General features: G+C 62.4%; 47 protein-coding genes and 2 pseudogenes. 19 read left to right on the top strand and 30 right to left on the bottom strand.

Annotation, left to right across the window (positions count from 1 at the left end; all coding sequences use genetic code 11):
• Window positions 1–312: 312 nt before the first annotated feature.
• Complete coding sequence (locus NKJ23_RS29740) at window positions 313–2637, top strand: NADP-dependent malic enzyme (protein ID WP_352684174.1); 2325 nt, start codon at window positions 313–315, stop codon at window positions 2635–2637.
• Window positions 2638–2649: 12 nt separating this feature from the next.
• On the opposite strand, the gene NKJ23_RS29735 is transcribed toward NKJ23_RS29740, so the two are convergent.
• Window positions 2650–3270: a DUF1287 domain-containing protein gene (locus NKJ23_RS29735; protein ID WP_352684172.1), complete on the bottom strand. Its 621-nt coding sequence runs from the start codon at window positions 3268–3270 to the stop codon at window positions 2650–2652.
• A gap of 23 nt (window positions 3271–3293) precedes the next feature.
• On the opposite strand from NKJ23_RS29735, the gene NKJ23_RS29730 reads away from it, so the two are divergent.
• Both NKJ23_RS29730 and NKJ23_RS29725 read left to right on the top strand, forming a co-directional pair.
• Window positions 3294–3452 (top strand): hypothetical protein, encoded by a 159-nt coding sequence (locus NKJ23_RS29730; protein ID WP_352684170.1) that lies wholly within the window; start codon window positions 3294–3296, stop codon window positions 3450–3452.
• Between the two features lie 85 nt (window positions 3453–3537).
• Window positions 3538–4725, top strand: a complete 1188-nt coding sequence (locus NKJ23_RS29725; protein ID WP_352684168.1) for a DUF2865 domain-containing protein — start codon at window positions 3538–3540, stop codon at window positions 4723–4725.
• Here the strand turns inward: NKJ23_RS29725 and gltX are convergent.
• The 5 genes and pseudogenes from gltX to NKJ23_RS29700 all read right to left on the bottom strand — a co-directional run bounded on the left by gltX (window position 4643) and on the right by NKJ23_RS29700 (window position 11223).
• Entirely contained in the window at window positions 4643–6016 is a 1374-nt protein-coding gene (gene gltX / locus NKJ23_RS29720) for a glutamate--tRNA ligase (protein WP_352684166.1), read from the bottom strand. The genes NKJ23_RS29725 and gltX overlap by 83 nt on opposite strands.
• 133 nt (window positions 6017–6149) lie before the next feature.
• Window positions 6150–7951: pseudogene (locus tag NKJ23_RS29715) on the bottom strand (ABC transporter ATP-binding protein).
• A gap of 382 nt (window positions 7952–8333) precedes the next feature.
• Window positions 8334–8735, bottom strand: coding sequence for a GNAT family N-acetyltransferase (locus NKJ23_RS29710; protein ID WP_352684163.1), 402 nt, complete (start codon window positions 8733–8735; stop codon window positions 8334–8336).
• A 26-nt stretch (window positions 8736–8761) separates the two neighbouring features.
• Window positions 8762–10444 (bottom strand): NAD+ synthase, encoded by a 1683-nt coding sequence (locus NKJ23_RS29705; RefSeq protein WP_352684160.1) that lies wholly within the window; start codon window positions 10442–10444, stop codon window positions 8762–8764.
• Window positions 10445–10509: 65 nt separating this feature from the next.
• Window positions 10510–11223 (bottom strand): DNA-3-methyladenine glycosylase I, encoded by a 714-nt coding sequence (locus NKJ23_RS29700; protein WP_352684158.1) that lies wholly within the window; start codon window positions 11221–11223, stop codon window positions 10510–10512.
• An 83-nt stretch (window positions 11224–11306) separates the two neighbouring features.
• On the opposite strand from NKJ23_RS29700, the gene NKJ23_RS29695 reads away from it, so the two are divergent.
• Together NKJ23_RS29695 and NKJ23_RS29690 are read left to right on the top strand one after the other, a co-directional pair.
• Window positions 11307–11870: a DUF1003 domain-containing protein gene (locus tag NKJ23_RS29695; RefSeq protein WP_023680015.1), complete on the top strand. Its 564-nt coding sequence runs from the start codon at window positions 11307–11309 to the stop codon at window positions 11868–11870.
• Complete coding sequence (locus tag NKJ23_RS29690) at window positions 11867–12454, top strand: DedA family protein (RefSeq protein ID WP_352684155.1); 588 nt, start codon at window positions 11867–11869, stop codon at window positions 12452–12454. The genes NKJ23_RS29695 and NKJ23_RS29690 overlap by 4 nt, the downstream gene beginning before the upstream one ends.
• 3 nt (window positions 12455–12457) lie before the next feature.
• Here the strand turns inward: NKJ23_RS29690 and NKJ23_RS29685 are convergent, their stop codons facing one another.
• The 6 genes from NKJ23_RS29685 to NKJ23_RS29660 form a co-directional block, all read right to left on the bottom strand.
• Window positions 12458–13045: a hemerythrin domain-containing protein gene (locus tag NKJ23_RS29685; protein WP_352684153.1), complete on the bottom strand. Its 588-nt coding sequence runs from the start codon at window positions 13043–13045 to the stop codon at window positions 12458–12460.
• A 102-nt stretch (window positions 13046–13147) separates the two neighbouring features.
• Window positions 13148–13507: a diacylglycerol kinase gene (locus NKJ23_RS29680; RefSeq protein WP_352684150.1), complete on the bottom strand. Its 360-nt coding sequence runs from the start codon at window positions 13505–13507 to the stop codon at window positions 13148–13150.
• A 77-nt stretch (window positions 13508–13584) separates the two neighbouring features.
• A complete protein-coding gene (locus tag NKJ23_RS29675) occupies window positions 13585–14004 on the bottom strand; it encodes a GFA family protein (RefSeq protein WP_352684148.1) in 420 nt (139 codons plus the stop codon).
• Between the two features lie 148 nt (window positions 14005–14152).
• A complete protein-coding gene (locus tag NKJ23_RS29670) occupies window positions 14153–15526 on the bottom strand; it encodes a class II 3-deoxy-7-phosphoheptulonate synthase (protein ID WP_352684146.1) in 1374 nt (457 codons plus the stop codon).
• Window positions 15527–15705: 179 nt separating this feature from the next.
• A complete protein-coding gene (gene mfd / locus NKJ23_RS29665) occupies window positions 15706–19203 on the bottom strand; it encodes a transcription-repair coupling factor (RefSeq protein WP_352684144.1) in 3498 nt (1165 codons plus the stop codon).
• A gap of 13 nt (window positions 19204–19216) precedes the next feature.
• A complete protein-coding gene (locus NKJ23_RS29660) occupies window positions 19217–19504 on the bottom strand; it encodes an FAD assembly factor SdhE (RefSeq protein ID WP_023680023.1) in 288 nt (95 codons plus the stop codon).
• Window positions 19505–19595: 91 nt separating this feature from the next.
• Here NKJ23_RS29660 and recG point away from each other — a divergent pair, with 91 nt between their 5' ends.
• Window positions 19596–21704, top strand: a complete 2109-nt coding sequence (recG, locus tag NKJ23_RS29655; protein ID WP_352684178.1) for an ATP-dependent DNA helicase RecG — start codon at window positions 19596–19598, stop codon at window positions 21702–21704.
• Here the strand turns inward: recG and NKJ23_RS29650 are convergent.
• The 4 genes from NKJ23_RS29650 to glmS form a co-directional block, all read right to left on the bottom strand.
• Window positions 21656–22408: a DUF502 domain-containing protein gene (locus NKJ23_RS29650; protein ID WP_023680026.1), complete on the bottom strand. Its 753-nt coding sequence runs from the start codon at window positions 22406–22408 to the stop codon at window positions 21656–21658. The genes recG and NKJ23_RS29650 overlap by 49 nt on opposite strands.
• Window positions 22409–22489: 81 nt before the next feature.
• Complete coding sequence (locus NKJ23_RS29645; RefSeq protein WP_031212869.1) at window positions 22490–22789, bottom strand: HigA family addiction module antitoxin; 300 nt, start codon at window positions 22787–22789, stop codon at window positions 22490–22492.
• 37 nt (window positions 22790–22826) lie between these two features.
• A complete protein-coding gene (locus NKJ23_RS29640; RefSeq protein ID WP_352622664.1) occupies window positions 22827–23108 on the bottom strand; it encodes a type II toxin-antitoxin system RelE/ParE family toxin in 282 nt (93 codons plus the stop codon).
• A gap of 113 nt (window positions 23109–23221) precedes the next feature.
• Entirely contained in the window at window positions 23222–25045 is a 1824-nt protein-coding gene (gene glmS / locus NKJ23_RS29635; protein ID WP_352455656.1) for a glutamine--fructose-6-phosphate transaminase (isomerizing), read from the bottom strand.
• Between the two features lie 227 nt (window positions 25046–25272).
• Here glmS and NKJ23_RS29630 point away from each other — a divergent pair.
• Window positions 25273–25624 (top strand): annotated as a pseudogene (locus NKJ23_RS29630) (ADP-ribosylation/crystallin J1).
• A gap of 1 nt (window position 25625) precedes the next feature.
• Here the strand turns inward: NKJ23_RS29630 and glmU are convergent.
• Complete coding sequence (glmU, locus tag NKJ23_RS29625; RefSeq protein ID WP_352684142.1) at window positions 25626–26987, bottom strand: bifunctional UDP-N-acetylglucosamine diphosphorylase/glucosamine-1-phosphate N-acetyltransferase GlmU; 1362 nt, start codon at window positions 26985–26987, stop codon at window positions 25626–25628.
• A 130-nt stretch (window positions 26988–27117) separates the two neighbouring features.
• A complete protein-coding gene (locus NKJ23_RS29620; RefSeq protein ID WP_352684140.1) occupies window positions 27118–28065 on the bottom strand; it encodes an AraC family transcriptional regulator in 948 nt (315 codons plus the stop codon).
• Window positions 28066–28194: 129 nt separating this feature from the next.
• Between NKJ23_RS29620 and NKJ23_RS29615 the strand changes: the two genes are divergently transcribed.
• Window positions 28195–29100 (top strand): SDR family oxidoreductase, encoded by a 906-nt coding sequence (locus NKJ23_RS29615; protein WP_352684137.1) that lies wholly within the window; start codon window positions 28195–28197, stop codon window positions 29098–29100.
• Between the two features lie 53 nt (window positions 29101–29153).
• Here NKJ23_RS29615 and NKJ23_RS29610 read toward each other — a convergent pair whose 3' ends face one another.
• Entirely contained in the window at window positions 29154–29900 is a 747-nt protein-coding gene (locus NKJ23_RS29610) for a cytochrome c biogenesis CcdA family protein (RefSeq protein ID WP_352619853.1), read from the bottom strand.
• Window positions 29901–30086: 186 nt separating this feature from the next.
• On the opposite strand from NKJ23_RS29610, the gene NKJ23_RS29605 reads away from it, so the two are divergent.
• On the top strand, window positions 30087–30464 hold the full coding sequence (locus NKJ23_RS29605) for a COG4315 family predicted lipoprotein (protein ID WP_352684135.1): 378 nt from the start codon (window positions 30087–30089) through the stop codon (window positions 30462–30464).
• A gap of 142 nt (window positions 30465–30606) precedes the next feature.
• Here NKJ23_RS29605 and NKJ23_RS29600 read toward each other — a convergent pair whose 3' ends face one another.
• Window positions 30607–30834: a hypothetical protein gene (locus NKJ23_RS29600; protein ID WP_352684134.1), complete on the bottom strand. Its 228-nt coding sequence runs from the start codon at window positions 30832–30834 to the stop codon at window positions 30607–30609.
• A gap of 76 nt (window positions 30835–30910) precedes the next feature.
• Between NKJ23_RS29600 and topA the strand changes: the two genes are divergently transcribed.
• The 8 genes from topA (at window position 30911) to rpmG (ending at window position 39772) form a co-directional block, all read left to right on the top strand.
• Complete coding sequence (topA, locus tag NKJ23_RS29595; protein WP_352684132.1) at window positions 30911–33526, top strand: type I DNA topoisomerase; 2616 nt, start codon at window positions 30911–30913, stop codon at window positions 33524–33526.
• Window positions 33527–33532: 6 nt separating this feature from the next.
• Window positions 33533–35839, top strand: coding sequence for a ribonuclease R (gene rnr, locus NKJ23_RS29590; protein WP_502902592.1), 2307 nt, complete (start codon window positions 33533–33535; stop codon window positions 35837–35839).
• Entirely contained in the window at window positions 35839–36291 is a 453-nt protein-coding gene (locus NKJ23_RS29585) for a DUF983 domain-containing protein (protein WP_352684130.1), read from the top strand. The genes rnr and NKJ23_RS29585 overlap by 1 nt, the downstream gene beginning before the upstream one ends.
• Before the next feature lie 73 nt (window positions 36292–36364).
• Window positions 36365–37099, top strand: coding sequence for an NUDIX hydrolase (locus NKJ23_RS29580; protein WP_352684128.1), 735 nt, complete (start codon window positions 36365–36367; stop codon window positions 37097–37099).
• 16 nt (window positions 37100–37115) lie between these two features.
• On the top strand, window positions 37116–38291 hold the full coding sequence (locus tag NKJ23_RS29575) for an MFS transporter (protein WP_352684125.1): 1176 nt from the start codon (window positions 37116–37118) through the stop codon (window positions 38289–38291).
• A 109-nt stretch (window positions 38292–38400) separates the two neighbouring features.
• Complete coding sequence (locus NKJ23_RS29570) at window positions 38401–38862, top strand: YqfO family protein (protein WP_352568798.1); 462 nt, start codon at window positions 38401–38403, stop codon at window positions 38860–38862.
• Between the two features lie 51 nt (window positions 38863–38913).
• Complete coding sequence (locus tag NKJ23_RS29565) at window positions 38914–39282, top strand: YybH family protein (RefSeq protein WP_352684123.1); 369 nt, start codon at window positions 38914–38916, stop codon at window positions 39280–39282.
• A 322-nt stretch (window positions 39283–39604) separates the two neighbouring features.
• Window positions 39605–39772 carry a 50S ribosomal protein L33 gene (gene rpmG / locus NKJ23_RS29560; RefSeq protein ID WP_006201775.1) on the top strand — a complete coding sequence of 56 codons (168 nt, stop codon included), beginning with the start codon at window positions 39605–39607 and terminating at the stop codon, window positions 39770–39772.
• 68 nt (window positions 39773–39840) lie between these two features.
• Here rpmG and NKJ23_RS29555 read toward each other — a convergent pair whose 3' ends face one another.
• From NKJ23_RS29555 to NKJ23_RS29520, 8 genes are all read right to left on the bottom strand, one after another.
• Window positions 39841–40908 (bottom strand): ABC transporter ATP-binding protein, encoded by a 1068-nt coding sequence (locus NKJ23_RS29555; RefSeq protein ID WP_352684121.1) that lies wholly within the window; start codon window positions 40906–40908, stop codon window positions 39841–39843.
• Window positions 40909–40912: 4 nt separating this feature from the next.
• Window positions 40913–41761: a carbohydrate ABC transporter permease gene (locus tag NKJ23_RS29550; protein WP_352684119.1), complete on the bottom strand. Its 849-nt coding sequence runs from the start codon at window positions 41759–41761 to the stop codon at window positions 40913–40915.
• Entirely contained in the window at window positions 41761–42684 is a 924-nt protein-coding gene (locus NKJ23_RS29545) for a carbohydrate ABC transporter permease (protein WP_023679983.1), read from the bottom strand. Before NKJ23_RS29545 ends, NKJ23_RS29550 begins: the two co-directional genes overlap by 1 nt.
• Window positions 42685–42897: 213 nt before the next feature.
• Window positions 42898–44175, bottom strand: a complete 1278-nt coding sequence (locus NKJ23_RS29540; protein WP_352684117.1) for an ABC transporter substrate-binding protein — start codon at window positions 44173–44175, stop codon at window positions 42898–42900.
• Between the two features lie 29 nt (window positions 44176–44204).
• Window positions 44205–45392 (bottom strand): PLP-dependent transferase, encoded by a 1188-nt coding sequence (locus NKJ23_RS29535; protein WP_352684116.1) that lies wholly within the window; start codon window positions 45390–45392, stop codon window positions 44205–44207.
• Window positions 45389–46123: a FadR/GntR family transcriptional regulator gene (locus NKJ23_RS29530; protein ID WP_023679986.1), complete on the bottom strand. Its 735-nt coding sequence runs from the start codon at window positions 46121–46123 to the stop codon at window positions 45389–45391. Before NKJ23_RS29530 ends, NKJ23_RS29535 begins: the two co-directional genes overlap by 4 nt.
• Window positions 46124–46585: 462 nt before the next feature.
• Window positions 46586–47959, bottom strand: a complete 1374-nt coding sequence (locus NKJ23_RS29525; RefSeq protein WP_352684114.1) for a PleD family two-component system response regulator — start codon at window positions 47957–47959, stop codon at window positions 46586–46588.
• Window positions 47960–47992: 33 nt separating this feature from the next.
• Window positions 47993–48364, bottom strand: coding sequence for a response regulator (locus NKJ23_RS29520; protein ID WP_006334976.1), 372 nt, complete (start codon window positions 48362–48364; stop codon window positions 47993–47995).
• Between the two features lie 226 nt (window positions 48365–48590).
• On the opposite strand from NKJ23_RS29520, the gene NKJ23_RS29515 reads away from it, so the two are divergent.
• On the top strand, window positions 48591–48890 hold the full coding sequence (locus tag NKJ23_RS29515; RefSeq protein ID WP_352530848.1) for a DUF3572 domain-containing protein: 300 nt from the start codon (window positions 48591–48593) through the stop codon (window positions 48888–48890).
• Window positions 48891–48956: 66 nt separating this feature from the next.
• Here the strand turns inward: NKJ23_RS29515 and NKJ23_RS29510 are convergent, their stop codons facing one another.
• The gene (locus NKJ23_RS29510) at window positions 48957–50441 is read right to left on the bottom strand and encodes a hypothetical protein (RefSeq protein ID WP_352684113.1); all 1485 of its coding nucleotides are present in this window, start codon (window positions 50439–50441) and stop codon (window positions 48957–48959) included.
• Window positions 50442–50530: 89 nt separating this feature from the next.
• Window positions 50531–51106, bottom strand: a complete 576-nt coding sequence (locus tag NKJ23_RS29505) for a GNAT family N-acetyltransferase (protein ID WP_352530844.1) — start codon at window positions 51104–51106, stop codon at window positions 50531–50533.
• 68 nt (window positions 51107–51174) lie between these two features.
• Between NKJ23_RS29505 and NKJ23_RS29500 the strand changes: the two genes are divergently transcribed.
• The gene (locus NKJ23_RS29500; protein ID WP_352684111.1) at window positions 51175–52503 is read left to right on the top strand and encodes a DNA polymerase IV; all 1329 of its coding nucleotides are present in this window, start codon (window positions 51175–51177) and stop codon (window positions 52501–52503) included.
• The last annotated feature ends 242 nt before the right edge of the window (window positions 52504–52745 follow it).

The raw sequence follows: 52745 nt of genomic DNA, 5'->3' as shown, positions 1-52745 counted from the left end.
TCACCACCGTGCCATGGCCGCTCGCCCCTCAGAGCAGGCGCCGTTCTCTCTCCAAAACTTTTTGCAGAACCTTCAGCACACTATCAGCGAAAGAATACCTAATCGTCCGCAAACCACCTGAAGCAGACATTCGGCTCGCAGCTCGCTCCAGCAACGCGCCTATCGCCCCAACATTTCAATGGCAGACCGTACAGGCCGGCGGGCGGTGCAAGCCGTAAGCTCGCGCTTGCGACATATCACCTCTCGAAAAGCCTCGGCTGCATGCTAAGAGACTCAAAACATCAAACGGACTGAACTGAGGAGGCGGCCGTCATGACAGGCGAAAGCAAGAAGGCGGCCCGATCCGACCTCGACGAAGCAGCGCTCTATTTCCATAAGCACCCCCGTCCCGGAAAGCTGGAAATCCAGGCGACGAAGCCACTGGGCAATCAGCGCGACCTGGCGCTTGCCTATTCGCCGGGGGTCGCCGCCCCCTGCCTTGAAATCCGCGACGACCCGGCAACCGCTGCCGACTATACAGCCCGCGCCAATCTGGTCGGCGTTGTCACCAACGGTTCGGCGGTGCTGGGCCTCGGCAATATCGGTCCGCTCGCCTCCAAGCCGGTGATGGAGGGCAAAGCGGTGCTGTTCAAGAAGTTCGCCGGCATCGATGTCTTCGACATCGAGATCGACGCACCGGGCATCGAGCGCATGGTCGAGACGATCTCGGCGCTGGAACCAACCTTCGGCGGCATCAACCTGGAAGACATCAAGGCGCCCGAATGCTTTGAGGTCGAGGAGCAGTTGAAAGCGCGCATGGGCATACCGGTCTTCCATGACGACCAGCACGGCACCGCCATCATCGTCGCCGCCGCCGTGCTCAACGGGCTGGAATTCGCCGGCAAGTCCATCGCGGACATCAAGATCGTCACGTCGGGCGCAGGTGCTGCGGCGCTCGCCTGCCTCAACCTTCTGGTCTCGCTCGGCGCGCGGGTCGAAAACATCTGGGTCACCGACCGGTTCGGCGTCGCCCATAAGGGCCGTGTCGAGGAGATGGACCGCTGGAAAGACCCCTATGTGAAGGACACCGAGGCGCGCACGCTGGCCGACGTTCTGCCCGGCGCCGACGTGTTTCTCGGCCTGTCTGCCGCCGGCGTGCTGAAGCCGGAATTGCTGCACCACATGGCGCCCAAGCCGCTCATCCTGGCGCTGGCCAACCCCAATCCCGAGATCATGCCGGAAGCGGCACGTGCAGCACGGCCCGACGCGATGATCTGCACGGGCCGCTCCGATTTCCCCAATCAAGTCAATAACGTACTCTGTTTTCCTTATATCTTCCGTGGCGCGCTGGATTGCGGCGCAAGCGCCATCAACGAAGAGATGAAAATGGCCGCGGTGCGGGCGATTGCAGCGCTTGCCCGCGAAGAGCCGTCCGACGTTGCCGCCCGCGCCTATTCCGGCGAGACGCCGATCTTCGGCCCGGAGTTCCTGATCCCCTCGCCTTTCGATCCGCGGCTGATCCTGCGCATTGCCCCTGCCGTTGCCAAGGCAGCCTGCGAGACCGGCGTCGCGACCCGGCCGATCACCGATTTCGCCGCCTATATCGACAAGCTGAACCGCTTCGTCTTCCGCTCCGGCCTGGTCATGAAGCCCGTGTTCTCGATGGCCAAGACGTCGAGCGCCAAGCGCGTCATCTATGCCGACGGCGAGGACGAGCGCGTGCTTCGCGCCGCGCAGGTCGTGCTCGAGGAAGGCATTGCCGAACCGATCCTGATCGGCCGCCCGCACGTCATCGAGGTGCGGTTGAAACGCTATGGGCTGCGCATCAAGCCGGGCGTCGATTTCGGCCTGATCAACCCGGAAGACGATCCGCGTTACCGCCACTATGTCGACCTTTTGATCGAGCTTGCCGGCCGCCGTGGGGTGACTACGGAAGCGGCACGCACCATGGTGCGCACCGACAATACGGTGATCGCCGCCCTTGCCCTGAAGCGCGGCGACGCCGACGCCATGGTCTGCGGCCTTGAGGGCCGTTTCGAGCGCCATTTGCGCAACGTCACGCTGATCATCGGGCCACGCGCCGGCATTAGGGATCGCGACCTGTCGACGCTTTCCATGCTGATCTCGCAGCGAGGCATCATTTTCCTCACCGATACCCATGTCTCGGTCGACCCGACCGCCGAGGAGATTGCGGAAATGACCGTTCTGGCGGCCGAGGAGATTCAGCGTTTCGGCATCGAGCCCAAGGCAGCGCTACTGTCGCATTCTGATTTCGGCTCCCGCGATTCGCCAAGCGCCATGAAGATGCGGCAGGCAGCGGCAATCCTGGCGCGCATCGCGCCCGACCTGCAATGCGACGGCGAGATGCATGCCGACTCGGCACTATCGGAGCAGCTGCGCCAACGCGTCTATCCGCATTCGCGGCTGAAAGGCGAAGCCAATCTGCTGGTGTTCCCCAATCTCGATTCGGCGAACATCACGCTGACGGCGCTGCGCACGATGATGGACGCGCTGCATGTCGGCCCGATCCTGCTCGGCACCGATAGCCCGGCGCACATATTGACCCCGTCGGTCACGTCGCGCGGCGTCGTCAACATGACGGCACTGGCCGTGGTGGAAGCCGCGCACAAGGCGCAAGCCATCGTCGATCTGGGGTAGCCGCGGGCTTTCTCAGATTGGCCTGAACCGGAAATGCCCTGTCTGCCTGAAGGCAAACAAAGTGTCCTCTTCCCTGGCGCCGCCGCCAATATTGTGAATGACCAGTCTTCTTGTCGGTACCAATGTGGAGCGATTGGACGACACGATGGCAATATGCGACAGATTGCCGGGCAGCATCTGGGCGATGAGATCCCCTGGCCGATAGTCGGCCGGGTTTTGGCTGACGGGCAAGGCAGCACCGCGCCGCTCGAAATAGACCGCAAGGTTGGGCACACGGCGGTGGTCGATGTTGCGGTCGGGCGCTTTCAAGCCCCAAGCCTTCGGATAAGCGGCAAAATTGGCCCGCATATCCTCATGCACCAGCTCTTGCAGATCGAGATCGAAGGCGCGGCGATAGGCGCGGATCACGACATCCGTGCACACACCCCGCTCGGGCTCAACGTCCCCGCCCGGATAAGCCAGGCGTGTATAGGTCGGATCGTAAAGCGTGGTGACGCCTATCTGCTCACGGGCGGCTTCGACCAATTTGGTGCCCCAATCCGGCGTGATGGGCTTTTCCTGCGCCATGGCAACCGGCATCGCCAGGCACAAAAGATCAAATTGCACTGCGGCTCGACGGGTAATCGCGGTCATGCCAAGCCTCCGGGCATTGCTGAATGCAGGCATTCTTCTGGGCGAATACGCCTTTTTTCGTGCAACGCCAGGATGTCGCGGTTCTGGCTCTGTCCGAATATGTCGTGTGGCGTGGTCGATATGACAGCACCAGTCGTGATCGAAGCCGCGCACTGGCGCAAGCCATCGCCGATTTGGGCTGAAGCTGGAATCGGCGGTATGCTGAACAAACGGTTAACCGCAAGCGCGGTAGCTTTCTGAACGACAGGCAGGCGGAGTTTCGGAGGGATGACGGGCGCATGTTGGAAGCTGACGCGTGCCGCCGCGCTGCTCGGTGCCCTGCTACTGTGCGGCATTGCCGTCACCCAGGCGCAGGCCGCTTCGCGCCTCTGCCGCCAGCTTGAAGCCGATCTTGCCGCCGCTTCTCGTGGTGGCGGCGGCAAACCGGCCTTGCTCAGGAAATATGACGACGCGATCGTCCGGCAGCGCCAGCAGATTTCAAAGGCCGTCAGCCAGGCCAGCAGCGCCGGCTGCGGCTTTTCGCTGTCTCGCCGCAACGCCAACGTATGCGCGGCACTCGACGCCACCATCGATCGCATGGCTGCCAATCTCGACGCCTTGCAGGCCAAGCGCGCTGCGCTTGACGGCGGTGGTTCGCGACGCGATCGCGCGCGCATATTGGCCTCGCTTGACGCCAATGGCTGCCGCGATGATGCGGCGCCGCCGACGCCCGCACCGGTCCGCGAAGCCAGCCGTGAAAACGGCCACCGAAACCTGCTCGACCAGCTTTTGGGCAGTCAGCCCGAAGAGCCCGACCAGGCTGAAGAACTAAGTCAGCCGCGCAACATCCGCAGCATGCTCAACAACGCCGACGAGTTGGGCCAGCCGCGAGGCGAATTCCGCACCATGTGCGTGCGCACCTGCGACGGTTATTTCTTCCCGATGTCGAATGCCGCCTCACTGGGCGATTTCGAGCGCGATCAGAAGAATTGCGAATCGAGCTGCCCCGGCACCGAAATGCAGGTTTTCTACACGCGCGGCATGAATGGCGATTCGGCGTCCATGACGTCTTCGGTGACCGGCAGGCCTTATATCGAACTGCCGACGGCCTACCTCTACAAGCAGTCCGACATGCCGCGGCCGCCGGCCTGCGGCTGCAATGCCGCGCAGAATTTCGAGATCATCGCCGGCAACCCGCCAACCCGGGAACAATCTGAGGCGAATGTAGAGAGTACCCCGTTCATTCCGCTGCCGGTTGCCAGGCCTGATCCGGGCGCCGACCCGGAGTCCTTGGCCAATGCGCAAGACGGCCTCTACCGTGAGGCGATCAGACGGCTTGCTGTCAAACCTGTGCCCTCGCCGACATCGCTGCCGCCGCCGGAGCAGCGCAAGGTCAGGGTCGTCGGGCCAACGTTCCTTCCCGACCCAGCAGCGGCAACAGATCTGCAAGCTCCGGGCCCGAAGGCTGTCCCGTAAGCGCCAGCCTGAGCGGCATGAACAGGGCCTTGCCCTTACGGCCGCTCGCCGCTCGGATCTTGCCCGTCCAGTCCTTCCAGACGGTGCCGTTCCAAGGCTCTTCCGGCAGCAACTCGAATGCCTGGCGAAGAAAGTCGCGGTCCTCGTCGGAAAACTCCGCCGGCTCCTCTGGACCGTCTCGAAGCGTACGCCACCAGATCGCCGCATCGGCCAGCCTGTCGAGATTGCCGCGCACCGCCAGCCAGAAAGGCTCGGCCTGTTCGCCGGAGATGCCGAGCACGATCAGCCGGTCGCGCGCCTCGGAAAACGGCATGTGATGCAGCAGCGTGCGGTTGAGCACGAAGAGCTCGTCCGGGTCGAATTTGGCGGCGGATTTCGATGTTGCAGCCGGATCGAAGCGCTCGGCTAGCTCGGCCATCGTTGGCACCGCCACGACGTTTTCCGAGGTGCCGACGAGCACCGCCAGCGAAGCGATCGCCATCGGCTCGATGCCGCTCTCACGCAGGCTCTGGATGGACAGCGCGCCGGTGCGCTTCGAAAGTCCCTCGCCTGATGCCGTTGTCAGGAGATTGTGGTGGCCGAACACCGGCGGCTCCGCGCCAAGTGCTCGGAACAGGGCTATCTGGACGCCGGTATTGGTGACGTGGTCGTCGCCACGAATGACATGGCTGACGCCCATGTCGATGTCGTCGACAACCGAAGGCAATGTATAGAGGTAGGTGCCGTCCTCACGCCGCAGAACCGGGTCTGAAAGCGAGGCGAGGTCGACGGTCTCTTCGCCGCGCACCAGGTCGTTCCAGTGGATTTCGGTGCGCTCCGGCTGCAGCGGATCGCTGCTGAAGTTGGGCAGCAGAAAGCGCCAGTGCGGTCGCCGGCCATCGGCCTCATATTCCGCGACCTGCTCGGGTGCCAGCGTCAGCGCCTCGCGGCCATAGACTGGCGGCAGGCCACGCGTGCGGCGCACCTTGCGCCTCAGGTCGAGCTCTTCGGGCGTCTCATAGCAGGCATAGACGAGGCGCGCCTCCTTCAGCTTCTCCAGTGCGGCATCGTAGATTTCCACGCGTCGCGACTGGTACTCCGTGGCGTCGGGGAAGATGCCCAGCCAATGCAGGTCATATAGGATAGCGTCGGAAAACTCCTGCGTCGAACGGGCGACGTCGGTGTCATCGAAGCGCTGGATGAAGCGGCCTTTGTTCTTGATGGCGAACAGCCAATTGAACAAAGCGGTGCGCGCATTACCGATATGGATGCGGCCGGTCGGTGACGGGGCGAAACGGACGGTAACTGTCATGAGCGGGGCGTACCGGATGGTTTTGCTGTTGACAAGACGCGCCCCCGCGCTCGGCGGCAGACATAGAACATGACGAAGGCGAAGAAAAGACTGCAGCGCCACGCGTCCATCAGGACGCGCGGCGCCGCAACCGTCAGATCACCATGCCTTTGGTCAGCTCAAGCGCCTGGCGTTCGAACAGCCGGCGGTAGATGCCGCCTTGCAGCCGGATCAGCTGGTCATGCGAGCCCTCTTCGACGATGCGGCCGCGATCGAACACCAAAAGCCTGTCCAGCGCCCGCACCGTCGACAGCCGGTGGGCAATGACCAGCGTCGTGCGGCCGACCATCAACCGCTCCATCGCCTGCTGGATCAGCACCTCCGATTCCGAATCGAGACTCGACGTTGCCTCATCCAGGGAATGCGCGCATCGGCAAGAAAGGCGCGTGCGATTGCAACGCGCTGACGCTCACCACCCGATAGCTTTACGCCACGCTCGCCGACCAGCGTGCCATAGCCTTTCGGCAAATTGGCGATGAAGTCATGCGCGCTGGCCAACCGCGCCGCGTGCTCGATCTCGGCCTGCGTGGCGGCCGGCCGGGCATAGGCGATGTTTTCGGCCAGCGACCGGTGAAACAGGATCGGCTCCTGCTGGACAATGGCGATCTGTGCGCGCAGCGACGCCTGCGCGACACCGGCAATGTCCTGGCCGTCGATCAGGATATTTCCCGCGGTCACGTCATAGAGGCGCTGGATCAGCTTGACGAATGTCGTTTTGCCGGAGCCCGAATGGCCAACCAGCCCGACCCGCTCGCCCGGCGCGATGTCCACCGAAAAGTCGCGATAGAGCGGCAGGCGGTGGCTGCCATAATGGAACGTGACATTGTCGAAGGTGATACGGCCATCGGTGATCCGGATCGGTTTGGCGCCGGGCCGATCCTCAATGCCGAGTGGTTCGGACTGGAAGTCGACCAGTTCCTCCATGTCGTTGATCGAGCGCTGCAGATTGCGGATATGTGTGCCGATGTCGCGCAGATAGCCTTGCAGCACGAAGAATGAGGTCAGCACGAAGGCGACATCGCCGGCGCTCGCCTGCCCCCACGACCACAACAGCAGGGAGAACCCGATGACCGCTGCCCTCAAAAGCAGCAGCATCGTCCCTTGCGTGGTGCCGTTGACGGTGCCGCGCATCCAGGTGCGGCGCGTGCGACCGCGCCATTTGGCGACGACCTCGGCAAGCCGCGTCTCCTCGCGTTCCTCGGCGCCAAAACCCTTGACCACGGCGTTGCAGCTCACCGCATCGGCCAGCGAGCCGCCAAGCCGTGTATCCCACGCATTGGCAAGCCTTGCCGCGGGCGCGACATAGCCAAGCGACAGCATCGTCGTCACCGCGATGAACAGAACCGAACCGGTGGCGACGACAGCACCCATCAGCGGCCAGAACCAGCCAAGCAGCAGCGTCGAGCCGACGAGCATGACGACCGATGGCAGCAGCGCGATCAGGATCGTGTCGTTGAGCAGGTCGAGCGCCCACATGCCGCGCGTTATCTTGCGCACCGTCGATCCGGCGAAGCTGTTGGCATGCCAGTCGGTGGAAAAGCGCTGGACGCGGTGGAAGGCGTCGGCGGCAATATCCGCCATCATCTTCAACGTCAGCTCGACGATGGCCATGAAGGCGAGATTGCGCAGCACGACACCGGTGAGCGCCAGCGCCACCAGCATCGAAAAGGCAGCCATCGCCGCATTCCATGCGGCATCGTCGGCAGTGGCACTACTGGCAACGGCGTCGACCAGCCGGCCGGAATAGAGCGGCGTCAGCACGTCGGCCAGGGTCGACAGCAGGAACGCGCCCATGATCAGCAAAAGCCGCCGCGGCTGACGTCGCCAATGGCTGAGCGTGAAGCCAAGAACGCTGCGAAAGGCGCCCGCGCGTAAATCTATTCGAAAACGAGCCATGATCTCATTCGGGCGCAAACGAACCCGATCCCGGAAAGGTCGAAATTGAAAAAAACCGCGTCGGGCGAATTAGCACCCAAGGAATGCGGAGGTTCGGCACATTTGGCGGCTCGCCCGAATACGGGCGGCGACCGGCATCGACGAACGCCTGTTCTCAGCTCGGCTTTGCCGCAAAGGTAAGGACCTTCTGGCTTGCCGATTGAGACCTAGGCTTCGCGGCCTCGCATAGCGATGTCAAATCCTGGCATTCGGTCTTCCCCAAGGGGATCGCGGAAAGGCGTTTATAGAGACGCCTCAACGCCGCGCCAAGTCACTAGATAGCCCAAAGCGCATCTGGTCCAAGCAGTGAGACGATTTTGCAACAATCGCCGGTTGTGCGCCCTCATCGGTCGAAGCGCATATAGCGGCCGTCGGTGGAAGGCCTGAAGCCGAGCTTCTCGTAAACCGCATGGGCGTTGTTGGTCGACAGGCTCCAATGCGTGACCGTCTTGACGTCCGGGTGGTCGATAAGCGCCTGGACAAGCCGGGTTCCGATGCCTTGTCCGCGATACCCCGGCCAGACAATTATGTCGGCGAGATAGGCAAATACCGTACGGTCGGTGATCGCCCGGCCGAAGCCGACCTGATTGCCGCCGACATAGGCGCCGACGCACAGTGAGTTGGCGAAGGCGCGGTGGTGCTGTTCGTCGCTGCGGCCACTGCCCCAATAGCTCTCCTTCAAAATGTCGGACGTCGCCCGGAAATCGATCCGCGACAGGTCGAAGCTGATTTCAAGGTTGGCCATGGATAAACCGTTATGCAGCCAATCGCCTACCCGCCATCCCTGAACCGGTTGGTAATGGGATAGCGGCGGTCGCGGCCGAAATTCTTCCTGGTGATCTTCACACCGGGTGCCGCCTGCCGGCGCTTGTATTCGGCGACGTAAAGCAGGTGCTCGACGCGCGTCACCGTCGCCCGGTCATGGCCGCGCGCAACGATGTTGTCGACACCCATCTCGTTTTCGACCAGGCATTCCAATATGTCGTCGAGCACCGGATAGGGCGGCAGCGAATCCTGGTCCGTCTGGTTCTCTCGCAGTTCCGCCGAGGGCGCCTTGTCGATGATGTTGGTCGGGATCACCTCGCCGGACGGGCCGAGCGCACCCGGCGGCACATGCGCGTTGCGCCAGCGCGACAGCGCATAGACCTGCATCTTGTAGAGGTCCTTGATCGGATTGAAGCCGCCATTCATGTCGCCATAGAGCGTCGCGTAGCCGACCGACATCTCGCTTTTGTTGCCGGTAGTGACCACCATCGAGCCGAACTTGTTGGAAATCGCCATCAGGATGGTGCCACGGGCCCGGCTCTGCAGGTTTTCCTCGGTGATGCCTTCCTTGGTGCCCTCGAAAAGCTGTGTCAACGTGTGCAGGAAACCCTCGACCGGCTCGAAGATCGGCACGATGTCGTAGCGGCAGCCGAGCGCGCGGGCGCAGTCCTCGGCATCCTTGAGCGAGTCCTTCGAAGTGTAGCGGTAAGGCATCATCACGGCGCGCAGCCGTTCCTCGCCGAGCGCATCGACGGCAAGTGCCGCGCAGATCGCCGAATCGATGCCGCCGGAGAGGCCGAGCACGACATTCTTGAAGCCGTTCTTGTTGACGTAATCGCGCAGGCCCAACATGCAGGCGCGGTAGTCGGCCTCCTCCTTCTCCGGGATTTTCGACATCGGTCCGTCAGAGCAGACCCAGATGTCATTCTTTCGCTTCCAGGTGGTGACGTTGACCGTCTCCTCGAACTGGCTCATCTGGAAGGCCAGCGTCTTGTCAGAACCTATGGCAAACGATGCGCCATCGAAAACCAGCTCGTCCTGGCCGCCAAGCTGGTTGGCATAGATAATCGGCAGTCCGCATTCGATGACCTGGCGGATGACGATCTGGTGGCGGACGTCGACCTTGCCGCGGTAATAGGGCGAGCCGTTCGGGACCAGCAGGATTTCCGCGCCGCTTTCGGCCAGCGTCTCGCAGACGGCAACCTCGCCCCAGATATCTTCGCAGATCGGCACTCCCACGCGCACGCCGCGGAAATTGACCGGCCCCTGGATCTCGGGGCCGGCCTGGAAGACGCGCTTCTCGTCGAACTCACCGTAATTCGGCAGATCGAGCTTGTAGCGTTCGGCAAGGATCTTGCCGCCATCGGCAAAGATGATCGAATTGTGCGTGCCGGTCTTGCGCTTCAACGGCGTGCCGATGACGAAACCCGGGCCGCCGTCGGCGGTATCGCCGGCGAAATCCTCCGCCGCCCGCTCGCAGGCCTTCAGGAAGCCGGGCTTCAGCACCAGATCCTCAGGCGGATAGCCGGCAAGGAAAAGCTCGGTAAACAGCACGAGGTCGGCGCCTTGGCGGGCGGCATCCGCCCTCGCCTCGCGTGCCTTGGCAAGATTGCCGGCGACGTCGCCGACCGTCGGATTGAGCTGGGCGACGGCGATGCGCAATACGTCTGGAGCGGTCTTGTCTGTCATGCCCGTGGGTTTAGCGCGGCAAAATTCGTCGAGCAATGGCGTTCGTTTGGACCAAACAGTCGATCCTATTCGCCCATATATTCGCGCAAGGCTTCCGGCGGATGGTTCTCGCCGATCGACATTGCCAGAATGCGCGAAATGTGCCGGCGCGGCAGCCCGGTTTCCGCCGCCCAGGCGTTTATCTGCACTTGGATCTTGTCCAGGTCCTTCTTCGATGTCGGGCTCTGCGCGAGGTCGAGCCCGGCGTCGCGCAGCGCTGCCGCCATGTCGGCCGAGACGATGAAGGCGTCCCACTCCAGCCAGCGCAGAAAATACTGGCCGGTATTGCCGCCGAGCCGGCTGCCGTGCTTGCCGAGATAGGCCATCAATCCGACCTGGTCATCCGCCGGCCAATTGGCCAGGAACTTGCCGAAGCTGCCATGCTCCTTCGACACGCGCTCGACGAAGGCTGCGTTGTCGCGTACGGATTTGATCTTCTGCGGATTGCGGACGATGCGCTTGTCGGCTGTGAGATCGTGCCAAAAATCGTCAGGCTGGAACAGCAGCCGCTTCGGCTCGAAGCCAAGAAATGCTTCCTCGAAACCCGGCCATTTCTGCTCGATGACGCGCCAGACAAAGCCGGCGGCAAAAACCCGCTCGGCCATGGTAGACAGGATCCGGTCGTCCGCAATCTTTGCCACCGCGGCATTGTCGGGCATAGGACCCAGCAGCGACGTCAGCGCTGCGTCACCGCCTTTGCGTTTCGCTGCACGGGCGCGAATTTTCTGAAAATCCACCATTGTTTCCTGACCCCATCGCGTCAATCTACCACTTCCCGTATGAACCGGCAGCTTCTACCTCATCGCTGACGACGGAGGCGACGATGAACAAAACGATCGAGGACCTGGCAAGCCGCTGGCTGAAGCGAAAGCCGGACGGCCTCAGCGCGCTCGAAAGCCGGGTACTGCAATCTACGCTCGAGCGCACCACGATCTCCAAGGACACCAACAAGGCCGTCGCCTTTCACCAGACGTTTGGCGATCGCCTGGCCGACACCATCGCCCGGATCGGCGGCTCGTGGTCCTTCATCCTGGCATTCATTGGCTTCCTGATCCTGTGGACGGCAGGCAATGTCTGGCTCTTGTCGCGCGCCGCCTTCGATCCCTATCCCTTCATCTTCCTCAATCTCGTGCTTTCCATGGTTGCCGCCCTGCAGGCGCCAGTGATCATGATGGCGCAGAACCGCCAGACTGAGCGCGATCGTATCGACGCCGCCCACGACTATGAGGTCAATCTCAAGGCCGAGATCGAGATCATGGCGTTACACGAAAAGCTCGACGAACTGCGCCACAGCCAGATCATCGGCATGCGAGACGAGATCGCCCGGCTGGCCGAGCAGGTGAAGCGCATCGACGACATTCTGTCGAAGCAGCGAACGTCTTCATGACGGAAGTCATCCATCGTCTCATTGAGCAATATGGATTGGTCGCGGTTTTTCTGGGCTGCGTCGCCGAGGGCGAAAGCGCCGCAATTCTTGGCGGTTTTTTTGCGCATCAGCATGTCTTCGTCCCGTGGCAGGCGTTTCTCGCAGCCGCGCTCGGCGCCTTCGGTGGCGACACGTTGTTCTTCATCTTGGGACGGAGCTTCGCCGACCATAAATTCGTGATCAGGCTCCGAGCCCGGCCGGGCTTCAGCCACGCCTACCGCCTTGTCACCTCTCATCCCAACATTTTCGTGCTGTCGAACCGTTACATCTATGGCCTGCGACTGGTCGGCGGAATCGCGGCCGGGCTGTCGGGCATCGCCGCGGCGCGCTTCATCATCCTCAACGCCATCTCGTCGGTAGTCTGGGCGGCACTGTTCTGCACTGTCGGTTATGTCTTCGGACTGGGCGCGGAGCACATCGTCGGCCAGGCGCTGGCCCGCCACGAGCGGTTGCTGATCGCTCTGGCAATCGGCCTCGTTGCGGCCATCCTCGGCTGGCTCGCGGCCCATATCGTCGCCAAGAAGGAACTCCACAAGGGAAGCTGATCGTCAATCAATGCCGAGCGCACGATCACCCTTCTCGAGGATCAGCGGAATGATCAGGTCTTCCTCGTCGGCAAGATGCCGGGTCAACATGGCGATCAGCCGGCTGTTCTCGTCAGCATAGGCATCGGCGGCGAAACGCTGTTTGTCTTCGCTCTCCTGAAGCGTGCGGATGAAGGCATTTGCCGCCTGGGCATTGCGCTCCAGTCCCTCATGGATTGTGTGGTGATCGGCATCCAGGATTTCGAAGCCGCGCTTCAGACGGGTCTCGGCCTTGGCGAAGACCGGGAAATAATGATGGTCCTCGACATTGTGGTGGCCGTCGAGATTGCCGAGGAAATGGTTGAGGCGCGGCGCGAACCAGCGCGCGAATTCCTGCGCGTTCAGCCTGCCATCCCGATAATCGCCAATACCACTGGTGAGCATGCCGCCAAGCTCGCGGAACATGTCGTGCCGCTGCAGCCACATATTGGCTATGCCGTGGATGTTGGCATGCGCCTGCCAGACCTCGCGCGGAAATTTTTCAACCAGCCAGCGAAGATCGTCCGGCAGGCCCTCCCGTTCGAGCAGCAGAAATCCGGCGGTATCGGCCATATCGGTTTCCTCAGACCATGATCCCGAAAAGTGGTACCGGTCTTCGGAAAAGATCATGGTCAAAAACGAGAAATGCAGTGACGGCATGTAGTGTCTGAAACCTCAGATCGGTACCCCGAGGATCCGCTCGATGACGGCGACGCCCCAGACGCCGGCAGCGATTACCACCGAAATCAGCACCGCCAGCGAACCGCAATCCTTGGCCAGTTGGATATCGATGTTGAATTCGCGGCTGAACGCGTCGCATGCCGCCTCGATGCCGGTGTTCAACACCTCGACCATGATCATGAGCAGCACCGCGCCGATAAGCAGCGCATAGCCGCGCCACGATTCCGAAAGGAACCAGCCGAGCGGCAAGGCAAGCACAAGCAGCGTCAGCTCCAGCTGGAAGGCCTCCTCGCTGGCGGCCAGTTTGCGAAACGCCCGCACCGAGTTGTAAAAAGCGTCGATCAGCCGCTGCATGCCAAAACCCTTCGGAATCACCGGCAGGGGATTAGCGCAATGGCTGGACCAAGGGAATAAGGCGACCTCTTCAAAAATCAGTCGCCTGCCACCTTGATCGACGGCGTCGACTTCTCGAACTGCGGCAGCCCGTCATCGATGGCGTAATAATCGCCCTTGTCGCCGACGAAGATATGGCATTCTCCTTGAAGCCCGGTTGGCGCGTCGAACAGCCCTGCCATGACCGAAACATAGCCGTCATCGCTCGGCTTCGAGAACAGCAGAGAGCCGCATGTCTTGCAGAAGCCGCGCCTGGCGAACGAAGAGGCCTCGTACCAGGTGATGCTCTCCGCGCCGGTGATTGTGATGTCGCGGTCGGCAACGTTGGCCGCCGCATAAAAATGCCCGCTCTGCTTCCGGCACTGCGAGCAATGGCAGTAGACGACACCGCGTAGCGGTCCTCGTGTCTGGAACCGCACTGCCCCGCGCAAGCATGATCCGCTGTGACTGTCAGCCATGTCGGCCTCCCGATGCAATTGCCATCGCCTGGCAGGATTCCAGTTTTGCGCGCGTTAGGCACGAGCAAATGCGACACCGGCGGGATGAATAGAAAAAGCGCCGGTTTTCGCCCGGCGCTTCTTCAATGACATCACAGTTCAGATCGTATCAGCCATTGACGGCCTGCTTGTGCTGCACCGGATGGGTCTTCTTGAGCAGATCGGAGACCAGGAACGCCAACTCGATCGCCTGGTCAGCGTTGAGGCGCGGATCGCAATGGGTGTGGTAGCGATCCTGCAGCTCTTCGGCGGTGATGGCGCGGGCGCCACCGGTGCATTCCGTGACGTTCTTGCCGGTCATCTCGACATGGATGCCGCCCGGATGCGTGCCTTCGGCGCGATGCACCTCGAAGAAGGTCTGCACCTCCTTCAGGATGCGGTCGAATGGCCGTGTCTTGTATCCGGCGGCCTCGATCGTATTGCCATGCATCGGGTCGGACGACCACACCACGCTGCGGCCTTCCTTCTGCAGCGCGCGCACCAGCTTCGGCAGGTGGTCAGCAACCTTGTCGGAACCGAAACGCGCGATCAGCGTCAGCCGGCCGGGCTCGTTCTCCGGATTGAGCAGGTCGATGAGCTGCAACAGGCCATCCGGCGTCAGCGACGGGCCACATTTCAGCCCCAGCGGGTTCTTGATGCCACGGCAGTATTCGACATGGGCATGGTCGGGCTGGCGCGTGCGATCGCCGATCCAGATCATGTGGCCGGAGGTGGCGTACCAGTCGCCGGAGGTCGAATCGACGCGGGTCAGCGCCTCCTCATAGCCGAGCAGCAACGCTTCGTGGCTGGTGTAGAAATCCGTCTCGCGCAGCGCGTAATTGGTCTCCGAGGTGATGCCGACGGCCTTCATGAAGTCCATCGTCTCGGTGATGCGGTTGGCGAGCGACTCGTATTTCTCCCCCTGCGGGCTGTCGGACACGAAGCCAAGCATCCATTGATGCACGTTCTCCAGGCTGGCATAGCCACCTTGGGCGAAGGCACGCAAAAGGTTGAGCGTCGCCGCCGACTGGCGGTACGCCATCTCCTGTCTTGCAGGATCGGGAATGCGCGACTTGGCGTCGAACTCGATGCCGTTAATGATGTCGCCGCGATAGCTCGGCAGCGTCACGCCGCCCTTGGTCTCATTGTCGGACGAGCGCGGCTTGGCGAACTGGCCGGCGACACGGCCGACCTTCACCACCGGCTGGGCGCCGGCGAAGGTCAGCACCACCGACATCTGCAAGAAGACGCGGAAGAAGTCGCGGATATTGTCGGCGCCATGTTCGGCGAAGCTCTCGGCGCAATCGCCGCCCTGCAGAAGGAATGCGTCACCGGCAGCGACGGCTGCAAGCTGCTTCTTCAGCTTGCGTGCCTCACCTGCAAAAACCAACGGCGGAAACGTGGCAAGCTGGGCTTCCGTGTTCCTCAGCGCGGCAAGATCCGGATAGGCAGGAACCTGCTGGATCGGCTTAGCTCTCCACGAATTCGGCGACCATTTCGTCATCGAAGCACCTAACGCTCTTTCACACGGACGCCATCGCCCGCCAATCCGCCCCATATGGGGTCGCGGCTCCATACACGAAGCCGATTTCCTATTCTAGACCGGAAGTGGTCGCGTGGCGAATGAGCACGGCACTGCGAAAGTGCCGGTGCGGCTGTGCCCAGAGCACCAGCGACGCGCTGCTACGCCGCCTTCTCCACCAGCCGCGCCAGCTGCGTCATGACAACCGCTGAGCCAGCCAGCCGCTTCTCGGGCGTCGCCCAGTCACGGCTGAAGACGACGCTCTGGTCGGGTCGGATCTTGGCAAGTGAACCCTGCTCGCCGATGAGCTTGACCAGCCCGACCGGATTGGCGAATTCCCGCTTGCGGAAATGGATGACGACGCCCTTCGGCCCGGCGTCGAGTTTTTCGACATTGGCCTTGCGGCAAAGCGCCTTGATGAAGACGATCTTCACAAGATGTTCAACCTCTTCCGGCAGCGGCCCGAACCGGTCGATCAGCTCGGCGCCGAAAGCATCGATCTCTTCCGTATTTTCGAGATCGCCAAGACGGCGATAGAGCGCCAACCTGAGCTGCAGATCCGGGACGTAGCTTTCCGGGATCATCACCGCCGTGCCGACGGCGATCTGCGGCGACCAGCCGCCGTCCTGCACCTCGCCGGAATCCTTCACTTCGGCCACCGCCTCCTCCAGCATCTGCTGGTAGAGCTCGAAGCCGACCTCCTTGATGTGGCCCGACTGCTCTTCGCCAAGCAGATTGCCTGCGCCGCGGATGTCGAGGTCGTGGCTGGCCAGCTGGAAACCGGCGCCTAGCGTATCGAGCGACTGCAGCACTTTCAGCCGACGCTCGGCTGTATCGGTTAGCTTGCGGTTGGCGGGCAGAGTGAACAGCGCATAGGCGCGTACCTTCGAACGGCCGACGCGGCCACGCAACTGATAGAGCTGCGACAGGCCGAACATGTCGGCGCGATGCACAATCAGCGTGTTGGCAGTCGGAATATCGAGGCCGGATTCGACGATGGTGGTCGACAGCAGCACGTCGTACTGGCCGTCATAAAAGGCATTCATGATATCGTCGAGCTCGCCGGGCGGCATCTGGCCATGGGCCACCGCCACTTTCAGCTCAGGCACGGATTCGCGCATAAAATCATGGATTTCCGCGAGATCGCTGATGCGCGGTACGACGTAGAAGGAATGGCCGCCGCGGTAGCGTTCTCTGAGCAGCGTCTCGCGGATGACCAGCGGATCGAAGGGCGAGATGAAGGTGCGCACCGCCAGGCGGTCGACCGGCGGCGTAGCGATCAGCGACAACTCGCGCACGCCGGTCAAGGCAAGCTGCAGCGTGCGTGGGATCGGCGTCGCCGACAAAGTCAGAACGTGGACGTCGGTCTTGAGATCCTTCAGCCGCTCCTTGTGCTTGACGCCGAAATGCTGCTCCTCATCGATGATCAGCAGACCAAGATTCTTGAACGAGATCGAGGAGCCGAGCAGTGCATGCGTGCCGACGACGATGTCGATCTGGCCTTCGGCGACGCCCCTCTTGGTCTCGGCCAGTTCCTTGGCGCCGACCAGCCGCGAGGCCTGGGCGACGCGGATCGGCAGGCCGGAGAAGCGCTGCGAGAAAGTCTTGAAATGCTGGCGCGACAACAATGTCGTCGGCACCACTATGGCCACCTGAAAGCCTTCCATCGCCCCAATGAAGGCGGCGCGAAGTGCAACTTCGGTCTTGCCGAAGCCGACGTCACCGCAGATCAGCCGGTCCATCGGCTTTCCGGCGCCTAGATCATCCATGACTGAATCGATCGCGGTCTGCTGGTCATCGGTCTCCTCATAGGGAAAACGCGCTGCAAACTCGCCATAGAGGCCTTCCGCCGGCACCAGCGCCGGTGCTGCCCGCATTTGCCGCTCGGCGGCAATGCGGATCAGCTGCCCGGCCATGTCGAGCAGGCGCTTCTTCAGCCGCGCCTTGCGCGATTGCCAGGCGCCACCGCCAAGCTTGTCGAGCGTCGCCTCGGCCGAATCCGAGCCATAGCGCGACAGCAGCTCGATGTTTTCCACCGGCAAGAATAGCCGATCGTCGCCGGCATAGTGGATCTCGAGGCAATCGTGAGGCGCACCAACCGCCTCGATGGTGCGCAACCCGATGAAACGGCCAATGCCATGGTCGGCATGGACGACGATATCGCCTGACGACAAGGCCGAAGCCTCGGCGATGAAGTCGGACGCACGCTTCTTGCGCTTCGAGCGTCGGATCAGCCGGTCGCCGAGAATGTCCTGCTCGGCGACGACGACCAGTTTCTCTGTCTCGAAGCCGGATTCGAGCGGCAGCACGGCCAGTCCCGCCTGCCCCGGCTCAAGCTTTTCGGCTTCTGCAAGCGTCGCCACCGGCTTCAGATTGCCAAGATGATGCTCGGCCAGGATCTGACCAAGCCGGTCGAGCGAACCCTCGGTCCAGCCGGCGACGATGACGCGGCGGCGTCCAGCGCGCTCGTCGGAAATGTGTTTTACGACGACGTCGAAAACGTTGGCGTTAGGATCGGCGCGTTCCTCGACGAAGCTGCGGCCGTGGCGCGAGCCGGCATGGAACACCTTTTTCGCGCCGGCATCGGGCGCGTCGAAGGCCGTGAAATCTATCGCCTCGCGCGGGCCAAGCGAGGCAATCAGGTTCTCGGGCGACAGATAGAGCAGATCCGGCGGCACCGGCTTGTAGGGCACCGCGTCCTTCAAGGCGCCGTCGGCCTGCTTCTTGCGCGCTTCGTAGTGGTCGAGGATCAGAGTGTGGCGCTCGGCCAGTGCCTCATGCGCCAGATGGTCGAAAACCACAGGCGCATCGGGCAGGTAGTCGAAGACGGTTTCCAGCCGCTCATAGAAGAACGGCAGCCAGTGCTCCATGCCGGCAAACCGCCTGCCCTCGCTGACCGCCGCATAGAGCCCATCGTCGCGGGAGGGCGCGCCAAAGGCTTCGATGTAGGCGCGGCGGAAGCGGCTGATGGTTTCCGGCGTCAGCGCCACCTCGCTCATCGCCTGCAGCGCCATCGATTTGCGTTGGCCGATGGTGCGCTGTGTTGCGGTATCGAAGACGCGGATTGATTCCAGCGTATCGCCGAAGAAATCGAGGCGCAGTGCCTCCGTCCAGCCGGGCGCGAAGAGATCGAGAATGCCGCCGCGCACCGCAAATTCGCCGATACCGCGCACCGTCGGCACTCGCTCGAAGCCGGAATTCTCCAGCCGCGACACCAGCACGTTCATGTCTATCTGGTTGCCGGGTTTGGCGTGGAAGGTCTGCGCCTCGACGAGTTCAGCCGGCGGAATGCGTTGCAACAGCGCATTCGCCGTGGTGAGGACGACGGCGCGGTGCGGCTTCTTCGCCAGCGCGATCATCGCTGCCAGCGCATCGAGCCGCCTTGCGGCGGCGTCGGCGCCGGGCGAGACGCGGTCGTAAGGCAGGCAGTCCCAGGCCGGCAGTTCCAGCACCGGAAGGCCCGGCGCGGCAAAGGCAAGCGCCTCGACGATCGCAGGCAGACGCTGCCCGTCGCGCGCCACGAACAGCACCGGCTTGTCAGGGGCGATCTCGTGCGCAGTCTGCACCAGCGCAAAAGCTTCGTAGCCGTCGGCGACGCCATCGACGATGAACTGGCCGGCGCGGCCTTTCGGCAGACCGATCGTAGGGATAAGGCTCATGGCTACACGTTGTTCAGAAGGTCATCTCCCGGCGCGAAGCCAGGATTTTTTGCAGGACGGCACAGTCGATATCCGCCGGAACCGGGCGTTCGCCAGTGACGAGAGGCAGGAATTCGGTGTCGGGAATGTCGAGGAGCCTCTCATATTGGTCGATTTCGTCGCCGGTCAAGGCGCCGATCTCGGCGTCGGCGAAGCTGCCGAGTATAAGGTCCATCTCGCGCATGCCGCGGTGCCACGAACGAAACAGAAGCTTGCGGCGGCGGGCATCGAGCCCCTCGCTTGATCGTTTCGTTCCGGTCATCTTGCAACATCCTTGCCCAGGCGGCGCATATAGCGTGGATAGAAGGCGGTGTCAGCCTTGCGCTACAGTCGCTGCAACATAAGCTGACATGATGCGTCCCTCCCTCCTCGATCCGCTGTTTGTCCCGATCACCTCGCTTGCCGGGGTCGGGCCAAAAGTTGGCGCCCTGATCGAAAAAGTCGTAGCAGCCGACCTCGGCGACCGGGCCGCGCGCGCCGGGGATCTCTTGTTCGTGCTGCCGCATACTGTCATCGACCGCCGCAACCGGCCTGGCATCGCCGGCTCGGCGGAAGGCGCCATCGTTACGCTCGACGTCCGCATCGATCGCCACCAGCCGCCGCCACGCGGCAACAGGTCGGTCCCGTACCGGGTCTACGCCCATGACGACACCGGCGAGATCGCGCTGACCTTCTTCCATGCCCATGCCGCCTATCTCGAAAAAGCAATGCCCGCAGGCGAGCATGTCGTCGTCTCCGGCCGCATGGAATGGTTCAACGGCCGCCCGACCATGGTTCACCCCGACCATATCGCACTTGCCGGCGACGCGGAAAACCTGCCGCTGGTCGAGCCGGTCTATCCGCTGACCGCCGGGCTCTCGGGCAAGGTGCTGCGCCGGGCCATCGGCCAGGCGCTGGCCCGCCTGCCGGTGCTGCCCGAATGGCAGGACGGTGAGTTCCGGCGCCGCCATGCCTTTCCTGCTTTCAGCGATGCGCTCAACCGGATCCACAATCCTGCCGACCCGATCGACGTCTCTGTCGACGGCGCAGCGTGGCGGCGCCTTGCCTATGACGAGTTCTTGGCCGGCCAGGTATCGCTGGCGCTGGTGCGGGCCAAGGTCCGCCGATTATCTGGCCGGCCACTCGTCGGCGACGGCCGCATAGTCGAACAGCTGCGCGTGGCACTCCCCTATTCGCTGACCATGTCGCAGGAAATGGCGCTTGCCGAAATCAACGCCGATCTCGGTGACCCCGAACGCATGCTGCGCCTTTTGCAGGGCGATGTCGGCTCCGGCAAGACGGTGGTCGCGTTGCTTGCCATGGCGCGTGCCGTCGAGGCCGGCGGGCAGGCGGCATTGATGGCGCCGACCGAAATCCTGGCGCGCCAGCATCTGGCAACGATTGCGCCGTTGGCGGAACGGGCCGGCCTGCGTGTCGCTGTCCTCACAGGTCGCGAAAAGGGCCGCGAGCGTGCCGACACGCTGACCGGGCTGGCCAATGGTGACATCGACATCGTCGTCGGCACCCATGCGCTGTTCCAGGAAACGGTGACGTTCCGTGACCTCGTGTTCGCCGTCGTCGACGAGCAGCACCGTTTCGGTGTCCACCAGCGCCTTGCGATCACCGCCAAGGGCGACGCGCCCGACATGCTGGTGATGACGGCAACGCCGATACCGCGGACGCTGGTGCTGACTGCATTCGGCGACATGGATGTGTCGAAGCTGACGGAAAAGCCGGCCGGCCGCCAGCCGATCCGCACCGTCACCTTGCCGCTTGAACGGCTCGACGAACTGATCGGACGCATGCTCGACGCCGTCGCCGATGGCCAGAAAATCTACTGGATCTGTCCGCTGGTCGAGGAATCCGAGGAGATCAAGCTGATGTCGGCCGAGGACCGTTTTGCCTCGCTGAAGCCGCTGTTCGGCGACCGCGTCGGCCTGGTGCATGGTCGCATGAAAGGCGCCGACAAAGACGAGGCGATGCGCGCCTTCAAGCAGGGTGACACCCGTATCCTGATCGCCACCACCGTGATCGAGGTCGGCGTCGATGTGCCTGATGCGACAATCATGGTTATCGAGCATGCCGAGCGTTTTGGCCTTACCCAGTTGCACCAATTGCGCGGCCGGGTCGGGCGTGGCGACAAGCCTTCATCGTGCGTGCTGCTCTACAAGGATCCGCTCGGCGAGACGGCAAAACGCCGTTTGTCGGTGATGCGCGAGACCGAGGACGGCTTCCGTATCGCCGAAGAGGATCTGAAGCTGCGCGGCGAAGGCGAGTTGCTCGGCACCCGCCAGTCCGGCACGCCGGGCTTCCAGATGGCGCGCATCGAGGCGCATGCCGACCTGCTCGAGGCCGCTCGCGACGATGCGCGGCTGATCCTGTCGCGCGATCCGGAATTGCAGTCCGATCGCGGCACGGCGCTGCGCCTGTTGCTCTATCTGTTCGGCCGCGACGAGGCCGTGCGGCTCCTGCGTGCCGGCTGAGGCATCGTGTCGAGCGGAGGATTGGCAAGCGCGCCGTGGATCTGCTCGCCGTTCACCGTCACCATTTTGACCGCCGGCGCCACCAAGCCGGCCGACACGATCAGCTTGGCTCCGTCCTCGATTGTCATGTCGAGCAGCACAATGTCGGATTTCGGCACATACATCAGAAAGCCCGTCGTCGGGTTGGGCGTACATGGCATGAATACGGCAATCAGCGGATCGCCTTCCCGGTCGAGCTTCTGGTTGATCTCGGTTTCCTTCTCGCTGGCGACGAAGACCAGCGACCAGACCCCTTTGCGCGGATATTCGACCAACCCGACCTGGCGGAACATGTCGCCCTTGTTCGACAGCACGGTCTCGAAAATCTGCTTCAGCGAACGGTAGATGCCGCGCACCAGCGGCATGCGGCCAAGCAGGCGCTCGCCGAAATTGACGATGGCGCGGCCAACGATATTGGCGGTCATAAAGCCGATGAAGGTGATGAGGATCAAGGCAACGATCAGCCCAAAACCCGGCACTGGAAACGGCAGGTAGGTGTCCGGATTGTAGCGTACCGGAATGTAGGGTTTCACCCAGGAATCGACCCAGCCGATCAGCGACCAGGCAATGTAGGCGGTAATCGCCAGCGGCGCGCAAACGACGAAGCCGGTCAGGAAATAGTTTCTCAGCCGGGTCATGCCTGAGGTCTTGAGAGCATCCGACATGGTTCACCGCAGCGTGTGTTTGCAGCGCGACACTACTGAACCCCAAGGCGCTTTGGAATGGCGAAGTTTTTAAAAGATCAACTATGCCGCGGCTTCCAGCGGTTCGATCTTCTCGAGCTCCGGTGCGAGTTTCTTCGCCTCGGTTTCAAGTTCATAAGCCTGCTGAAAATTCATCCAGAATTCCGGCGTGGTGTTGAAGAACCTGGCGAGGCGAAGCGCGGTATCAGGAGTCAGGCCGATCTCTTCCTTGGCAATGCGTTCGATACGGGTACGAGGAAGATTGAGCTTCTTCGCCAGCGCACCGGCACTCATACCGAGCGGGACGAGATATTCCTCGCGCAGGAACTCTCCGGGGTGAATTGGACGTACGAACTTGAGCATGGTTCAGAGACCTCAAGGGTTTAGGGCAAGTGCCCGCTCAATGGTAGTCGACGATCTCCACCTCTTCGGCGCCAGCGTTGGTCCATTTGAAGCAGATACGCCATTGGTCGTTGATACGAATTGAATGCTGCCCAGCTCTGCTCCCTTTCAGGGCTTCAAGGCGATTTCCGGGTGGCGATCGAAGGTCGTTCAATTGTGCGGCGTTTTCGATCGCTCGAAGACGACGTTCGCCACGGGCAACCAGATCCGGTGGAAAACCTTTCGGTGCCTTCCCCTCGGCAACCGCTTCCACCGCTTTGCCTTTGAACGAAACGATCAACTTCTGCCCTCGTCTTGTATCATACATTGATACAAGACAGGGTGCAAGAAATATGTATCAATAACTGATACTAAATTGTCGTTTGGACCCTATCGGTAGCCGTTTGGAACCGATCATTCCACCGTTACCGATTTCGCCAGATTGCGCGGCTGGTCGACGTCCGTGCCCATGAACACGGCGGTGAAGTAGGCGAGCATCTGGATCGGCAGCGCGTAGATGATCGGCGAGATGATTTCCGGCACGTCCGGCAAAACGATCGTCTCCATCGTCTTCACCGTAGCGTGTGCGGCGCCCTTGCTGTCGGTGATCAGGATGATCTTGCCGCCGCGTGCCGCGACCTCCTGCATGTTCGACACGGTCTTTTCGAAGATGCGGTCATGCGGCGCGATGACGATGACGGGCATGTTCTCGTCGATCAGCGCGATCGGGCCGTGTTTCAACTCGCCGGCAGCATAGCCTTCGGCATGGATGTAGGAGATCTCCTTGAGCTTCAGCGCACCTTCCATGGCCAGCGGAAAATTGGTGTCACGGCCGAGATACAGCACATTCTTGTAGTGCGAGAGGTCGCGCGCGACCTTTTCGATCTGCCCGTCGAGCTTTAGCACCTGGTTCGCATAACGCGGCGCTTCCGACAGCTCGCGTATCAGCGTTTTCTCCTGCTCCTGCGAAATCGTTCCGCGCGCCACGCCCGCCCGCACCGCCAGCGAGGCCAGCACGGAAAGCTGGCAGGTGAACGCCTTGGTCGAAGCGACGCCGATCTCCGGGCCGGCCAACGTCGGCAGGATGACGTCGGATTCGCGCGCCATGGTCGATTCGCGCACATTGACCACCGCGCCGATCTTCATGCCGGCCTTGCGGCAGTAGCGCAGCGACGCCAGCGTGTCGGCGGTCTCACCCGATTGCGAGATGAAGAAAGCGGCATCGTTCTTCGACAGCGGCATCTCGCGATAGCGGAACTCCGAAGCGACATCGATGTCGACCGGCAGCCGCGCATAGCGCTCGAACCAGTATTTGCTGATCAGCCCGGCGAGATAGGCGGTGCCGCAGGCCGAGATCGCCAGCCGGTCGATCTTGGCGAAATCGAACGGCAGGTCGAGCGGCTTCGAGACGCCGCTGACGAAATCAACATAATGCGCCAGCGTGTGCGAGATCACTTCCGGCTGCTCATGGATTTCCTTTTCCATGAAATGGCGGCGGTTGCCTTTATCGACCATGAAGCTCGTGCTGAGCGACTGTTGGCGTTTGCGGTCGACCTTGTTGCCGCCCATGTCGAAGATATCGACCTCGTTGCGGCGCACCACCGCCCAGTCGCCGTCTTCCAGATAGGTGATCGAATTGGTGAAAGGGGCAAGCGCAATGGCGTCGGAGCCAAGGAACATCTGGCCGTCGCCATGACCGACCGCGAGCGGCGGGCCATTGCGCGCGCCGACGATCAGATCCTCGTCGCCCTTGAACATGATGGCGAGCGCAAAGGCGCCTTCCAGCCGCTTCAGCGCCTTGTGCGCGGCCTCGACGGGCTTCAGCCCCTTGGCCAGTTCGCGCGCCACCAGATGAGCGACGACTTCGGTATCGGTCTGCGAGGCGAAGCTGTAGCCGTCGCGCATCAGCTCGTCGCGCAATTCGGCGAAATTCTCGATGATCCCGTTATGGACGATGGCGACGCCGTCGGAAAAATGCGGATGCGCATTGCTCTCGTTCGGAACGCCATGTGTGGCCCAGCGCGTGTGGCCGATGCCGATCATGCCGTCGAGCGGTTCGTCCTTCAGCCGGCGCTCGAGATTGACCAGCTTGCCCTCGGCGCGGCGGCGGTCAAGCCTGCCGTGCTCGATCGTGGCGACGCCGGCCGAGTCATAGCCGCGATATTCGAGCCGTTTCAGCGCATCGACGATAAGCGGCGCGACCGGCGAGTTACCGACAATTCCAACGATACCGCACATGGCGCTTGCCCCCGATTCCGACCTCAAACCCGGCGCTATTTAGAGACTGCCGGGCTGTCGCGAAAAATCACATTCCATTTCGTCCGGTATCAGCCGGACTATCCTGCACAGATGCACCATGACAGGGCGCACTTGCAATCCGGTTACTGCAATTGCTCAGTTTCTCCGCTTATGTATCCTATCTCGGCTCAACGGCTCCAGAAATCAGTCAAAGACATGATGCGGCTATGAACGAACGAATTGACACGGTGACGCTTTGGCGTCCGGTTGGGCCCCGCGAACTGGAGTTGATCCAGAGGGCAGGGATGCGCGCCTTTCCTCCTGGACTTGCCGATCAGCCGATCTTCTATCCGGTCACCAGCGAGGCCTATGCCACCCAGATCGCCCGAGACTGGAATGTGCCCGCGAGCGGATCAGGTTTCGTGACGCGTTTCGAGGCGTCGCAGCTTTCTGGACCGCTACAGCGTCCAGCATGCCGGCAGCCGGGCGCATCTGGAATACTGGATCCCGGCCGAAGACCTGTCGGCCTTCAACGATGCAATCGTTGGCGAAATCCAGCTTGTCGCCGAGTTCCGCTAGTCTACCCTTTTTTGTGGGCCGCCGCGGCCTGAGAAAAACGCTCTCGCAACTCCTTGCCCTTGCCTGGTAGAGTCCGCTGGCGGGCGCGGCCGAAGGCCAGCGCATCGTCGGGTACGCTTTCGGTGATGACGCTGCCCGAGGCGATGTAGCCGCCCTTGCCGATCGACACCGGTGCCACCAGCGAGGAGTTCGAGCCGACGAAGGCACCCTCGCCGATATCGGTGAAGAATTTCGAATAACCGTCATAATTGCAGGTGATGGTGCCGGCGCCGATATTGGCACCGGCGCCGATGCGAGCATCGCCGATATAGGTCAGATGGTTGACCTTCGCGCCCTCCTCGACGATCGCCTGCTTTACCTCGCAGAAATTGCCAACCTTGGCCTTGTTTCTCAGATCGGCCCCGGGCCGCAGCCGCGCGAACGGCCCGACATCGCAATTCGACGCGATGGTGGCGCCTTCGATATGGCTGAAGGCATGGATCTTGGCCCCCGTGGCGATTTTCACGCCCGGCCCGAACCAGACATTGGATTCGACGATCGTATCGGCGCCGATCTCGGTGTCGTGCGAGAAGAACACAGTTTCGGGCGCAATCAGCGTAACGCCAGAAAGCATCGCCTCGCGCCGCCGGCGCGCCTGCCAGATACCTTCCGCCTGGGCAAGCTCGGCACGGTTGTTGATGCCGAGCGCGTTCTCGAAACTGGCTTCGGAGGCGACCACATCAAATCCCTGCGCAGCGGCGATCTCGACGATGTCGGTGAGATAATACTCGCCCTTGGCGTTCTTGCTGCCGACTTGATCGAGCAGCTTCAGCGCGTGCCTGCCGGCGACCGCCATCAGCCCGCCATTGCAGAAGGTGATTTTCTTCTCCTCGTCCGAGCAGTCCTTCTCCTCGCGGATGGCCACGAGCTTGCCGGCCTTTTCGATAAGCCGGCCGTAGCCCGAAGGATTTTCCGTACGGAAGCCGACCACGACGACGGCCGCACCTTCCGCCAGCTTCAGCCGCGCCGCCGCGAGCGCTTCCGGATCGATCAACGGCGTGTCGCCAAACATCACCAAGATGTCGTCATAACCTTTTGATATTGCTGCGCGAGCGGCAAGCACGGCGTGCGCGGTGCCGAGACGTTTTTCCTGGACGAAAGCCTCGGCCTTCGGCGCAAACGTGAGTGCGGCCTTGCGCATCTCATCGGCGCCATGGCCGATCACCAGCGCCAACTCGCCGCTGCCGGCGGCTTCGGCCGCCTTGACGACATGGGCAACCATCGGCAGGCCGGCGATTGTGTGTAGCACTTTCGGCACTGCACTCTTCATGCGCGTGCCTTCGCCGGCGGCGAGGATGATGGACAGGCAGGATCTCTGGCTCATGGGGACAGCAACCGTTGAAAGGGGTCTGGAATCGAAGCGTTAGTAGCACCGGCGCCATGCTGCACCAATGCGGTTAAATTCCGGTGAGACGGTGGAACCTCCAACCCGCGACACGCTCAAGCCGATCGGCTCAGGCGGCTTCCGCCTCGTTGCGTGATGCGAAACTGGAGGCTCGGCCACGGCCGTATTGCCGTGGCGAACAGTTCATGACCCGCTTGAAGGCTGTGCTGAAGGCGCTTTCGGATTCGTAGCCGAGCGAAAGCGCTATGACGGCGACGGGATCGCTGGAATTCGTCAGCCGGTCGCCGGCCAGCAGCATTCGCCAGCGCGTCAAATAGTCCATCGGCGACGCGCCAACCGTCTCCTTGAATCTGAGCGCAAAGGTCGATCGCGACATGCCGGCCCGTTCCGCCAGTTCCTGTAACGTCCAGCCATGCGCCGGATCGTCATGCATGGCGCTGATCGCCGCGCCGATCTGTTTGTCCGCGAGGGCAAAGAGCCAGCCGATGCCACCTTTCAATCCTTCCGAAAGATGCAGCCGCAGCGCCTGAACCAGCATCATGTGGGCAAGGTGCTGGATCGTCAGAAAGCCGCCCGGCTGCGGCTCGCGCAGCTCCTGCATCATCCGCTCCACCGACCAGCGCAGCGCCGACTGGTCCGACTCTTTGCGGATATGCACAATGGCTGGCAGCATCCGCAACAGGATGCCGGCATGATTGCCGCCAAGCGCGAAGCGGCTGCTGACCAGAAAGAAATCACCACCGCCATTGTGGGTCACGACACCGCCGGCTCGCGCAGGCGGAAAAATCTTGACGGCTTCAACAGGCGTCAAGCTCATGTCGCTTGCGAGGCGGAAAGGCCGTCCACTCGGCAGCAGGAAGCAGTCTCCCGTCTCAAGGCGCACTGCGTCAGCAACGCCCTCCACAGACAGCCAGCACCGGCCGGAGACCACCGCTCCGGTCTTGATGCTTTGCTGCTGGTCGGGGAACTGGATCGACCATTCACCACCAGCATCGAAACCGGCCGACATATAGTTTCGCGGCTTCAGCAGCGAGAGCACATCTGAAAGGGGATCCACAGGTCATTCCGGACGATTGCGAAGATAATACGGACTTTACCGCATAGATCGTATTTTCTCAAGCGCCTATCACGACACAACTGAGCCGCGAAAATGGTCGTGGTCAGAAACGAACAAGGAGAAGTCGTGATGCGTGTTTTCGTTACCGGAGCGACCGGATTCGTCGGTTCTGCCGTCGTTCAAGAACTCATCGGCGCCGGCCATCAGGTGCTCGGCCTCGCCCGCTCGGCGGCGTCGGCCAAGTCGCTTGCAGCCACCGGAGCCGAGGTGCATCGAGGTGACCTCGAAGACCTCGAAAGCCTCAGCAGGGGCGCAGCGGCAGCTGATGGAGTGATCCATACCGGCTTCAACCATGACTTCTCGAAATTCGCGCAAAATTGCGAGATGGACCGGCGCGCCATCGAGGCCTTGGGCGGTGCACTCGAAGGCTCCGAGCGGCCCCTGCTCGTCACCTCCGGAACCGCGCTCCAGGCGCGGGGCCGTATCGCGACCGAGGAAGATGCGCCTGTCCCCTCTTCCGCTTCGTATCCCCGCGCCTCCGAAGCGACAGCCGCCGCGCTGGCGGCACGCGGCGTGCGCGCGTCGGTTGTGCGCCTTCCCCCGTCGGTCCATGGCCAGGGCGACCACGCTTTTGTTCCTATTCTCATCGACCTCGCTCGCAAGAAGGGCGTGTCGGCCTATATCGGCGAAGGGCTCAATCGCTGGCCTGCCGTGCATCGGTTCGATGCCGCCCGCGTTTACCGGCTTGCGCTCGAGCATGGAGCCGATGGCGGGCGATATCACGCGATCGCCGAAGAAGGCGTGCCGTTCAAGGACGTCGCCGGCATGATCGGCCGGCGCCTGAACGTGCCGGTCGTGGCCAAGTCCGCGGAAGAAGCCGCCGATCATTTTGGCTGGTTCACGATGTTCGCGGCGATGGATGTCCCGACCTCGAGCGAACGGACCCAAGCGCTGCTGGGGTGGGCGCCGAGCGGACCCGGGCTCATCGCCGATATCGACCAGCCGGGCTATTTCGAAGGTGAATGGACCGCGTAGCTGCGGTGCCTTGCGCCGCAGCTACGGCCTCGCGCTTCGGCCGGGCGGCAAACCTATCCCAATTGCCCCAGCACCGGGAAAGTCTCGAGCAACCAATAGGACACCGCCTGCACGCCGCCGGTCAGGAAAAACACGCCGGCGACCACCAGCAACGCGCCGATGGCCTTTTCGACGCGGCCGAGATGGACGCGGAATTTCCCGAGAAAGCGCATGAAGGCGCCTGAAAACAGCGCCGCAACGAGGAAGGGAATACCGAGGCCGAGCGAATAGGCGGCAAGCAGCAGCGCGCCCTCGCCCACCGTCTCGCGGCCGCCGGCAAGCGTCAGGATCGGCCCCAGCACCGGGCCGATACAGGGCGTCCAGCCAAAGGCGAAGGCCAGGCCCATTACGTAAGCGGCGATCAGGCTGGCCGGCTTGCCTTGTGACTGGAAGCGCGCCTCGCGTGAAAGCAAAGGGATGCGCAGTACGCCGAGGAAATTCAGCCCCATCAGGATGATCAGCACGCCGGCCGCCATTGCCAGCGGTTCCTGCCAGACTCGCAGCAGATGGCCGATGGTCGAGGCGCCGGCGCCGAGCGCGACGAAGACGGTCGAGAAGCCGAGCACGAAGGCGATGGAGGAATTAACCAGCGCGCCTCGCGCACCGGCCTTTGCCGTAATGCCGGCTTCGCCGCGGAAATCGTCGACCGAGACGCCGGCCATATAACATAGGTACGGTGGCACCAGCGGCAGCACGCAAGGCGACAGGAACGAAATCGCTCCCGCCCCGATCGCGCTGACATAGCCGACGTCCAATGCCATTTCCGTCTCCCGATGACTGCGCAGCCATATAGCCGCGACGACAGCCGTCCGCCAATCACCATCGCGTGGCCCCATCACATTGGGTAGCAAGTCGACGCCCGCCCGGGAAGAAAGGGCAGCCAGGCAGCGTTGATCAAACGAAGCTGCGTTGTTCCGCGCGCTTTTCGATGATCCAGGGAGAAGTCCATGAAAACGATCGCAATTGGCATGGCCGCGCTTTTGCTCGGCACTGCCGCATCCTTCGCCGCCGAGGCGTGGAAGGAAGCGGAGGTCGGCGGCACCAAGATCTACACCGACGCCAGCGGCATGACGCTCTACACCTACGACAAGGACGAGGCGGGCAAGTCGAACTGCTACGACAAATGCGCCGCCAATTGGCCGCCGCTGAAGGCTGACGCCAACGCCAAGGCCGAGGGCGAGTGGACGATCGTCGACCGCACCGACGGCACCAGGATGTGGACCTACGAAGGTAAGCCGCTCTACACGTTCATCAAGGACAAGAAGGCCGGCGACGTGACCGGCGAGGGTGTCGGCGGCGTCTGGCATATCGCCAAGGCCGACTAGGCCTTGAGCTTCTGATCGGCTGTAACAGGCGGTAACACGGCTGGTCGCTGGGAACTCGACCCAACGCCCCGGCGGCCAGCTTTTCAGCACGGCACTTCCTTGCGACTGTCCGAGCAAAATGCCGGGCTACCGATTGCGCGCTTCACAGCATCTGTTCAAGCAGGGCTGGCGCGTGCTCGATGTTTCTCTTATATCCGCGGGAGAGTTTGTCCCGTTCTCCAGGATCAATTGCCGGGCTTGTCCAGCGATAGGCTGTCCATTTCCCTTGTCCAGGATTGCGGAAATCACATGGCGCGCCGCTGGGTTGCGCATTCGGTGCAGGGCCGCATTTTGACTGCTTGGCCTTGACCGGATGCAAAAGCGCGGCCATGTGAGCGACACATTGAACGAGATTTCGTCGCGCGCAGCGGAATTCTTCTGCCGCATCACAACTGATATGAGACCGTATGGACGTCGTCGTCGTCGAATCGCCGGCCAAGGCGAAGACAATCAACAAGTACCTCGGCAAGAACTACAAGGTTCTGGCTTCGTTCGGCCATGTCCGCGATCTGCCGGCCAAGGATGGCTCGGTGCGTCCGGATGAGGACTTTGCCATGTCCTGGGCCGTCGACACCGCGTCTGGAAAGCGTCTCGCCGATATCGCCAAGGCGGTCAAGGACGCCGACGGCCTGATTCTCGCCACCGATCCGGACCGCGAGGGCGAAGCGATCTCCTGGCATGTCCTGGAAGTGCTGAAGCAAAAGCGCGCGTTGAAGGACAAGCCGGTCAGCCGCGTCGTCTTCAACGCCATCACCAAGGCGTCCGTGCTGGAAGCGATGGCCAATCCGCGCCAGATCGACGCGCCGCTGGTCGATGCCTATCTCGCCCGCCGCGCGCTCGACTATCTGGTCGGCTTCACGCTGTCGCCCGTGCTGTGGCGCAAGCTGCCCGGCGCCCGCTCCGCCGGCCGCGTCCAGTCGGTGGCGCTGCGTCTGGTCTGCGACCGCGAATCCGAGATCGAGCGTTTCATCCGCGAGGAATACTGGCAGGTCGCCGCCATTCTCGGTACGCCGCGCAAGGAAAATTTCGAGGCGCGGCTGACCGCCTTCGAGCGCAAGAAGCTGCAAAAGCTCGACATTTCCAACAAGGCGCAGGCCGACGACATCAAAGCGATGCTCGAAGGCGCCAGCTTCAAGGCGGCGTCTGTCGAAGCGAAGCCGACCAAGCGCAATCCCGGGCCGCCCTTCACCACCTCGACGCTGCAGCAGGCAGCCTCATCGGGTCTCGGCTTTTCGGCCAACCGCACCATGCAGGTGGCGCAGCGGCTCTATGAGGGCATGGAGATCGGCGGTGAGACCACCGGCCTGATCACCTATATGCGGACCGATGGCGTGCAGATGGCACCGGAGGCGATCTCTGCCGCACGCGATGCGATTGCCAAGGAATTCGGCCCTAAATACCTGCCTGAAAAGCCGCGCTACTATTCCGCCAAGGCCAAGAATGCCCAGGAGGCGCACGAAGCGATCCGTCCGACCGATTTCATGCGCACGCCGGCTTCCGTCAAGCAGTATCTCGACGCCGACCAGGCGCGGCTTTACGAGATGATCTGGAAGCGCGCCATCGCCAGCCAGATGCAGCCGGCCGAGATAGAGCGCACCACGGTCGAGATAGAGGCAGTCAACGGCCCGCGCACCGCCGAGCTTCGCGCTGTAGGCTCGGTTGTTCGCTTCGACGGCTTCCTTGCCGCTTACATCGAGCAGAAGGAAGAAGATTCGGAAGACGAGGAAAGCCGCCGCCTGCCCGAGATCCGTGCCGGCGAGCAGCTCACCCGCGAGGCGATCAACGCCACCCAGCACACCACCGAGCCGCCGCCGCGTTATTCGGAAGCTTCGCTGATCAAGAAGCTGGAAGAGTTGGGCATCGGCCGGCCGTCGACTTATACGGCGATCCTGAAGACGCTCGAGGATCGTGACTATGTCACCATCGACAAGCGCAAGCTGGTGCCGCAGGCAAAGGGCCGGCTATTGTCGGCCTTCCTCGAAAGCTTCTTCGAGCGTTATGTCGAGTACGACTTCACCGCTTCGCTGGAGGAAAAGCTCGACGAGATTTCCGACGGCAAGCTCGCATGGAAGGACGTGCTGCGCGATTTCTGGAAGGATTTTTCCGGCGCCGTCGCCGACATCAAGGAGTTGCGCGTCACCGACGTCCTCGATGCATTGAACGAGGAACTCGCGCCGCTGGTCTTTCCCGCGCGGGAAGACGGTTCGAACCCGCGCATCTGTCCGAAATGCGGCACCGGCAACCTGTCGCTGAAGCTCGGCAAGTTCGGCGCCTTCGTTGGCTGTTCGAACTATCCCGAATGCTCCTTCACCCGCCAGCTCGGCGACGCCGCCAATCCCAATAGCGAGAACGGCGGTGGCGAAGACGGCACCAAAGTGCTCGGCAAGGACCCCTATACCGCCGAGGAGATCACGCTGCGCAATGGCCGGTTCGGCCCCTATATCCAGCGCGGCGATGGCAAGGATGCCAAGCGCTCCAGCCTGCCCAAGGGCTGGACTGTCGATTCGATCGATCACGAAAAGGCACTCGCCCTTTTGTCGCTGCCGCGCGACGTCGGCAAGCATCCGGAATCCGGCAAGATGATTTCGGCCGGGCTGGGGCGCTACGGGCCGTTCGTGCTGCATGACGGCACCTACGCCAATCTCGACAGCATCGAGGACGTGTTCTCGATCGGCCTCAATCGCGCCGTCTCCGTGATCGCCGAGAAGCAATTGAAGGGCAAAGGCGGCCGCAATGGCGGCACAGCCGCTGCGCTCAAGGAACTTGGCGAGCATCCTGCCGGCGGCGGCAAGATCGTCGTGCGCGACGGCAAATACGGGCCTTATGTGAATTTCGGCAAGGTCAATGCGACGCTGCCGAAGGGCAAGGATCCGCAATCGGTGACGATCGAGGATGCGGTGGTGCTCATTGCGGAAAAGGAAGCCAAGGGCGGCAATGGCGCCAGGAAGCCCTTCCGCAAAGCGGCCGCGCCTGCGAAGAAATCGGCTGCGGCCAAAAAACCGGCGGCCAGGAAAAAGGGATAGGACGGGTTGGCGCGCAAAGTCTCCGGAAGAAGCCACGGCGATCTGCGCACCGCCGATACCCGTGCCAAGGTCAGGGACAATTACCGGCCTTCACGCGAAGAGATACTGCGTTACATCGCCGAAAATCCGGACCGCGCCGGAAAACGCGACATCGCCAAGGCGTTTGCGCTGCGCGGCGAAGACCGCATCTGGCTGAAGGACGTCTTGCGCGACCTGCAGGATGAAGGCCTGCTGACCAAGGAGCGCAAGCGGCTTGCCCGTGTCGGCGCCCTGCCCCACGTCGCGGTGCTCGACATCTTCGGCCGTGACGCCGACGGTGTGCTGCTGGCGCACCCGACCGAAGCGATTGGCAATGGCGAACCTCCGGTCATAGCGATCCGCGTGTCGCGCGGCGGCAATGGGCCGACGCCTGGTATCGGCGACCGCGTGCTGGCCAAGACCTTTCCGACCGACGATCCGGCAGGCCCCGCCTATACCGGCCGGGTTATGAAGATATTCGAGAAGCGCACCGATGCGGTTCTCGGCGTTTTCCGTGTGCTGAAGGACGGCACGTTCCGCATCGAGCCGGTGGAAAGGCGTCAGCCGGAGCTGGTCGTCGACAAGGAATTCCAGAACGGCGCCAAGAACGGCGACCTGGTCGAGGTCGAGCCGGCGCGGGCCTCGCGCTACGGGCTGCCGCGAGCCAAGGTTCTGGCGGTGTTGGGGTCGCTGACCAGCGAAAAGGCGGTCTCGATGATCGCCATCCACGCACACGACATTCCACATATTTTTCCCACCGACGTCATCGCCGAGGCGGAGGCGGTCAAGCCGGCGACGCTTGCCGGCCGCGAGGATTGGCGTGAGCTGCCGCTGCTCACCATCGATCCGGCCGACGCCAAGGATCATGACGACGCGGTGTTCGCTATGCCCGACACCGACGAGAAGAACGCCGGCGGCGTGGTTGTCACCGTCGCCATTGCGGATGTCGCTGCATACGTGCGCTATGCCACGGCGCTCGATCGCGAAGCGCTGAAGCGCGGCAATTCGGTCTATTTTCCCGACCGAGTCGTACCGATGCTGCCGGAGCGCATCTCGAACGACCTCTGTTCACTGCGCGAGGGCCAGGATCGTCCGGCGATAGCGGTGCGTATGACTTTCTCGGCCGATGGCCACAAACTCAGACACTCCTTCCATCGCGTCATGATGAAGTCGGCGGCGAAACTCGCCTATCAGCAGGCGCAAGCGGCGATCGACGGCGCACCGGATGACACGACTGGCCCGATCGTCGATACGGTGCTGAAGCCGCTATGGGACGCCTACGCGATCCTGAAGCGCGGCCGCGACACGCGCCAGCCGCTTGAGCTCGATCTGCCCGAGCGCAAGATCCTGCTCAAGCAGGACGGCACCGTCGACAAGGTCGTCGTGCCGGAGCGGCTCGACGCGCACAAGCTGATCGAAGAGTTCATGATCCAGGCCAATGTCGCCGCCGCCGAGACACTCGAGGCGAAGCGGCAGGCGCTAGTCTACCGCATCCACGATGCGCCCTCGCTCGCCAAGCAGGAATCGTTGCGTGAATTCCTGCAGACGCTCGGCCTGTCGCTGGCGCGCGGCGCGCAAATGCGGCCGAACCAGTTCAACGGCATCCTCGCTCGCGTGCGCGGCGCCGACAATGAGGGGCTGGTCAACGAAGTGGTGCTGCGCTCGCAGAGCCAGGCCGAATATTCGCCCGCCAATATCGGCCATTTCGGCCTCAACCTGAAGCGCTACGCGCATTTCACCTCGCCGATCCGCAGATATGCCGACCTCATCGTGCATCGCGGGCTGATTGCCGCACTCGGCCTTGGTCCGGGGGGCCTGACGCAGGACGAGGCGGAGCGGCTGGAAGAGGTCTCGGCGCTGATTTCGGCGACCGAGCGGCGCGCGATGGCCGCCGAGCGCGACACGGTCGACCGGCTGATCGCCGCCTATCTCGCCGAGCGCATCGACGACCGTTTCGACGCCCGCATCTCGGGCGTCACCAAATCGGGCCTGTTTGTCCAATTGCCGCAGTATGGCGCGGATGGCTTCATTCCGGTTTCAACCCTGGGCCGCGACTACTATATATACGACGAAACTGCTCGATCGCTTTTCGGAGAACGCACCGGCAAGGGCTATCAGCTTGCTGATCGCGTCGAGGTTCGCCTGATCGAGGTGGCGCCGATGGCCGGCGCGATGCGTTTCGAGATGCTGACCGAGCCAAAGCCGCTGCCCGGCTCCAAACGGTCGTTCCACAAGGCCAAAGGCCGCGCCCGGGCGTCGCAATCGCGTCCAGGCTCGCGCGGCAGGAGACGGTAATGCCAACAGAACTGCAGGTGGAAGAACGGATTTTCGGCGGCGAACATCACTCGGGCCGGACCGCCCGGCCGCTATGGACGGCAATGAAGCGCGGCATGCTCGGCCGCTGCCCGCATTGCGGCGAGGGCAAGCTGTTTCGCGCCTTCGTCAAGACCGTCGACAAATGCGATCATTGCGGCGAGGAACTTCACCACCATCGCGCCGACGACCTGCCGGCCTATCTTGTGGTGGTCATTGTCGGCCACATCGTGCTCGGCGCCTTCATGGGTGTCGAAGCGACCTCGACGCTGTCGACCTGGCAGCACATCGCCATCTGGGTGCCATTGACCATCATTCTCGCCGTCGTCCTGCTGCAGCCGGTCAAGGGCGCTGTCATCGGCCTGCAATGGGCGTTTTATATGCACGGCTTTGGCGGTGACGAAGATCTGATCGAGTCGCATCCCGAGGCTTGAAACCGAGGCTGGCGCAAATCGGCATGGCTGGACGCCACTTTCGCATCGGAGAAGATTCCGCTAGGTCGAGCGCATGGACGTTATGACCAAGGCGGAAATCGACAAGGTTGCGCGGATCGCGCTCGATGCCAAGCCTATACGCCCGCGCGACGCCGCGACGCTGATCCTGCTCGACCGCAAAGGCGACGAATTCCTGGTGCTGATGGGCCGGCGCCACGCCCGTCATGCCTTCATGCCGGGAAAATTCGTGTTTCCCGGCGGCCGCACCGATCCGGCCGACAGCCGCATCTCGATAGCCACCGCACTTCATCCCGAGGAAGAAGCGAGATTGACCGCTGGCATCGGTCGCACCAGCCCGGCTCGCGCCCGCGCCATTGCCTTGTCGGCAATCCGCGAAACCTATGAGGAGGCCGGCCTGCTGATCGGTCAAAAAGGCGTGTTCGCAACCGCCAGGCGCGACTGGCAGGGCTTTGTCGAACACGGCGTCATCCCATCACTGCAAGCGCTGCGCTTCGTCGCACGCGCCATCACCCCGCCCAACCGGGTGCGCCGCTTCGATACGCGCTTTCTCGCCGCATGGCGCGACGATGTCGCCGTGCAACTGCCGGATGGCGGTCCGACCGACGAGTTGGAAGACGTCGTTTGGCTGCCGCTGGCCAAGGCCCGGCAAGCCGATATTCCAGACATCACGCGCTCGGTCCTGGAGGAGCTGGAAACCCGGCTCGCCCGGGATCCGCTGCTGAGCCCCGGCGGTCCCGTGCCGTTCTACCGGCTTGTCCGCAATCGCTTCGTCCGCGAAATTCTCTAGAGCAGCCAGGCATTCCATGACAGTCGATATCCAGCCGCAGGGCAAGGAACGCGTACACTGGCTGCCGATGGTCGCGGCGATCTCGTCGATCAGCGTCGTCGGCATTGCCATCGGTCTTGGCATGCCGCTGCTCAGCGTGATCCTGGAAACGCGTGGCCATTCCGCGTCGATGATCGGTCTCAACACCGCGGTCGCCGGCCTCGCCTCTATCGCCGGCGCGCCGCTCGCCACCCCGCTCGCCATGCGGTTCGGGGTCGCCTGGACGATGCTTGCCATGATCGCCGCCGGGGCGCTGGCCTTTGTCGGTTTCCATTTCGCGCCAGCTTTCTGGATGTGGTTTCCGCTGCGCGTGCTGCTGCATATCGCGCTGACGGTGCTGTTCATCCTGTCGGAATTCTGGATCAGCACCTCGGCGCCGCCACACCGGCGCGGACTGGTCCTCGGCATCTATGCCACCGTGCTGTCTCTCGGCTTTGCCGCCGGGCCTTGGCTGTTCGCCCATCTCGGCAGCAGTGGCTTCCTGCCCTTCGGCGTTACCATCGCCTTGGTTACGCTCGCTGCCATACCAGTCCTGGCGGCACGCAACGAGAGCCCGACGATCGTCTCCGACGGCGAAACCAGCAATTTCCTGCGTTATATCTGGCTGGTGCCGACGGCGACCGCCGCCGTGCTGGTGTTCGGCGCGGTCGAGACCGGCGGCTTTGCACTGTTCCCGGTCTACGGTAGCCGCATCGGCTACTCAGAGGCGGACGCCGCCCTTTTGCTCACCATGATCGGGCTTGGCAATGTGCTGTTGCAGATCCCGATCGGCATGATCAGCGACTGCGTCAGCGACCGCCGCTATCTGCTGATGGCCTGTGCCACTGTCGGGCTTGCCGGCACGGTCTTCATGCCGTTCTTCGCGCAGAACTGGCATTTGATGGCAGCGCTTCTGTTCATCTGGGGCGGTGTGGTCGCCGCTATGTATACAATCGGTCTTGCTCACCTCGGCTCCCAGCTTTCCGGCCACGAACTGGCCTCCGCCAACGCCGCCTTCGTTCTCTGCTACGGCGTCGGCATGGTGCTTGGCCCGCAGGCAATCGGCATCGGCATGGACGCTTTCGGGCCGTCGGGCTTCGGTTGGGCGCTCGGCCTGTTCTTCGCCTGCTATATCGTGCTGGTCGGCACCAGGCTGCTCCGCAAAATCCTCTGAGTCGGTTCCGCTGCCACATCGCTCCCACTGCTGACCAACTCCTGACACAACCATGTCAGGAGGGCTCGAGTATATGCTCCCCCAAAGTGCGTGAGCAGGGAGACCTCGGATGATCGACAGTGGCTTTGAAACGAAATCGCTGCGGATGGAATTGCTGCTGCTGGTGACCTTTCAGGCACCGGCAGCCGATGTCGACCGCATCATGGAGGCGGTGGTCGCGATCGTACCGCTCGGAATGGGCAAATATGACAGCAATGCTTTCCAGTCGGCGGACGGCATCGAACGCTACCGGCCGCTTGAAGGTGCCGCCGCCGGCGCCGAGACGGAATTGCGCAGGCGGCCAGGGACTGTCGAGGTGTCGTTCGAACTGCCTGACGACCAGAAGCTCGCCGCTCGCGTCGTCGAAGCGATTTACCAGGTTCACAGCTATCAGGAGCCGGTGATCCGCATTCAGCCACTGCTTGCCAGCCGCTCCAAGGGTCTCGACGACCGCGCCAACCCGAACCGCTGGTGGAACACGACGGGAGACTGGAAGAAGGCGTTGCAACCGGAAACCGTCGCGGCGGAGTGACCGGAACCTGGTCGTATCTCGGTTTGAATTTGGCTGTCAGGAAGCCTGCCGATGAATGATGAAGCAAACCGCAAATCGGCAAGCGATCCCCAGGACCTGGCGCGGCTGTTGGTTTCTCGCGAGCAAGCGGGAGACGCGGAAGGAATGGCTGCTCTTTACGAACCCGGTGCCATCCTCGATACCGGCAACGGACAGTTGGCCTGCGGCAGAGATGCCATCCGCCGATTTTACGCCAAGTTGGTGGCAGCGGGACGAAAGTTTGATCTCGGAGATCAGCGTCCGGCTATCATCAACAGGGATTTGGCGCTCACTTCCACGCGCCTTGCCGATGGCACCGTTACTGCGGAAATCGCTCGCCGGCAAGGTGACGGGAACTGGCTTTGGGTGATCGATCAGCCGTCCATCGCTCGATACTCATAGCCAGCATTCAAACTGAGACGCCACCCGGAGGACGGCCGGAGGCACACAGGAGCCTCCCGCGGCTGTCGGCACCCAATCAAATTGTCGGGTTTTGGTAGCACATCAATGTCTGCTTCGTCCCCAGCCTCCATCGGCTGGCAATAAACCCGGACAACTCATGTGCTACCTAATCCGGACAACTCATCTGCTTACGACACAGAACCTGGACAAGGGTTGACTTTCCGGGCGCGTTCTTTATGTGTCGCGGCAAGTTTCCCGCGTCCGGGTGTTTTCCCCGTGCTCCAGCGGCCAAAACTCCACGAACATTTAACGGACGAACATCATGGCCAAAGCCGCAAACATCAAGATCAAGCTTCTGTCGACCGCCGACACCGGTTTCTTCTACGTGACCAGCAAAAACAGCCGCACCAAGACGGACAAGCTGTCGTTCCGCAAATACGACCCGGTCGCCAAGAAGCACGTCGAATTCAAGGAAACCAAGATCAAGTAATCGGGTTTTCTCTCGCAGTACCGAATCGCCGCCCTCCGGGCGGCGTTTTTCGTTTCGGGAATACAGGACTAGCCGATGCGACCGCCGCTTGCCGGATCGAACAGATGGAGCGATGCCGGATCAGCCGACAGGCGCACGGCCTCACCCGGCTTCACGCTGGCCCGGCCCATGGCAAACACGCAGACCTGCTGGCCGGCAAGCCTGGCATAGAACTGGGTGGACAGGCCGAGCGGCTCCACGACACCCACCTCGCCCTGCAGCGCGCCATTGTCGGCGAGCCGGATATGCTCGGGCCGCAAGCCGACGGTGATCGCATCGCCATCCCTGAGCGGCAGGCCGTCCGGCAGGCTCAGCTTCTGGCCGTCGGCCAGGATGGCATCCGGCTTGGCGCCCTTTTCAACTACGGCAGGCAGAAAATTCATGCCGGGCGAGCCGATGAACCCGGCGACGAACATGTTGACAGGCCGGTCGTACAGATCGAGCGGCACACCGACCTGCTGGACGAGGCCGTCATGCATGACGACGATGCGGTCGGCCATTGTCATCGCTTCGGTCTGGTCGTGGGTGACATAGACCGAAGTGGTCTTCAATTGCTGGTGCAGCGCCTTGATCTCGGCACGCATGTGAACGCGCAGCTTGGCATCGAGGTTCGAAAGCGGCTCGTCGAAGAGAAAGACCTTCGGGTCGCGCACGATGGCACGGCCCATGGCGACGCGCTGACGCTGGCCGCCAGACAATTGCCGCGGCAGGCGCTGCAGAAACGCATCGAGCCCGAGCCGCTTGGCGGCACTGTCCACCCTTGCATCGATCGCCGGCTTGCCGGCCTTTCTCAGCATCAGGCTGAAACCCATGTTCTTCGACACGTCCATGTGCGGATAGAGCGCGTAGGACTGGAACACCATGGCAATGTCGCGGTCCTTTGGCGCGATGTCGTTGACCAGGCGCTCGCCAATATGGATCTGCCCGTCGGAGACCTCCTCCAGCCCGGCGATCATGCGCAGCAGGGTCGATTTCCCGCAGCCGGACGGGCCGACCAGAACGACGAACTCGCCGTCGGCGATTTCGAGATCGACCGCGTGCAGAACGCGCACGGCTCCATAGTCTTTGCGGACTTTGTCGAGTGTAACGGAGGCCATCGATCTATCCCTTGACGGCGCCGGCGGTAAGGCCGGTGACGAGGTAGCGTTGCAGGAAGGCAAAGAAGACGCAGACCGGGATCAGCGCCAGGATGGAAGCAGCCATCATCTGTCCCCAGTCGACCGCGAATTTGCCGATATAGGTGAGCAGGCCGACCGCGAAGGTCTTCTGGTCGTCGCTGGAAATCAGCATCAGCGCAAACAGCAACTCGCTCCAGGCGGCGGTAAAGACGAAGCCGAGCGTCGCGCCCATGCCGGGTAGCGTCAGCGGCACGATCACCTTGCGCATCGCCTGCAGGCGTGTGCAGCCGTCGATCATGGCTGCCTCTTCCAAGTCTCGCGGGATGCCGTCGAAGAAAGATTGCATCAGGAAGGTCGCAAAGGCCGTATTGAATGCGGTGTAGATGATGACGAGGCCGGTCAGGCTGTTGATGAGGCCGATCTGTCCCATGATGCGGTAGATCGGCGGAATGACCATCACCAGCGGAAAAGTCTGGGTGAGCAAAAGCAGGATGGCCAGGGTCGCCTTGCCGCGGAAGGAAAATCGCGACATGGCGTAGCCGGCGAGCGTGGCAATGACCGTTACGAAGGCTGCCGTCGACACCGAAACGATAACGCTGTTCAGGAAATAGCGCGGAAAATCGGTGGCTTCGAGCACGGTGACGAAGTTCTGCAGCGTCGCTTGCGACGGCCAGAAAGTGATGCCTTCGGAATAGAGCAGCCGCTCCGGCGTAACCGAGATCTTCAACGTCCAGAAGATCGGGAACAACGCGAAGGCCATATAGGCACCAATGCCGCCGTAAAGGCCGATGCCGCCGAGAATGCGCGAGGAGACGGAGCGTCCTGCAATCATCAGACGTGCCTCACCAGCGAGCGGCGGATGCCTATCAGCGCAATCGCATAGACGATGAGCAGCACAAGCAGCAGCACCGCCACCGCCGAGGCATAGCCCTTATCCAGTGACTTGAACGCGCTGACATAGATATAGACCGGCACCGTGGCGGTCGAACCGGCAGGCCCGCCTTCGGTCATGACGAAGATCAGGTCGGCGAATGTGGCGATCCATATCGTGCGCAGCATGACGGTAATGACGATGGTCGGCGCCAGGAACGGCAGCGTCACCTTGGTGAAGCGCTGCCACGGCGAGGCGCCGTCGATCGCCGCCGCCTCATGCAGTTCTGACGGGATCGACTTCAACGCCGCCAAAAGCGTGATGGCAAAAAAGGGAATGCCGAACCAGACATTGGCGACGATCGGCCCCCACATGGCTGTCGAGGGATCGGAGAGCACGTTGGTTGGCTCGGCTTTCAGCCCCAAGGCGTAGAGCCAATGCGGCAGCGGCCCGATGATCGGGTTGAACAGCCAGGCCCAGGTCAGGCCCGAGAGGAAGGACGGTACCGCCCAGGGCAGGAACACCACGGCCTGCACGATCTTTCTGCCCCGGAACGGCGTATCGAGCAGCAGCGCCAGGCCAAGTCCAAGGAAAAATTGGAAGAACAGGCTGGCTGCCGTCCACCATAGCGTGTTGACGAGCGCCTGCCCGAGCACAGGATCCGACAGCATCGCCTGATACTGCCCAAGCCCGACATATTCGGATTTGAAAGCGGAGAATTTGCGGAACGAGTAGCCGACACCGATAACCAGCGGCACCAGGAGCACGACGACCAGCAGCGCGATCGCCGGGCTGAGATAGAGCCAAGGCTCGATCGCGGCATGGGATAGCCGCTTCTTTCGCGGCCTGCCGGCGGATCGGATTTCGGACACGGCATAGGTCATTGGTACTGGATCGTCTCCTGGGTAAGCACGGGCTGGCGACAGCGCCTTCCCCGTTTACGGGGAGATGCCGGTCCACCCTCCGCAGCTGCAGCGCAGCTGCTGCGGAGGACGGGCAGGCAGATGAGAAGCAGCGCGAGCCAAGTCGGGTTGGCGCCGCCCCTCATCCGTCACTTCGTGACACCTTCTCCCCGTGAACGGGACAAGGAAGAAAAGCTATTTCTTGTTCTTGGCCAGCCAGTCCTGCTGTTCCTTGGTCAGGAACTTGGCCCATTCGTCAGCCACGTCCTTGGCCGCTTTCTGGCCAAGCAGCACTTCCTGAAAATTCTTGATCGCCACCTGGTCGACGAAATTGCCAAGGTTTTCCAGATGCGTCGGAGGCGTCACCATCTCGTATTTGTCGCCGTTGTTCAGTTCCTCGAACCAGCCTTTGAACTGCTCGGTCCTGAAGTGGGCGTCCTGGTCGGCGCCGTTGTGGATTGGAATGACGCCGACTTCCTTTGCCCATTCCAGATTGTCCTTGGGCGACAACAGCGTCGCCATCAGCTTCCATGCATCGTCCTTGTGCTGGGAATTGGCGAATATCGCCCAGCCGGCATAACCGAGCGTCGGATAGGATTTGCCGCTCGGCCCGACCGGCATCGGCGCCACGGCGAAATCGTCGGCGCTCATCTTGTCGGCGATGCCGAGCAGCGCGTCGGGATCCTGGTTCAGCATGGCGCAGGTGCCGCTGTAGAAGCCGGTGACGGTCTCGTTAAAACCCCAGCTCACCGCATCTTTCGGCGCCAGGCCGTTCTTGTACATGTCGGCGAGCATCTGCAGGCCCTTGACCGAGCCTTCCTCGTTGATGGTCGAGGTGCCGTCCTCGTTGAAATAGCCGCCCTTGCCGGCGGCGATGTTCATGAACATATGCATGCCGTTGAAGGCGCCCGGGCCGCCGCGCAGGCAGTAGCCGTATTTGCCCGGTATCGCCGAGATTTTTTTGGAGTCCTCGACGAATTCATCGAGCGTCGCCGGCGGACCGTCCAGACCGGCCTCCTTGAACAGCTTCTTGTTCCAGAACAGCGCGTTCAGGTAATAGCCGTAAGGGATCATGTACTGCTTGTTATCGACCGTCGAGCCGAACTGCTTGGCACGCTCGCCCAGCGTTTTGGCATCGTCCCATTTGGCCATGTATGGCCCGAGATCCTCGAGCTGGCCGTTGGTCGCATAGAGACCCATCCAGCGTTCCGGCATCTCGACGATGTCGGGCGTGTCGCCGGCCTGCACCATGGTGAGGAACTTCTCGAACGCCTGGCCCCAGGGCAGCGATACCAGCTCGACCTTGACACCCGGATTGGCCGCCTCGAATTCGGCGATCTGCTTCTTGAGGAATTCGGTACGCGGCGGGCTGGTGATGACCTCGACCATCTTGACCGTGGAATCGGCTAGCACGCTGCCGGCGGAAATCGCCAGACCCGCGACGGCACCAAGAAGGATGCTCAGTTTTTTCATGTTCAGCACTCCCATTTTGAACGGCTCCTTTATCTTTTTGCTCTGTCGAAGGCCCGGGCAACATCCGCCCACAGGTCTTCGACACTTTCCAATCCGACACTGAAGCGGATGGTTCGTGGGCTGACGCCGAAGCGCGCCATCGAATTCAGGCCCGGCGTCTGCTCGAGCGAGGCCTTTGCCGGAACGACCAGGCTCTCATGGCCGCCCCAGCTGACGCCGATGCGAAAGAGTTTCAGCGCATCGACGAAAGCCGGGATGTCGACGTCTTCCGTCACTTCGAACGAGAACAGCCCGGCATAGCCGGCAAGCGTCGCCTTGCCTGGATGGTTGGAATAGGCCGGGTGGTTGACCCGCTCGACATGGTCATGCGCTTTCAGCCGTTCGGCGATGGTCAGCCCGCTCTTCATGTGATGCGGCAACCGCAGCGGCAATGTGCGCAGGCCACGCAGCAACAGCCAGGCCTCGAAAGGCGAAAGTTTGCCGCCGAGATAGGAATAGGTCTGCTCGTTGATATGTCGGATATGGGCGGCCGAACCGGCCACCACACCGGCGACGGTGTCGCTGTGGCCGCCGAGATATTTCGAGGCCGAATGCAGCACCAGGTCGACACCGTGCGAAATCGGCTTCTGGAACACCGGCGTCGCCCAGGAATTGTCGATCGAGGTGATGATGCCCTGCTCTTTGGCCAGCCGCGCCAGGTGGGTTATGTCCTGGAGCTCGAACATCATCGACGTCGGGCTTTCCAGGTAGAGCAGCTTGGCGCCGGGAAGTGCTGCCGCGACCGCGTCCGGATCGGAACCGTCGACATAGTCGACCTTGATGTTGAGCCGTGGCAAAAGCCGTTCGAACAGCCGGTAGGCATCGCCGTAGCAATTGCGCACGACAACCATGCGCTCACCGGCACCGACGAAAGCAAGCACCGTGGCGCTGATCGCCGCCATGCCGCTGGAAAAGCCGCGCGCGGCCTCCGCGCCTTCGAGAGCGGCGACACGCGCCTCGAACTCCATGACCGTCGGGTTGTCGCCGCGCGAATAGATCGGCTGACGTCGCCTGCCGGCGAATGTGTCGGCCATCTCGGAATAGTCGGCGAAGGTAAAGAGGGAAGTCTGGTAGATCGGCGGGACCACCGCGCCGCCGGGGAAAGGCTCGTCATGGGCGAGAAGCGTCGCTGCCTCGGCGAGATAGTCGTTTTCGAAACCGGCGGGATGATCGCTCATTTCTGCCCTGAAAGTTCGAGTTTGGCCGCGCCGCGCTTCAGATCGTCCTCGACGGTGGCGATCAGCTTGAGCGCCTCGGCCCGGGCCCCCTCCGGATCGTGCGCGGCGATGCGTTCGTAGATGGTGCGGTGGTAAGGAAAGCTGGCGTGGCCGAAATCACGCACGCCGAGCGGATGCTCCCAGAAACGATGGAACAGTTCGTGCATGGCGGCGATGATCTGCTCGAACAGCGGATTGCCGGAACTGCGGTAGATCGACTGGTGGAATTCCCAGTCCTCCTCCGCCGACATCCCGGCGCGGGTGTGGAAGGCCTGCTCCATAATGTCGAGCTTGCGCCCGATCTCGACGAGATCTGCCTGGCCCGCGCGGACGGCGCACAGGGCGGCGGCTTCCGCTTCCAGTGCCCGGCGGATTTCCAGCGTCTGCATCAGGCTGGTGAAATCATTGCCGCCGGCCAGCGTCAGCGGCATGTGCAGCATGTCCAGCGAGACCACTCCCTTGAGATAGGTGCCGCTGCCTTGCCGCCGTTCGACCAGGCCGAGCCCTTCCCAGCGCGTCAGCGCCTCGCGCACGGTGTTGCGGCTCACCTTGAGGCGCTCGGCGAGGATGCGTTCGGTCGGCAGTCTCTGGCCGGGCCCGAGGGCTTCCCGCATCACAAAGCCGGCCAGCGCCTTGAGCACCGCGTCGTCGCGAGCAGTTGCCTGTATTGGGGAAAGGCCGAATTCGGTCATGCCAACGGGTCACCAAATGGCTCAATGGTCCAACCAATTTCTGCATAGAAGACAGGCCCCTGTCAACCGACTGCGGGCGCATACGCTCTGCCCAGCCGGCTATTTCAAAGGGCGCTGTCGCTGCCGCAACAAAACCAAGCGTTTTCCAGGTTTTGGCGTAGAATCCTGATGTGTTTTGAAAATTGGGGGCCGGCCGGCGTTTGGCAGCGGTACGAGGAGGCCACTATGTGCCAGCGCCGGCCGGCCGACCCCACGGACCCAGGAGATGCGGCGGACCTGAGCATCATGGGGTATTCTTCGGGTCGAACCGGCGATCTAGCCTCGTGCCGGTTACGTCTAAGGGCTGCACATTTGCGCAACAACTTATGGAAATCAACCGTTTCTTAACCAAGCCTCGCAAATCGCTTGGATTAAGGTAAATTCGTAACCTTGTCGCGTTGACCCGGCAATTGGTGTTCGGTGCTAAGCCGCCTTGGCGACGACGCGATTGCGGCCGCCGCTCTTGGCTTCGTAGAGCGCGAGGTCGGCGCGTTTCATCAGCGCCGAGACCGTGTCTACCCCCTTCAGCACCGACGACACGCCGACGCTGACGGTGACTTCGACGGCCTTGCCTTCGGTGCCGACGGCAAACGGCAGCTGGGCGATTTCGGCGCGAATGCGCTCGGCGACCTTTTCGGCCACCGCGCCGTCCGTGTCCGGCATCACCACGACGAACTCCTCGCCGCCGAAGCGGCAGGCCAGGTCGATGCCGCGCACATTCTTGCGCAGCCGTCGCGCGAATTCGCGCAGCACGTCGTCGCCGCCGTCATGGCCGTGCGTGTCGTTAATAGTCTTGAAGCGGTCCAGATCGGTGATCATCACCGACAGCGGCCGGCGCCGCGCCACGGCGCGGTCGAACAGCGTCTGCAGATGGCTGTCGAGATAGCGGCGGTTGTGCAGGCCGGTCAGGGCATCGGTCACCGCCATCTCGATGGTCTGGGTGACGCTGGCGCGAAGCTGGTCGTTGTAGCGCTTGCGGCGCACCTGCGTGCGCAGCCGCGCGGTCAACTCCTGCTGGTCGATCGGCCGCATCAGATAATCGTTGATGCCAAGTTCAAGGCCACGGATGATGCGCCCCTCCTCGCCCTCGTCCGCCAGAAGGATGATCGGCAGGAAACGGGTGCGATCGAGCGAGCGCAATTGCGAACAGAGCCTCAGCGGGTCGAAGTCGGCGAAAGCCGTCGAGATCATCACGCACTCGTAGGGCAGCTCAGCAGCCTGAAAGAAGCCGGCATGCGGATCGGTGGCGACGTCGAGATCGGCGCTGCCGCGCAGCATCTTCTGGATGCGCTCGAAGGAGGACTTACGCTCATCGACCAGCAGCACCTTTGGCACTGCGTCGTCGGCAGCGAAGTTGCGGCTCAAAAGCTCCTCGATGCCGATATTGCGCGTCGTCGAGGCGCGCAGCCGCAGCTCGTCGGTCAGCGACTTCAGCCTGACCAGGCTCTTGACGCGCGTCATCAGTTGCAGATCGTTGACCGGCTTGGTCAGGAAATCGTCGGCGCCGGCCTCGAGGCCCCGCACCCGGTCCGAAACCTGATCAAGCGCGGTGATCATCACGACCGGGATGTGCGATGTCGCCGGGTCGCCCTTCAGCCGCCGGCAGACCTCGAACCCATCCATATCAGGCATCATCACGTCAAGCAGCACGACGTCGACCTTGCCGTTCTCGCAGATCTCGATCGCATCCGGCCCGTTGGTGGCGGTCAGAACCTCGAAATATTCGGCAAGCAGCCGAACCTCCAACAACCGGACATTGGCTGGGATGTCGTCGACGACGAGGATCCGCGCGGTCATTTCACAAAGCTCCGGCTCGGCTGCAAAGGTACATCAGGCATCGCCCAGGTAGGATTTGATGGTTTCGATGAAACGCGGCACCGAGATCGGCTTGGAGATATAAGCCTCGCAGCCGCCCTGGCGGATGCGTTCCTCGTCACCCTTCATCGCAAATGCGGTGACGGCAATGACCGGGATGACATGCAAATCGTCGTCCTCCTTCAGCCATTTGGTCACCTCGAGGCCGGACACTTCGGGCAGTTGGATGTCCATCAGGATGAGGTCCGGTCTGTGCTGCCGCGCTAGATCCAGCGCTTCCAGGCCGTTGCGTGTGCGCACCGTCTCGTAGCCGCTCGCTTCGATGAGGTCGCGAAAGAGCTTCATGTTGAGCTCGTTGTCCTCGACGATCATAACCTTCTTAGGCATCGATTTCCCGTCCCGGCTGACCCTTTTGTCCAAGGATGCCGTCATGCGCCCTCGCCGGTACGCATCAAACCCTGCTTCACTATACAGCGATATGATTGACGAAACGGAAACCGGCCGCGGCAAAAGCCGCCGGATTCCACCTCGATCGCCGCATTGAAGAGCTTGCCGCAAGCGGCGCTTGCGATTACTGCGAAAAGAGACTCATTTCACTCCAAAGAAGGTAGTGATGGCAAACTCAGCGTCAATGCGCGAGGAAGCGGAAACCCTTGCCGTGAAGGCATTGGGCTTCGTCGCCGCCGATCCGGAGCTGCTGCCGCGTTTCCTGGCGATCACCGGCATCGAAGCCCATTCCATCCGCCGGGCGGCCGGCGAGCCGGGATTCCTGGCCGGCGTGCTGCAGTTCATCCTCGCTCACGAGCCGACGCTGATGCGTTTTTCCGAGGAGACCGGAACGCCGCCCGCCGCAGTCGGCAAGGCATTGCGGGCGCTCCCGCTCGGCGACGACAATCATGAGCATTCGATATAGGCGACGATCCCGAGACTGCGGGCAGATCGAAGAACCTGCCGCAGACGACGGGCCACTGCTGGTGCTTTACGGCGTTGCCTCTTCCCCACTGTCGTCAGTCCCGACGGGGTCGGCCGGCTTCAGCATGGCGCCGTTGACCGTCACCGAACCGTCGGCTTTGGTGTTGATCACCCATTCCAGCCGGCCGTCCGGCAGCGTCTTGCCAAACCCTTTGATCGCCAGCGCGCCGGTAAAATACTGCGCGGCCTGCGGGTCCGTCTTCGCCGCCGTCTGCAAGGTCTCCACGATCTTTTCGTATCCGGTGATGTCGACAGTCACGTCCGCATCCGGCTTCTTGCCGGGGAACGTCATCTCGCCTTCCATCGCAATCTCGATGTTGCCGTTCTTGATCGTGCTGTGTCCGAGAACGACCTTTGGCGTCTTGGCCAGGAAGTCGGCGGAGATCTGTTTGCCAAAATCTGCCGGCAGCGGTGGATCCTTTCTGAAATCAAGGGTTTCTATGGTTTTCTTCGCTATGCTGTCCAGATCGATGTTGGCGCCGCCGAAGTTGAGGTCGATATCCGTCGGCAGCAACGCAACGCTCCAGCTGGGCAGCACCTGCTGCGGCATTGTCAGGCCGGAAACCTTGAACGCGTAGTTGATCTTGCCGTCCTTGGCGATGCCGTCCATGCCGACGGCGGAATTCAATTGCTTCGCACCGAACTTGCCGACCGGGCTCTCCACCACAAAGTCCTTGAAGCCGTAGGTGCCGTCGATCCGCTCCCACAGTGGCAGTGCTGCCGTCAGAAGCGATTTGAACTCCGCCTCATTCGCCTTGAATTTGGCTTCATCGTCAGTCGCCACGATGAAAGCAAGCAGGTCGAGCAGCGGCTTTGTCCGTAAACCCTTGCCGGTCGCATCCACGGAAAGTTCAGGCGCTTTTACAGCAGCCGGAAAACTCAACCCACTTTTGGGATCGTTGACTTTGATCGTTTCGGCGAAGTTCGTTATTTTTTCCGTTACCGTGAAATCGATGCCGCCATTTGCGGATTTGGTCGAAGCTATTACGGCAGTGCCAGGACCGACCGTGACATCCGCCTGCTGCTTGGGCTCTCGGGTGGTCATCGTCATGCCAGCCATCGAACCGGTTGCGCTCGCGAAAGCGGCTAGGTCGGGGTCATAAACTCCGGTGAACTTGTTGTCCGACACGGAGAAGTCGATGTGCTGCGGCCCCTCAGGGCCACCGAAATCGATAGACCCCTTGGGCGACACGTCCGCCGAAACGTCCCAGTGTCCATCTTTGCGTGGCTTGACCAGCATGAAGTAAGGCGTGATGTCGAACTTGAAGGCTTGCTGCTTTGCCATCAAATCCGTGACTGGCTTGAAGTCGAATGCCAGCTTGTAGGCATCGCCGTCGACTGAAATTTTAACGAACCCGATATCGAACAGCTTCTTGCCGAAATAGTGCGCCAGATCGTCGGAAAGCTGCTTGGCGCCTTGGCTGTCGACCGCCTGGCCGAAGGCCGGTGCGCTGCAGGCAAGAAGTAAAACAAATGGCAAAACGCGCTTCATGTCGATCCTCACTTAATCGCACCGTTTCTATCACTGGTAGGGAAATACCATCACAGCCGCAAGAGAAGGCCCATGTGTTGCGGCATCGCTTACAGCACCAGCCGCACCAGCGGCCGGCCTGGCTTGCGCTCGACCAACCGCTGGAACCCGGCCTTTTCGAAGACCCGCGACGACCCGACGAACAGCCCGATCGAGCGCGAATCCTTCGACAGGTCGATCGGGCACGCCTCGAGCAGCCGTGCACCACTTTCCCGTGCAAAGTCGATGCCGCCTCCGACCAGGCGGTGCGACAGGCCCCTGCCGCGTGCCTTAGTGCGGATGAAGAAGCAGGAGATCGCCCAGACGCCCGGATCGGTGGCGTCGGCCGGGTCGATCGGCGCCGACCCCCTGCCCTGGTTGTTCCATTCGGGCACGTCGGCGCGCGGGCCGATCTGCATCCAGCCGACCGCCTGGCCGTCCTCGAAGGCCAGCAGGCCGGGCGGCGGCCCGGCCTCGATTCGTGCCTTGATGTGGTCCTTGTTGCGCTCGCGATTGCTCTCGCGGCGCACCGCCGGCGCTAACCGGAAATGCGTACACCAGCAGCCGTAACAGGCGCCCTGCTTGCCGAAAAGGTCCTCGAAATCCGCCCAAAGCTCAGGCGTCAGCGGTGCGATGATCGTCTCCATCAATCCTCTCCCGGCCAGCCGCCTTGTGGCCAGCCTCGCACTGTCGTACCATTGCATTTGTTCTCTTTATGTTCGCAGCGATGGCGGCCCCTGTCAACAATCCCGAACACGGTTTTTGCCGCGACTGCCTGAGTTTCCAGGGCAGCGAGGCACGCCGTTGCGAGCGCTGCGGCAGTCCGCGACTCGCGCGTCACCCGGAGCTTTACCGGCTGCGTCTTGCCCATATCGATTGCGACGCGTTCTACGCGGCGGTCGAAAAGCGCGACAATCCGGCCTTGAAGGACCGGCCTTTGATCATAGGCGGCGGCAAGCGCGGCGTCGTCTCCACCGCTTGCTACATCGCTCGCGTCCATGGGGTGCGCTCGGCAATGCCGATGTTCAAGGCGCTCGAAGCCTGCCCGGAAGCGGTGGTCCTCCCGCCGGACATGGAAAAATACGTCCGCGTCGGCCGTGAGGTGCGCGCTATGATGCAGGCGCTGACGCCGCTGGTCGAGCCGCTCTCGATCGACGAGGCCTTCCTCGACCTCGCCGGCACCGAGCGCCTGCATGGCCTGCCGCCTGCGGTGGTGCTGGCGCGCTTCGCGCTCGGCGTCGAAAAGGAGATCGGCATCAGCGTTTCGGCGGGCCTTTCCTACTGCAAATTCCTGGCCAAGGTGGCGTCGGATTTTCGCAAGCCGCGCGGCTTTTCGGTAATCGGCGAGGCCGAGGCGACCGGCTTCCTGGCCGAGCAGCCGGTGACGCTGATCTGGGGCGTCGGCAAGGCTTTTGCCGCCACGCTTGAGCGCGACGGCATCGGCACCATCGGCCAGCTGCAGCGCATGGAGCGCGGCGACCTGATGCGCCGCTATGGCGTCATGGGCGACCGGCTCTACCGGCTGTCGCGCGGCGAGGACGACCGTCGCGTCGTTCCCGGCCAGGACGCGAAAAGCGTCTCCGCCGAAACCACTTTCGATACCGACATTGCCTCCGTCGACGAATTGGTCTCGGTGCTGAGGGCGCTGTCGGAAAAGGTCTCGGCCCGGCTGAAAAAATCCGGCATTGCCGGACGCACGGTCGTCCTCAAGCTCAAGACGCAGGATTTCAAGATCCGCACGCGCAATCGCCAGCTCGGCGATCCGACCCGGCTGGCCGACCGCATTTTTTCGACCGGGCTCGAGCTGCTGCGCAAGGAAGCGGATGGCACAAAATACCGGCTGCTCGGCATTGGCGTCAGCGATCTCTCCGACGATGACAGGGCGGACCCGCCCGACCTGGTCGACGTCCAGTCACGCAAGCGCGCCATGGCCGAAGGCGCCATCGACACGCTGCGCGGCAAGTTTGGCCGCAGGGCGGTGGAAACCGGCTATACCTTCGGCAAGGGCCGCGATGCCCATCCGCCCGAGCCGATCGAGGACTAGTTCCTCTGCACAGAGGTTTTGGTTCTTTGACAGAGCCTGAAAGGGCTGTGGATGGGAGCCTGCCGATCGGGCTGCCAATCTCCAAGGTTGCGATTAGCGATAAGCCACCACGTCTTCGTCATCCCAGGGCGGAGCAAGGAGCAAAGCGACGCGGCGCAGACCCTGGGATCCATATGTGGACGGCGCCCTGCCTGCAACGGTTGTTTTGCGTCGTTTTCGATCGCTTGCGTCCATATGTCCGG

The organism is Mesorhizobium sp. M0184 (assembly GCF_040322215.1).
Lineage (GTDB): Bacteria > Pseudomonadota > Alphaproteobacteria > Rhizobiales > Rhizobiaceae > Mesorhizobium.
Note: the sequence above shows the minus strand (reverse complement) of the source record. Positions and strands in the feature narration are given on the sequence as shown.

Bases quoted from the DNA above. Each gene is read 5' to 3' on its own strand.
- recG (WP_352684178.1), top strand. From the start codon at position 19,596: ATGCGTCCCTCCCTCCTCGATCCGCTGTTTGTCCCGATCACCTCGCTT.
- NKJ23_RS29500 (WP_352684111.1), top strand. From the start codon at position 51,175: ATGTTCGCAGCGATGGCGGCCCCTGTCAACAATCCCGAACACGGTTTT.
- NKJ23_RS29555 (WP_352684121.1), bottom strand. From the start codon at position 40,908: ATGGCCTCCGTTACACTCGACAAAGTCCGCAAAGACTATGGAGCCGTG.
- mfd (WP_352684144.1), bottom strand. From the start codon at position 19,203: ATGAGCCTTATCCCTACGATCGGTCTGCCGAAAGGCCGCGCCGGCCAG.
- glmU (WP_352684142.1), bottom strand. From the start codon at position 26,987: ATGAGCCAGAGATCCTGCCTGTCCATCATCCTCGCCGCCGGCGAAGGC.
- NKJ23_RS29690 (WP_352684155.1), top strand. From the start codon at position 11,867: ATGACGGAAGTCATCCATCGTCTCATTGAGCAATATGGATTGGTCGCG.
- NKJ23_RS29705 (WP_352684160.1), bottom strand. From the start codon at position 10,444: ATGACAGACAAGACCGCTCCAGACGTATTGCGCATCGCCGTCGCCCAG.
- NKJ23_RS29675 (WP_352684148.1), bottom strand. From the start codon at position 14,004: ATGGCTGACAGTCACAGCGGATCATGCTTGCGCGGGGCAGTGCGGTTC.
- topA (WP_352684132.1), top strand. From the start codon at position 30,911: ATGGACGTCGTCGTCGTCGAATCGCCGGCCAAGGCGAAGACAATCAAC.
- NKJ23_RS29505 (WP_352530844.1), bottom strand. From the start codon at position 51,106: ATGGAGACGATCATCGCACCGCTGACGCCTGAGCTTTGGGCGGATTTC.
- NKJ23_RS29545 (WP_023679983.1), bottom strand. From the start codon at position 42,684: ATGACCTATGCCGTGTCCGAAATCCGATCCGCCGGCAGGCCGCGAAAG.
- NKJ23_RS29645 (WP_031212869.1), bottom strand. From the start codon at position 22,789: ATGCTCAAGTTCGTACGTCCAATTCACCCCGGAGAGTTCCTGCGCGAG.
- NKJ23_RS29615 (WP_352684137.1), top strand. From the start codon at position 28,195: ATGCGTGTTTTCGTTACCGGAGCGACCGGATTCGTCGGTTCTGCCGTC.
- NKJ23_RS29700 (WP_352684158.1), bottom strand. From the start codon at position 11,223: ATGGTGGATTTTCAGAAAATTCGCGCCCGTGCAGCGAAACGCAAAGGC.
- NKJ23_RS29680 (WP_352684150.1), bottom strand. From the start codon at position 13,507: ATGCAGCGGCTGATCGACGCTTTTTACAACTCGGTGCGGGCGTTTCGC.
- NKJ23_RS29610 (WP_352619853.1), bottom strand. From the start codon at position 29,900: ATGGCATTGGACGTCGGCTATGTCAGCGCGATCGGGGCGGGAGCGATT.
- NKJ23_RS29570 (WP_352568798.1), top strand. From the start codon at position 38,401: ATGATCGACAGTGGCTTTGAAACGAAATCGCTGCGGATGGAATTGCTG.
- NKJ23_RS29565 (WP_352684123.1), top strand. From the start codon at position 38,914: ATGAATGATGAAGCAAACCGCAAATCGGCAAGCGATCCCCAGGACCTG.
- NKJ23_RS29510 (WP_352684113.1), bottom strand. From the start codon at position 50,441: ATGAAGCGCGTTTTGCCATTTGTTTTACTTCTTGCCTGCAGCGCACCG.
- rpmG (WP_006201775.1), top strand. From the start codon at position 39,605: ATGGCCAAAGCCGCAAACATCAAGATCAAGCTTCTGTCGACCGCCGAC.
- NKJ23_RS29550 (WP_352684119.1), bottom strand. From the start codon at position 41,761: ATGATTGCAGGACGCTCCGTCTCCTCGCGCATTCTCGGCGGCATCGGC.
- NKJ23_RS29520 (WP_006334976.1), bottom strand. From the start codon at position 48,364: ATGCCTAAGAAGGTTATGATCGTCGAGGACAACGAGCTCAACATGAAG.
- gltX (WP_352684166.1), bottom strand. From the start codon at position 6,016: ATGACAGTTACCGTCCGTTTCGCCCCGTCACCGACCGGCCGCATCCAT.
- NKJ23_RS29685 (WP_352684153.1), bottom strand. From the start codon at position 13,045: ATGGCCGATACCGCCGGATTTCTGCTGCTCGAACGGGAGGGCCTGCCG.
- NKJ23_RS29535 (WP_352684116.1), bottom strand. From the start codon at position 45,392: ATGAGCGATCATCCCGCCGGTTTCGAAAACGACTATCTCGCCGAGGCA.
- NKJ23_RS29695 (WP_023680015.1), top strand. From the start codon at position 11,307: ATGAACAAAACGATCGAGGACCTGGCAAGCCGCTGGCTGAAGCGAAAG.
- NKJ23_RS29740 (WP_352684174.1), top strand. From the start codon at position 313: ATGACAGGCGAAAGCAAGAAGGCGGCCCGATCCGACCTCGACGAAGCA.
- NKJ23_RS29605 (WP_352684135.1), top strand. From the start codon at position 30,087: ATGAAAACGATCGCAATTGGCATGGCCGCGCTTTTGCTCGGCACTGCC.
- NKJ23_RS29660 (WP_023680023.1), bottom strand. From the start codon at position 19,504: ATGACCGGAACGAAACGATCAAGCGAGGGGCTCGATGCCCGCCGCCGC.
- NKJ23_RS29725 (WP_352684168.1), top strand. From the start codon at position 3,538: ATGACGGGCGCATGTTGGAAGCTGACGCGTGCCGCCGCGCTGCTCGGT.
- NKJ23_RS29525 (WP_352684114.1), bottom strand. From the start codon at position 47,959: ATGACCGCGCGGATCCTCGTCGTCGACGACATCCCAGCCAATGTCCGG.
- NKJ23_RS29730 (WP_352684170.1), top strand. From the start codon at position 3,294: ATGCAGGCATTCTTCTGGGCGAATACGCCTTTTTTCGTGCAACGCCAG.
- NKJ23_RS29670 (WP_352684146.1), bottom strand. From the start codon at position 15,526: ATGACGAAATGGTCGCCGAATTCGTGGAGAGCTAAGCCGATCCAGCAG.
- NKJ23_RS29530 (WP_023679986.1), bottom strand. From the start codon at position 46,123: ATGACCGAATTCGGCCTTTCCCCAATACAGGCAACTGCTCGCGACGAC.
- NKJ23_RS29575 (WP_352684125.1), top strand. From the start codon at position 37,116: ATGACAGTCGATATCCAGCCGCAGGGCAAGGAACGCGTACACTGGCTG.
- NKJ23_RS29540 (WP_352684117.1), bottom strand. From the start codon at position 44,175: ATGAAAAAACTGAGCATCCTTCTTGGTGCCGTCGCGGGTCTGGCGATT.
- glmS (WP_352455656.1), bottom strand. From the start codon at position 25,045: ATGTGCGGTATCGTTGGAATTGTCGGTAACTCGCCGGTCGCGCCGCTT.
- NKJ23_RS29515 (WP_352530848.1), top strand. From the start codon at position 48,591: ATGGCAAACTCAGCGTCAATGCGCGAGGAAGCGGAAACCCTTGCCGTG.
- NKJ23_RS29580 (WP_352684128.1), top strand. From the start codon at position 36,365: ATGGACGTTATGACCAAGGCGGAAATCGACAAGGTTGCGCGGATCGCG.
- NKJ23_RS29735 (WP_352684172.1), bottom strand. From the start codon at position 3,270: ATGACCGCGATTACCCGTCGAGCCGCAGTGCAATTTGATCTTTTGTGC.
- NKJ23_RS29650 (WP_023680026.1), bottom strand. From the start codon at position 22,408: ATGTCGGATGCTCTCAAGACCTCAGGCATGACCCGGCTGAGAAACTAT.
- NKJ23_RS29710 (WP_352684163.1), bottom strand. From the start codon at position 8,735: ATGGCCAACCTTGAAATCAGCTTCGACCTGTCGCGGATCGATTTCCGG.
- NKJ23_RS29585 (WP_352684130.1), top strand. From the start codon at position 35,839: ATGCCAACAGAACTGCAGGTGGAAGAACGGATTTTCGGCGGCGAACAT.
- NKJ23_RS29600 (WP_352684134.1), bottom strand. From the start codon at position 30,834: ATGGCCGCGCTTTTGCATCCGGTCAAGGCCAAGCAGTCAAAATGCGGC.